The 57,671-nt window shown below is 31.1% G+C and carries 45 protein-coding genes and 4 tRNA genes (2 of these 49 cut by a window edge); 11 read left to right on the top strand and 38 right to left on the bottom strand.

Annotated elements, in window-relative coordinates; genetic code table 11:
• The 34 genes from H0I27_RS04705 to H0I27_RS04540 form a co-directional block, all read right to left on the bottom strand.
• Positions 1-865, bottom strand: the 5' portion of a protein-coding gene (locus H0I27_RS04705) for a polysaccharide biosynthesis tyrosine autokinase (protein WP_218732735.1). 1,526 nt of this gene lie to the left of the window's left edge; 865 of the gene's 2,391 nt are visible here — the first part of the coding sequence; its start codon is at positions 863-865; the stop codon falls past the left edge of the window.
• A gap of 3 nt (positions 866-868) precedes the next feature.
• A complete protein-coding gene (locus H0I27_RS04700; protein ID WP_218732734.1) occupies positions 869-1,633 on the bottom strand; it encodes a polysaccharide biosynthesis/export family protein in 765 nt (254 codons plus the stop codon).
• A gap of 41 nt (positions 1,634-1,674) precedes the next feature.
• On the bottom strand, positions 1,675-3,573 hold the full coding sequence (locus tag H0I27_RS04695) for a nucleoside-diphosphate sugar epimerase/dehydratase (protein ID WP_218732733.1): 1,899 nt from the start codon (positions 3,571-3,573) through the stop codon (positions 1,675-1,677).
• Positions 3,574-3,604: 31 nt separating this feature from the next.
• The gene (locus tag H0I27_RS04690) at positions 3,605-4,711 is read right to left on the bottom strand and encodes an aminotransferase class I/II-fold pyridoxal phosphate-dependent enzyme (protein ID WP_218732732.1); all 1,107 of its coding nucleotides are present in this window, start codon (positions 4,709-4,711) and stop codon (positions 3,605-3,607) included.
• Complete coding sequence (locus H0I27_RS04685; protein WP_218732731.1) at positions 4,701-5,675, bottom strand: glycosyltransferase family 4 protein; 975 nt, start codon at positions 5,673-5,675, stop codon at positions 4,701-4,703. Before H0I27_RS04685 ends, H0I27_RS04690 begins: the two co-directional genes overlap by 11 nt.
• 4 nt (positions 5,676-5,679) lie before the next feature.
• Positions 5,680-6,603 (bottom strand): NAD-dependent epimerase/dehydratase family protein, encoded by a 924-nt coding sequence (locus H0I27_RS04680; protein WP_218732730.1) that lies wholly within the window; start codon positions 6,601-6,603, stop codon positions 5,680-5,682.
• Between the two features lie 3 nt (positions 6,604-6,606).
• Positions 6,607-7,356: a glycosyltransferase family 2 protein gene (locus H0I27_RS04675; protein ID WP_218732729.1), complete on the bottom strand. Its 750-nt coding sequence runs from the start codon at positions 7,354-7,356 to the stop codon at positions 6,607-6,609.
• Between the two features lie 5 nt (positions 7,357-7,361).
• The gene (locus H0I27_RS04670; protein WP_218732728.1) at positions 7,362-7,913 is read right to left on the bottom strand and encodes a WcaF family extracellular polysaccharide biosynthesis acetyltransferase; all 552 of its coding nucleotides are present in this window, start codon (positions 7,911-7,913) and stop codon (positions 7,362-7,364) included.
• Positions 7,914-7,918: 5 nt separating this feature from the next.
• Positions 7,919-9,064 carry a glycosyltransferase gene (locus H0I27_RS04665; RefSeq protein ID WP_218732727.1) on the bottom strand — a complete coding sequence of 382 codons (1,146 nt, stop codon included), beginning with the start codon at positions 9,062-9,064 and terminating at the stop codon, positions 7,919-7,921.
• 2 nt (positions 9,065-9,066) lie between these two features.
• Positions 9,067-9,945 (bottom strand): glycosyltransferase, encoded by an 879-nt coding sequence (locus H0I27_RS04660; RefSeq protein WP_218732726.1) that lies wholly within the window; start codon positions 9,943-9,945, stop codon positions 9,067-9,069.
• Between the two features lie 395 nt (positions 9,946-10,340).
• The gene (locus tag H0I27_RS04655; RefSeq protein WP_218732725.1) at positions 10,341-11,414 is read right to left on the bottom strand and encodes a hypothetical protein; all 1,074 of its coding nucleotides are present in this window, start codon (positions 11,412-11,414) and stop codon (positions 10,341-10,343) included.
• A 3-nt stretch (positions 11,415-11,417) separates the two neighbouring features.
• Positions 11,418-12,617 (bottom strand): glycosyltransferase, encoded by a 1,200-nt coding sequence (locus H0I27_RS04650; protein WP_218732724.1) that lies wholly within the window; start codon positions 12,615-12,617, stop codon positions 11,418-11,420.
• 6 nt (positions 12,618-12,623) lie between these two features.
• On the bottom strand, positions 12,624-13,763 hold the full coding sequence (locus H0I27_RS04645; protein WP_218732723.1) for a glycosyltransferase family 4 protein: 1,140 nt from the start codon (positions 13,761-13,763) through the stop codon (positions 12,624-12,626).
• Positions 13,764-13,773: 10 nt separating this feature from the next.
• The gene (locus H0I27_RS04640) at positions 13,774-14,997 is read right to left on the bottom strand and encodes a polysaccharide pyruvyl transferase family protein (protein ID WP_218732722.1); all 1,224 of its coding nucleotides are present in this window, start codon (positions 14,995-14,997) and stop codon (positions 13,774-13,776) included.
• Between the two features lie 63 nt (positions 14,998-15,060).
• A complete protein-coding gene (locus H0I27_RS04635; protein WP_218732721.1) occupies positions 15,061-16,602 on the bottom strand; it encodes a lipopolysaccharide biosynthesis protein in 1,542 nt (513 codons plus the stop codon).
• 22 nt (positions 16,603-16,624) lie between these two features.
• On the bottom strand, positions 16,625-17,608 hold the full coding sequence (locus H0I27_RS04630) for an O-antigen ligase (protein ID WP_218732720.1): 984 nt from the start codon (positions 17,606-17,608) through the stop codon (positions 16,625-16,627).
• A gap of 349 nt (positions 17,609-17,957) precedes the next feature.
• Entirely contained in the window at positions 17,958-19,088 is a 1,131-nt protein-coding gene (gene gmd, locus H0I27_RS04625; RefSeq protein ID WP_218732719.1) for a GDP-mannose 4,6-dehydratase, read from the bottom strand.
• Between the two features lie 71 nt (positions 19,089-19,159).
• Positions 19,160-20,110, bottom strand: a complete 951-nt coding sequence (locus H0I27_RS04620) for a GDP-L-fucose synthase (RefSeq protein ID WP_218732718.1) — start codon at positions 20,108-20,110, stop codon at positions 19,160-19,162.
• Positions 20,111-20,116: 6 nt separating this feature from the next.
• Complete coding sequence (locus H0I27_RS04615; protein WP_218732717.1) at positions 20,117-21,439, bottom strand: UDP-glucose/GDP-mannose dehydrogenase family protein; 1,323 nt, start codon at positions 21,437-21,439, stop codon at positions 20,117-20,119.
• A 78-nt stretch (positions 21,440-21,517) separates the two neighbouring features.
• Complete coding sequence (locus H0I27_RS04610; protein WP_218732716.1) at positions 21,518-21,940, bottom strand: adenylyltransferase/cytidyltransferase family protein; 423 nt, start codon at positions 21,938-21,940, stop codon at positions 21,518-21,520.
• Positions 21,941-22,057: 117 nt separating this feature from the next.
• Positions 22,058-22,489 carry an adenylyltransferase/cytidyltransferase family protein gene (locus H0I27_RS04605; RefSeq protein ID WP_025562360.1) on the bottom strand — a complete coding sequence of 144 codons (432 nt, stop codon included), beginning with the start codon at positions 22,487-22,489 and terminating at the stop codon, positions 22,058-22,060.
• 305 nt (positions 22,490-22,794) lie between these two features.
• On the bottom strand, positions 22,795-24,009 hold the full coding sequence (wecC, locus tag H0I27_RS04600) for a UDP-N-acetyl-D-mannosamine dehydrogenase (RefSeq protein WP_218732715.1): 1,215 nt from the start codon (positions 24,007-24,009) through the stop codon (positions 22,795-22,797).
• Positions 24,009-25,130, bottom strand: a complete 1,122-nt coding sequence (gene wecB / locus H0I27_RS04595; protein WP_218732714.1) for a non-hydrolyzing UDP-N-acetylglucosamine 2-epimerase — start codon at positions 25,128-25,130, stop codon at positions 24,009-24,011. The genes wecC and wecB overlap by 1 nt, the downstream gene beginning before the upstream one ends.
• A gap of 120 nt (positions 25,131-25,250) precedes the next feature.
• Positions 25,251-26,183: a Gfo/Idh/MocA family protein gene (locus H0I27_RS04590; protein WP_218732713.1), complete on the bottom strand. Its 933-nt coding sequence runs from the start codon at positions 26,181-26,183 to the stop codon at positions 25,251-25,253.
• A 4-nt stretch (positions 26,184-26,187) separates the two neighbouring features.
• Positions 26,188-27,471, bottom strand: a complete 1,284-nt coding sequence (locus tag H0I27_RS04585; RefSeq protein WP_218732712.1) for a nucleotide sugar dehydrogenase — start codon at positions 27,469-27,471, stop codon at positions 26,188-26,190.
• Positions 27,468-28,454, bottom strand: a complete 987-nt coding sequence (locus tag H0I27_RS04580; RefSeq protein WP_218732711.1) for an SDR family oxidoreductase — start codon at positions 28,452-28,454, stop codon at positions 27,468-27,470. Before H0I27_RS04580 ends, H0I27_RS04585 begins: the two co-directional genes overlap by 4 nt.
• A gap of 119 nt (positions 28,455-28,573) precedes the next feature.
• Positions 28,574-28,651 (bottom strand) — tRNA-Val (locus H0I27_RS04575).
• Positions 28,652-28,777: 126 nt separating this feature from the next.
• A tRNA-Val gene (locus H0I27_RS04570) sits at positions 28,778-28,852 on the bottom strand.
• Positions 28,853-28,911: 59 nt separating this feature from the next.
• Positions 28,912-30,120 carry a folylpolyglutamate synthase/dihydrofolate synthase family protein gene (locus H0I27_RS04565; protein WP_218732710.1) on the bottom strand — a complete coding sequence of 403 codons (1,209 nt, stop codon included), beginning with the start codon at positions 30,118-30,120 and terminating at the stop codon, positions 28,912-28,914.
• Positions 30,121-30,136: 16 nt separating this feature from the next.
• The gene (locus H0I27_RS04560; RefSeq protein ID WP_218732709.1) at positions 30,137-31,015 is read right to left on the bottom strand and encodes an energy transducer TonB; all 879 of its coding nucleotides are present in this window, start codon (positions 31,013-31,015) and stop codon (positions 30,137-30,139) included.
• A 1-nt stretch (position 31,016) separates the two neighbouring features.
• On the bottom strand, positions 31,017-31,409 hold the full coding sequence (locus H0I27_RS04555; protein WP_165733012.1) for a biopolymer transporter ExbD: 393 nt from the start codon (positions 31,407-31,409) through the stop codon (positions 31,017-31,019).
• Between the two features lie 36 nt (positions 31,410-31,445).
• Positions 31,446-32,135, bottom strand: coding sequence for a MotA/TolQ/ExbB proton channel family protein (locus H0I27_RS04550; protein ID WP_218732708.1), 690 nt, complete (start codon positions 32,133-32,135; stop codon positions 31,446-31,448).
• Positions 32,136-32,401: 266 nt separating this feature from the next.
• Entirely contained in the window at positions 32,402-33,634 is a 1,233-nt protein-coding gene (locus H0I27_RS04545) for a Glu/Leu/Phe/Val dehydrogenase dimerization domain-containing protein (RefSeq protein ID WP_218732707.1), read from the bottom strand.
• 234 nt (positions 33,635-33,868) lie between these two features.
• Positions 33,869-34,933 (bottom strand): anhydro-N-acetylmuramic acid kinase, encoded by a 1,065-nt coding sequence (locus H0I27_RS04540; protein WP_218732706.1) that lies wholly within the window; start codon positions 34,931-34,933, stop codon positions 33,869-33,871.
• 89 nt (positions 34,934-35,022) lie between these two features.
• Here H0I27_RS04540 and H0I27_RS04535 point away from each other — a divergent pair, with 89 nt between their 5' ends.
• On the top strand, positions 35,023-36,165 hold the full coding sequence (locus tag H0I27_RS04535; RefSeq protein ID WP_218732705.1) for an acyl-CoA dehydrogenase: 1,143 nt from the start codon (positions 35,023-35,025) through the stop codon (positions 36,163-36,165).
• 213 nt (positions 36,166-36,378) lie between these two features.
• Here H0I27_RS04535 and H0I27_RS04530 read toward each other — a convergent pair whose 3' ends face one another.
• Positions 36,379-37,161 carry a tRNA pseudouridine(38-40) synthase TruA gene (locus H0I27_RS04530; RefSeq protein WP_218732704.1) on the bottom strand — a complete coding sequence of 261 codons (783 nt, stop codon included), beginning with the start codon at positions 37,159-37,161 and terminating at the stop codon, positions 36,379-36,381.
• Between the two features lie 276 nt (positions 37,162-37,437).
• Between H0I27_RS04530 and H0I27_RS04525 the strand changes: the two genes are divergently transcribed.
• The 6 genes from H0I27_RS04525 to H0I27_RS04500 all read left to right on the top strand — a co-directional run bounded on the left by H0I27_RS04525 (position 37,438) and on the right by H0I27_RS04500 (position 47,681).
• A complete protein-coding gene (locus H0I27_RS04525; RefSeq protein ID WP_218732703.1) occupies positions 37,438-38,430 on the top strand; it encodes an outer membrane beta-barrel protein in 993 nt (330 codons plus the stop codon).
• A gap of 43 nt (positions 38,431-38,473) precedes the next feature.
• Complete coding sequence (locus tag H0I27_RS04520) at positions 38,474-39,763, top strand: ammonium transporter (protein WP_218732702.1); 1,290 nt, start codon at positions 38,474-38,476, stop codon at positions 39,761-39,763.
• A gap of 122 nt (positions 39,764-39,885) precedes the next feature.
• Complete coding sequence (locus tag H0I27_RS04515) at positions 39,886-40,236, top strand: P-II family nitrogen regulator (RefSeq protein ID WP_218732701.1); 351 nt, start codon at positions 39,886-39,888, stop codon at positions 40,234-40,236.
• Positions 40,237-40,243: 7 nt separating this feature from the next.
• Positions 40,244-41,485, top strand: a complete 1,242-nt coding sequence (locus H0I27_RS04510) for an ammonium transporter (protein WP_218732700.1) — start codon at positions 40,244-40,246, stop codon at positions 41,483-41,485.
• Positions 41,486-41,701: 216 nt separating this feature from the next.
• Positions 41,702-46,213: a glutamate synthase large subunit gene (gltB, locus tag H0I27_RS04505; RefSeq protein ID WP_218732699.1), complete on the top strand. Its 4,512-nt coding sequence runs from the start codon at positions 41,702-41,704 to the stop codon at positions 46,211-46,213.
• A 4-nt stretch (positions 46,214-46,217) separates the two neighbouring features.
• On the top strand, positions 46,218-47,681 hold the full coding sequence (locus H0I27_RS04500) for a glutamate synthase subunit beta (RefSeq protein WP_218732698.1): 1,464 nt from the start codon (positions 46,218-46,220) through the stop codon (positions 47,679-47,681).
• A 519-nt stretch (positions 47,682-48,200) separates the two neighbouring features.
• Here the strand turns inward: H0I27_RS04500 and H0I27_RS04495 are convergent.
• Positions 48,201-48,274: transfer RNA gene (locus H0I27_RS04495), tRNA-Asn, on the bottom strand.
• A gap of 363 nt (positions 48,275-48,637) precedes the next feature.
• Positions 48,638-48,711: transfer RNA gene (locus tag H0I27_RS04490), tRNA-Asn, on the bottom strand.
• Positions 48,712-48,906: 195 nt separating this feature from the next.
• Here H0I27_RS04490 and H0I27_RS04485 point away from each other — a divergent pair.
• The 4 genes from H0I27_RS04485 to H0I27_RS04470 all read left to right on the top strand — a co-directional run bounded on the left by H0I27_RS04485 (position 48,907) and on the right by H0I27_RS04470 (position 57,356).
• Positions 48,907-51,639 (top strand): 2-oxoglutarate dehydrogenase E1 component, encoded by a 2,733-nt coding sequence (locus H0I27_RS04485; protein WP_218732697.1) that lies wholly within the window; start codon positions 48,907-48,909, stop codon positions 51,637-51,639.
• 196 nt (positions 51,640-51,835) lie between these two features.
• Complete coding sequence (gene odhB, locus H0I27_RS04480; protein WP_208891124.1) at positions 51,836-53,047, top strand: 2-oxoglutarate dehydrogenase complex dihydrolipoyllysine-residue succinyltransferase; 1,212 nt, start codon at positions 51,836-51,838, stop codon at positions 53,045-53,047.
• A 429-nt stretch (positions 53,048-53,476) separates the two neighbouring features.
• Entirely contained in the window at positions 53,477-54,853 is a 1,377-nt protein-coding gene (locus tag H0I27_RS04475) for an aldehyde dehydrogenase (protein WP_218732696.1), read from the top strand.
• A 100-nt stretch (positions 54,854-54,953) separates the two neighbouring features.
• Positions 54,954-57,356, top strand: coding sequence for a helix-turn-helix domain-containing protein (locus H0I27_RS04470; protein ID WP_218732695.1), 2,403 nt, complete (start codon positions 54,954-54,956; stop codon positions 57,354-57,356).
• A 206-nt stretch (positions 57,357-57,562) separates the two neighbouring features.
• Here H0I27_RS04470 and recJ read toward each other — a convergent pair whose 3' ends face one another.
• Positions 57,563-57,671, bottom strand: partial view of a single-stranded-DNA-specific exonuclease RecJ gene (gene recJ / locus H0I27_RS04465; protein WP_218732694.1) — the 3' end only. Its footprint extends 1,577 nt past the window's final position; only the last 109 of its 1,686 coding nucleotides appear in the window; its start codon lies off the right edge, out of view; the stop codon is at positions 57,563-57,565.

The following is a 57,671-nucleotide window of genomic DNA, read 5'->3' as shown; positions in this document are numbered from 1 at the left end:
TCCCAATAGCCGATAATCGTTCATCAATAAAAACTTTTGTTTTTTGAGAAACTTCACTTTTATCTTTAATCGCATCATAATTGTACTGAGTGACTAGTTCGTTTAAAAAATTTTCTGCTTTTTCTTTTATGGGGTGATTAAATGATAAGGTTAAAACACTTGAGTTTTTATCTACTGCACTCACATTAACAGCATTTTTATAGTCGTCAATTACTTTGTTTCTTTTTAAAATACTCACATAAATTTCATGTGTTTCTTTAAATTCAAAATTTTCTGTTTGTAATACTTTAAAGTTCCCAAAATCAGAAGTAATTATTTCGTCAAAAGAATGTTCAGAAATCAAATTATCTTCCACATCTTTTAATTCTAATTTATTTGCTGAGGAAATATTAACGGTAAAAGAGGTATCTTTTTCAACTTTTATAAAAGGTTCTTTATTAGCTTCAAAGATTATTTTAATTGGATTTTGTTCATAAATCTCAGTTCTCTTTACTCTTCCTTCCTGAAAATATACAGTTGTTAAATTAAGCGTATCTACTACCGCTCCAATAATCTTACGAGACTTTAAAATTTCTATTTCATTATCCGTATTATTGGAAGAGCTTCCACCAACAATTCCCATATCTTTAAAAGCCTCCAATTCTTGTGAAATTCCAGACTTTTGGTTGTCTTTTATAAGAATTGATGTAGATGCACTATATTGAGCTGTACTGTATCTTAAATACATGAAAGCAACAAATAGCGCAATAAGACCACCTAATACAAACCATTTCCAATGAAATAGATACTTCTCTAACTCTTCACGAATGTTTAAAGTAGGTTCTTCACTACCATTAAAAACAGTATTTTCTTTATGATCTAGCATTGTTTATCTTGTTAAAATAGATATTAAGGTAATAATCAAACTTGTAACGGATATAATTAAGGTTGTATTCGAATTGGAGGAAGCAGACTGAATTCTAGCTTTATTATGTTCCACATAGACTACATCATTTTGTTGTAAATAAAATACGGGAGAAGTCAAGGTTTTATTAGACAACAAATTCACTCTATATTGTACCTTTTTATTACTTTCTTCTCTAATAACCAACACATTGTCTCGTTTCCCTGAAATATTCAAGTCGCCTGCCAATCCTATCGCATCTAGTATACTTACTCTTTCATTCGGAATTGTAAAAGTACCTGGGTTTTTAACATCTCCATACACCGTCACTTTAAAATTAGCAATGCTTATATTAATCGTAGGACTAGCAAGGTAATCTGGAGATAATTTTTCTTTAAATAGCTCTAAAGCATCTTCCCTTGAAACTCCACCTAACTTTAACTTACCTAACACAGGGAAATCTATTTCTCCCTTACTATCTATTAAATACGTCTGTTGTTTAGGGATTCCTGTTGCTGTACCCGTAGTTCCAAAAGTTACTGCTGGTAGATTAAAAGGTAAGGTTGCTTCAATATTTTCTGAAGAAATGGTGATTTGTAACAAATCATCTGGCTTAAAAATTGTTTCAAAATTATTACTCACATTAAGCTGTTCAATCTCATCAAATTGAAAATAGGCAATATCTTTGTTAGAAACACAAGATGACATTACAACCACTAACAAAAAGAGAATCGTTCTAATTCTAATCATTTATACATTTTTTTTTTGCGAAAATACTATTTTATTTTAACTTACTTGAGCTTAACATCTAATATCTCAAACTCTGAGTTATTAGAGACATACTCAGGAACTAACGTCTTCATTAATGCCACCAATTCACTATTGTTTAATTTGTCAAAATTAAGGGCTAAATCATCTATTTTAATTTTAACAATTGAGTTGTCTAACTTTTGCGTTTTTGCAATCATTATTTTATTATGGTAGGTTTTTGTAGTGTTCTCTCCATCGGCTAATAACTCTTCATATAATTTTTCTCCAGGTCTTAAACCTGTAATTTTGATATCAACATCTTCTGGATATCGCAAACCGGATAAATAAATCATTCTTTTGGCAATTTCAAAAATCTTCACAGATTTCCCCATATCAAAAATGTATATTTCACCACCTTTCCCCATCGTTCCAGCTTCTAAAACTAAGCTACACGCTTCAGGTATGGTCATAAAATACCTGGTAATTTTTTTGTGTGTTACTGTTAAAGGCCCTCCATTTTCAATTTGTCTTTTAAATAAAGGAATTACCGACCCATTAGATCCCAAAACATTTCCAAATCTAGTAATGGTAAACTTCGTTTTCTTAGAAATTTTACTTACACAACTTATATATAATTCTGCAATACGTTTAGAAGCTCCCATTACATTGGTGGGGTTCACCGCTTTGTCTGTAGAAACCATTACAAACCTTTCTATGCCATATTCATGAGATAAATCTGCTATATTTTTTGTTCCTAACACATTTACTTTAATGGCTTCATACGGCGATTTTTCCATTAGAGGAACGTGCTTATATGCAGCTGCATGAAAAACCCTTTGAGGTTTATATTTTTTAAAGATACGCTCTACTTTAAACCGGTCTCTAACATCAGAAACAATGGCTACAAAATTAGTGATTCCTTTCTGAATTAACTCCTGTTGTAAATCATACAAAGGAGACTCTGCTTGATCTATAAGCACTATTAATTTACAATTATATAAACTTAATTGTCTAGAAATTTCACTTCCTATAGAACCAGCAGCACCAGAAACCAATACAACTTTATTATTCACTTCTCGTTGTACAATCGGATTATCAATAATAATAGGTGCTCTATCTAATAAATCTTCGATCTTAATTTGTCTAATTTGATTGGCGTTTAAATCTCCATCTATCCATTTAGATAAAGGAGGTACTATTTTCACATCAATATCTAGGTTTATAAATTTATCAGTAATTGCTAATAATCGATTTGGCTTGATATTCTGAATAGAAATAATCACTTGATCAACGGAATGCTTTTCTATAAATTTTTTATTAATTACATTAGAGTTAAAGATCAATACTCTATCAATTTTCTTTCCTATTTTATTTTTATTGTCGTCTATAAAACCGATAACATCATAATTATTTTGTTTATCCCTATTTAACGCATTTAAAGCAATAATACCTGAGTCACCTGCTCCATAGATTAAAACATTATGAATTGTATCTAATTCTGTGGATAGTACTTCAAAAAAAGCTTTAAAAATAAATCTACTTAAAATAAGAACTAAAGTAGTTACTAAATAATGGATAATAATAATGGATTTTGGAATGTAAAAAGAATCGATTACTTTAAAAAAAACATTAAAAGTTACGGCCAAAAGTAGTAACAAACAGACTAATGAACTTGCAATAAATACATTAAAAGCATCTCTAATACCCGTATGTCTTATAATCCCCTTATAAGAGCCTACTGTTAAAAAACTTATCAGCGCAAAACCTAAAACATAAGGTATTTGATTTAATAAATTAGAGATGTTAAAATTAAAGCTTACATTAAAACGTATAAAATAGGCAATAAAAAAAGCGATAAAAACTAAAGATAAGTCTATCAATAAAACTAGCCATTTAGATGCATATTTATTTAAGGTTCGAAGAAAAAAGGTTCTTATCATTTTTTAGTTTTCTAGTTTTTTTTTTACAAATCTACAAAAATTTCTTAATGCATTCTGAGATTCTGATTAAATCATTTTTTAGGAGAGTAGATCCAGATGGAAGGCAGATTCCTTTTTGAAATAAATTTTCTGCAATTTCACCACCATAGTACGGATACTCTTTAAAAACAGGCTGTAAGTGCATTGGTTTCCAGAAAAAGCGAATTTCAATATTGTTTTTCTTAAGTACATCCAACAGTTTATGCTTTGTAACAGCAACCTCTTCAACTTCTAAAAGAATACAGCTCAGCCAATGATTAGACACAATTGATGCTGAATGCTCTTTTAAGAAAAATACTCCTGAAAAGTTCTTAAAAGATTCTTTATAAAAATCATTAATGATACGTCTTTTTTTTAGGTATGTTTTCAGCTTTTTAAGTTGGGCAATTCCAATAAGGGCACCTAAAGAGTTCATTCTGTAGTTATACCCTATTACTTTGTGTTCATAATGCCTTTCATTTTCCTTAGCTTGTGTGGCATAAAAAAAGGCTTTTTCTTTTTCAATTTCTGTATTGCAAATTAATGCTCCGCCTCCTAAAGTAGAAACAATCTTATTATTATTAAAAGAAAGAATTCCAAAATCTCCAAAAGCACCACATTTCTTCCCTTTGTACTCTGCACCCAAAGCTTCGGCAGCATCTTCAATTAAAATGATATTGTATTTACGAGAAATAGCAACTATTTCATCAATTTTTGCTGGCATACCATACAAATGGACAACAACAATTGCCTTTGGTTTTTTCCCTTTTAAGATTCTATCTTTTATAGCGCGCTCTAATTGAATAGGACACATATTCCAAGTATCCTGCTCACTATCGATAAAAATAGGGGTTGCATTTTGGTAAATAATTGGGTTTATAGTAGCAACATAAGTTAACGATTGACATAAAACCTCATCTCCTTTTTCTACACCACTTAAAATTAACGCCAAATGAATAGCAGAAGTTCCAGAATTTACTGCTAAAACACTTTTCTTATAATCATAATACTTTTCTAAAGATTTTTCAAATTCTGCAACAACATCAATATCTATTGATGAAAAAGAAGTTTTTAAATCAATATTTATATGAGACTCAGATAAAGGAATTTTATGTTGCATTGTTCATTTTTGCTTTTTTAGCAAGCAATCTAAAAAGGAAAATATAAAGTATAATAAAAAGTACAATCACACCAAAAAATACTATTAATTGAGTTGACAACTCTAATTTATATGTTTTAAGGATGGTGAAATTTACAACTAACTGAAGTACTGCATACCCCATAGAAACTTTTAAATGTGATATTTTAGATACATCAACCAATTTTTGATACACATGGTGCCTATGAGGATCTAAAACACTTTCCTTCGTATAGACAATTCTATATAGCATTGTAAGAGCTGTATCTACTCCATACACTAAAATTAACAATAAAAATATTGGAGATTGTAATTTTAAAACAAATAAAAATCCGATAAAAAAGAGCAACATCCCTATGGCGATACTCCCAATATCTCCTGCAAAAAAAAGTGCTTTTTTTCTGAAATTATAAAAACCAAAAACCAGAAGAGACAAACCAGAAAATACAATTAAATCTGTATGAACGATGGCCTCATTTAAGTTGATAAAATACATACCAGATAATACAGCCAAACTATACATGCCTGTAACACCATTAATACCGTCCATAAAATTGAACATATTAATTACTGCAACCCCCAACACTAAACAAAGTACTGAATAATACAATGGAAAAACAGGGAACGCTGCTTGAAATAATATTAAGGATATAGCAATTATTTGAAAAGGAAACCGAACTCTTGAACTTAACGTGTAGATGTCATCTAAAAAACTAACGAAAGCAATTAAAAACAATCCTAAAACAAAAAAGGGATATTGAAAATCATTCAAAAAGAAGAATAATAAAATTGCAATCGGAAAAATAATTCCCCCTCCACGTATTGTTACTTTCGTATGCGAACTTCTTTCATTAGGTTTGTCTACAATATTAAATTTATTAGCCAACTTTAAATACACAAAAGAGGCTACAATTAATATACATAAAACGATTAAATTCTTCTCCATAAACTTAAAATGATGCTATTGTTTTTTTGATTCCTTCTTCTACTGATAAAGGTAATTCTTTTTGAAGTGCTTTTTTTATCTTTGAATTAGAAACTTCATAATTTTCGGTCAATTTTTGTAATCTTTCAGAATTTACAGGTAAAGGCAATACATCACCTATTTTTGCAAGAATATTCACAAAAAACTTCGGAATATTTAAAACTTTTGCAGGTTTTCCTATTCCATTGCCAATTGTTTGCACCAATTCCGTTGTAGATAAAGAAGCATCATCAGCTACATTATAGATACCAGATGGTACACTTGTATTCTCTATCAATTCATTAATTATAAAACATAAATTTTCTACAGAAACAAAAGATCTTGCATTTTCATATTTACCAAAAGGATACGGAATTCCTTTAGACACAAAACTATACAATAAATTTAAATTCCCTTTATTATTAGGCCCATGAATCATGCAAGGTCTTAAAATATACACTCTTTTGTTGTCAGGAATTTCTTGTGCTAAAATATATGTTTCTGCGGCTAATTTAGACTTTCCATACACCGTAACTGGGTTTGGCTTTACTTCTTCTGTTAAAAGACCTTCTACTTCGTCTGCAGCAGCTTTTACAGAACTCATGTATATAAATACCTCACAATCACTTTGTAAAAATTGATTGAAAAGTGTTTTAGTCAATTCTGTATTTACTTCAAAATATTCTTTGTCTTCAGATGTTTTTTTTAAATCGTGGGCTTTCCCTGCTAAATGAATAAAACTCTTAGCTTGGTTAAGTTGCTTTAAACTTAAAGTTTCATAACTAAGCTCTTCGTTCTTTGGTGTTCTAGATACACCAACAGTTTCTTTTTTCTGTCTCTTAAAATAGTCTATCAAATTAAGGCCAACAAAACCTTTATTTCCTGTAATGATATGTAAGTTACTGTTCATCAATTACTTTTTATTTAAATACCCTATTATTTTCCAGAAACCTCTTAACTGTACTTTTAAATAACTAAATTTTATATTGTTTCTAGTCAATGCTTTTTTAATTTCTTTTGAAATTAATTGATAACTACTAAAACCAGAACTACTTACACCACCTATTAACATAGATGTCGTTGTAATATCAGAAAATTTCCAAGTGATCTTATGTTGTAAGAAAAATCGAGTAATTAATTCATAATCTGCACCAATCGTAAAATCTAAATGGTAAAGCCCATATTTTTTAAACAAATCTTTTTTAAAAAATATCGCTGGATGCGCTGGCATAAAACCAATTTTCAGCTTCTCTGGATCCCAGTTTTTAGCAGAATATTTTCTTACTGTTTTTCCTTCTTCATTAAATTGTAAAATATTACCTACAGAAGCATCTATTTCTTTATTTTCTAGATGAAAATTTGCTATATTTTCTAACACATTGTCATCTGTAAAGATATCATCAGAATTTAAAATACCTACTAAATCTCCAGTAGCTATTTTAATACCTTTGTTCATGGCATCATACAAACCTTTGTCTGGTTCAGAAACCGATTGAGATACTAATTCTTTATATTTTTGTACAATATCTAATGTAGTGTCTTTAGAACCTCCATCTACAACAATATATTCTATATTATTATAAGTTTGACTTTGTACAGATTTAAAAGTCTTTTCAATTGTTTTAGCACTATTGTAACAGACTGTAATTATAGATATTTTCATAAAAACTATTCTACTATATTTCTTTTTCTAATTTTTATTGCTGGATTTCCTTGATATATTGAATATGCTTCTAAATCTTTATTTGCTATAGACCCCACAGCTAGAATAGCATGAGAATTTAAAGTGACCCCTGGACACACCACAGATTTAGCACCAACCCAAGAACCTTTTTTTAATGTTATTTCTCCTAAAAGTAAATCAAAAGAAGATTTTTTATAATCATGATTGCCACATAATAACATAGCTCCTTGAGAAATACAAACATTATCTTCAATTTTCACTTTAGCTAGATTATCAATCCAAACATTTTCACCAACCCAAACATTATCACCCACTTCTAATAACCAAGGATATTTTACGTTAACACTTTGCTTGATAGCGACATTATTTCCAATTTTTGCTCCAAATAACCTAAGAATAAAAATCTTTAAACTTGATATTGGGTTTAAAGGATTTATTAAAAAAAAAATATTTATATAATACCAAATTAATATCTTAATTTTTGAACCAGGTTTATACCAATCATTATTATAATTTGACAGTTTAACTTTTTTCATTTTGTTTAATTTAAATGAATAAAGTCAGGTTTTTCTATTTTATTAGACACCCATTCATACATTTTAATCATTTTCTTGGAAACTTCTTCCCAAGTAAACTCTTTTTTAACCAGTTCATACCCATTATTACCTATAACAGCTAATTCTTCATCTGTTAATAAATTTATACAGGTGTTTAACCCTTTCAAAATACCTTCTTTAGTTGATGTTATTTCAATTGCAGCTTTTTCATTGAAACCAATATCTAAGTTACACTCTTTAGTCATTAATACAGGGACTTTATAAGACCATGCTTCTAATATTGTCATGGGTAGACCTTCACTATAGGATGGTAAAATAAACAAAGATGCTTTTTCATATAATTCTACCTTATCCTTCCCAAAAGCCCCACCTATAAATTCTATTTTATTTTGATTTAGATTTAAGTTTTTATTAATTTTATTGATTTTTAATTCATAATTACCTTCATCTGGACCAACAATAATAAGATTCCAATTTTTTGAATGAACTTCTGCCCAAGCTTCAATTAAATTATCTAGCCCTTTTTTAGGGTGTAATCTAGCCAAGAAAAGAATATTTTTTTCAGATTTGGTATTATAACTTATATTTAATGGTAAATTTATACCATTGGGTATAATTGCTATAGGTACTTTTTTTGAAATTTTTCTTATATCCTCATATTCTTGAGTACACAACGCATGAACACAATTTGCAGAATTAATATTTCTTTTTTCAAACAATAAAAGTGTAATTTTCTTTTTAAAACTACCATTATTTAATGCCCATTTATCTAACATTCCATGAGGAGAAATTATTTTATAAAACCTATTATTTCTATTCAATTTTAACAATAAAATTGAAGAATACATCCATAATGAATGAAGATGTATTATCGAATCTATTTCAATATTATTAAATAAATAATTTTTAATTTTTTTAGAATAAAAAAAAGCATTTTCTTTTTTGAAGCCGATTGACTCACCATTTAATTTTAATCTATCCTCCTGATAGTTTTCATCTTCAAATCCTATAAAAGTTAATTCTTTATTAAAGTAATTTTGTGATACTTTAGAATAATATAACTCCTTAAGTACAGTAAAAATACCACCTCCTTGTCTTGATAAAAATAAATTTATTATATATACTTTCATAACTATTTATTCAATATTTTTTTCATGATTTCAACCTGATTATAAGGATTGTATTGATTATCGATTACAGTATAACAATCCTTCCTTATTACTTTTCTTTCAAGATTAGAGTTTATCCAATTAAAAATGACTTTTTCTAATGATTTAATATTATTTTCCTCAAAAAAACAACCTGTACCCCCTTCTTCTATTACTTCTACTTCTGGCATTTGATTAAAAAAATTAGAATGCGTACAAACAGGAGTACCAAAACTTAATGCATGTATTGCTGTTAAACCTACATTTCCAGGAGAGACACAAAGTTCTGAATTATAAATAAAGTTAGCTAACTTTTCTTCATCATAACAAGCTCCGTAAAACTGAACGTTGCCTTCTAAGTTTAAATCTTTTACTAATTCTTTTAGTTCTCTTGTTATTTCTGAGTCTCCTTGTCCTATTAATAACAGGTTTAACTTTTTATCTGTTTTGTTTATATTGAAAATTGCATTTATTAGTAGATCTAATTTTTTAACACGTGTTAACCTACCTACAAAAATGAGATAAGGTAAATCTATATTAAAAAAAGTTAACTCCTTACTTTCTGCTTGTAAATCATTGAAAGACTGAAGCTTTTTTCTAATATTAAGATGCTTATCATAATTTAAAGAGTTAAAAATTACTAGCATTTTTTCTGATTTAATGCCTTCCTCAATTAACAGTTTTTTGGCTCTTCTTTCATATAGTAATATTTTATCAGCAGTTTTATAAAAGAAAACTCTAATTTTCTTTTTTAGATAAGATTCATTACCATAAATACCGTGTGTCCAATACACTACTTGTATTCCCCTAATTTTACAAATTAACATTGCTAACCAAGTGGAAATAACTTGAATTTCCCCCAAAAAAATAGCAGTATGAAATTTATCTTTTAAACAACTTTTAACAACCCCACTTTGCCAAATTAAAATTCTTTTCTTTAACCAGTAATTTTTTATAATATGAAGCCTATCAGAATATTTTTGAAAACTATCCTTTTTAAAGTCAATTTCTTTTATATTCAGCTTATTTTTTATTGCAAAAAAGAAGTGAAACTCAAAAAAATTAGAGTTTAGTAACTTTTCCCACAATAAGCTCCTGTAGTGTGAAGGAATGTTCGTGAAATTATGTACTTTTTTTCGCATATCTTTTTCCAATAATACTAAATTATAAAATAACTACTTGTATGTAAAAAAGTTCCACTTGAACAACTAATTTACATCTCATTATTGCAAAAACAATAACCTATTAAATATCCTGATTAGTCTATAAATAAACTTTTCACTTTATTTACTCCCAATTCATTATTTTTTAAATGAATTTGTTCTATATTAAGAAATATATCGGAATAATTTTTATCGATACCTTTAATTTCTTCGGATGTATTTACAATCAAAACATCTAATTTATTGTCAGATATAATTCTATTAATTTTAGAAGTTTTAAGGTCATCATTTAATACTAATACTGGAATCGCTTGATGTACAATTCCTAATATCATTACATGTAATCGATTTGTTAAAACATATTTAGCAGTATTATAATAAGGAATTTCATTATATTTTAAACAACTTGCTTTAAACAAAACATTTTCGGATTTAAATTTTTCGTACAGAAACTTATTAAATTCATAATCAGATTCAACTTGAAAGCAAAACTCAATAATTAATCCTTTTTCTTTATAGAAAGGGATTGCATCGGTTAAAATACTTATAATTTTATTTTTATACTTCTCACTTTTTAAATCTCTAAAAGAAATACATACTTTCTCTTTTTTTTCATTAGTACCATTTTTACGATCATATAAAAAAGCTACATCTGGTATAAATCTAGCATTCTTATATCCCAAATCTAACAATTCATCTCTATTCTGTTTAGACCTCACCAAATAGTTTTCAAAACATTTATTTGTATTTCTTTGAAACCAACTATCTAATTTAGTTTTTATTATTATATCATTACCCACTAAATTTAATTTCATCTGACCTTTAGACAAATAATTAAACTGGTATGCTAATACTACCGTCCTTATAATGCTCTTATAATCATACCCCACACCACCTGAGGGACCTGGACTTTTAAAATAAAAATCAAACTCCGACCTTACATCAGAAAGTAATTTATACCCAGTGATTCTTTTTAAAGAACCACCATATTCTAACTCAAAATCTTTCACATTGTTCTTAGATATAAGTTCTTTTTTAAAGCTATCAGGTACACCTGCAGCGTCAACATAAACGGTTCCATATTTGCTAATTTCGTCTATTAACATTTTATTTATTAACAAATCCCCTAAATTATCGTGCTGTGTTGCTACTAAAAAGTAAATTTTCATATCTTATAACTTAATTAATTCTTTTGTAAATTCTTGATATTTTTTTTCGGCATTAGATTTTTCGTTCCAATACTCTTTTATCTGTGTTCTTTTAAACTCTTTATTAATAACAACCTCTATGGCGCTGCAAACTTCATTAATAGTAGGGGCACTATTTAATAAAACACCTACACTACTATTAACTATTTCACATGTACCGCCAACATCTGTTGCAATTACAGGTACACCAAAAGACTGTGCTTCCATTATAGAAACAGGAACTCCCTCCGATTCAGAAAGATTTACAAAGACGTCTATAGCATTCGTTTTATAAAATGTGTATATTTCTGTATTTAAAACATAACCTCTTAAATCAATTTTTAAATTATCTAAATTTAAATGACCTACAACTTTTTTTAAGTTTTCCATTTCTACTCCTGTACCAAAATGAACCCAACGAACTACAACATTTTTATTCTTAGTGGCATAAGAAACTAAAGAATCTAATAACAAAAAGATTCTTTTTCTATGAGTTACTTGAGAAACACTTATAACATTTAATTCGTTTTCTTTAGAACTCTTAGACAATTGATTTCTATCATACACACCTAAACGTGCTATTTTAATTTTAGTAGTATTACCATATCTTTCTTCTAAGTATTTTTTTCCGTCCTTAGATATGGAGTACAAAACTTCTAACCTATCTATACTTTTTTGTCGGTAAGGAAATATCCCATGTTCGTCCTCATAAATATCCCATCTGTGTGCTCTTGTTATAACTTTAAAATCTAAATTAAGCTTGGTTTTCACCCTCTGTAAAGAGTTTACAAAATGACAAAACCAATAAGAATATACAATGCTATTTGAAAAATCTATATTTGTATTTTCACATACTTTTAAATAATAGACATCGTATGTGGCATATCGTATTATATTTTTAAAATCTCTTAATGATTTTATTTTATTCAAATGATCCCATAAAGTTCTAATAAAAACACCATTTATTAAAGCAATAAAAAAACTTATTATTTGTTCTTTTTTACTATAAATAAAACTTTTATTAATTTCTACATTATCAGGAGTTTTTCTTAAGAATTCATCTTCGAATGCTGGACAAACAACTATCTTTTTAAAAACCTTACTTAATTCAATAATTTCAGATTCTAAAAAAGCCTCTGCTTTTCCATAAGGGTATTTTTTTGTGAAAATATAAAGGGTTTTCATTATTATTTATTTTTGTAAAATTTCATAAATTAGTTTCAACTTTTCAACATTATACAAAGCTTTATTAGACTCTTTAACAACATGAACTGTTTCTTTATTTTCTTCTTCCAAAATCTCTATTAATACCTTTTCTAAAGCTCCAACTTTAGTTCTATCATATACTTTTCCGTTATGCTCATTAATAGGTTCATACAACCCACCTACTCTAGAAGTAACTACTTGCTTTTCAAAAGCAAAAGAAGTCATTACAACGCCACTTTGCGTAGCATCTTTGTATGGGCATACTACGGCAATACAGTTTTTAATTAAAGATGCCATTTCATCGTTTTCTATAAACTTGTTATAAATGGTAATACCTGCTATATTTAAATACTCTTCTGGTATAGCATAGTTATAAGCATTTTTACCTGCTATAATTAAATTTACATTGTACTTTTCTTTTAAAACTATAAATGCTTTAATTAAATCTTCAATACCTTTATATTCAGACACTCTACCAAAAAAAAGGAAATAGTTTTCTATAGATGTTTTTTTAGTTTCGTAACTTTTATAAAAATTATAAGGTGTTAATGATAACGTTTCGCTGCGATACCCATAACTTTCAAAAAAAGCTTGCGCAGAATATTTAGAAAAAGTAATAAACTTATTTACTTTAGGGTAGTACACCTTTCTTATTATCTTTCTACGTCTATTTACTTCTCCTGTATGTGCTATCGGGTCATGAACATTTACAAGAATCTTTTTATTTCTAATAAACCAAGACATCCACAATAAATCGATACTTAGATCATCAAAATGAATAATATCTACTTGTAATTTCTGGATATATTTATAAATTTGATAATTATACGAAAAAGAACTTGTGCTTAACCATTTTTTTGGCCCAAAAGAAAAAGAAAAAGAAGCACAATCTTTTGTATACTCTTTATATATATCAATACTCTTTAAGTTCCCTGCAAGATCATTTAAACTATAAAATTTATTTTTTTGATATGATACTTTTTCTTCTAGCTTAAAAATTGTAGCAGAATTTCTATTTTCCGGACAAAGTACTATAACATGTAATTCTGTCTTTTTACTTAATTCTTTTATATATTCTATAGAAAAGTCTAAAAACCAAGGATATGTAAAATAGAGAATTCTCATAAACCTATAATTATTTAGTAAAAGTTGGCAAAATTTCGTTCATCATTGCCAAATATTGTTTTAAATATTTGTCGCTAAATTTTTTACATTTTTCTTTATCAAAACTTTCTATTTTGTCTAAAACTTGGTTTGGTAAAATAGAAACTTCTTTCCCCACAGAAGACACTCTATAATCAGAAAAACCTGCAGTTTTTAAAATATGAGATATCTTACTAGACGAATCTGTTTTATCTATTTCACTGCTAAGACCATAATAATCGAAACTAAAGAAAGGGTTTGCATTATGTAATGAGACTACTATTGGATGCATATTTTGACCAATATACCCTACACTATTTGCAATTAATGTATACCATTCTATTGGGTTTATTGGTAAATCTATAGATTTTGTAACTCCATAAGAAATTAATTTTTCTGGTAATGGTAGTGCAAAAAGTTCATATCCTCTTGCTTTAGCTTCTTTTTCTAAATTAGCCATCCATTCTTCATCTATACCTTTAATTTTCTTTTTAAATGAAACTAATAAGTATTTTTCTGGTAAATTAAATCTTGCCAAAATTTTACTAGAATTCTCTAATACTTCTGGTACATTATTATTAAAACCAAATACAGGGTCTGGTGTTACTACAGGCTTTATTTTATTTTTTGTAATATGTGCAATCATATTACTCGTCCAACTATCTCTTACAGAAATGTATGAATATTTCTCTAAATTCGCTGTCATCTTTGTCATGGTTTTTTGGTTAAAAATGCTATAATTAGCATTTTGAGAAGAACCAGACATTATAACAATTGGTATCTCTTTTTTTAGTTTCTTATAAAAACTACCCCAAAAAGGATTAGGAAACATACGGTCTCTTGTATATCTTTTATAAATAGAAGTGGGTTTAATAAAACCTTTTATTTTAGTTTTTAAAGGAATTTCGAAATGTTGTAAAACGGCATCACTACCTACTATAATACCTTCTATATTATTACTTTCAATTACATTAACTACATCTTCATCTGTTCTACAAAGTGCACTTTCGTTCATGTAATCTAACTTCATAACACGGTGTGCATTTTTCTGTTCTTCAGATACAGAATGTGCGTATAATTCTTCTAATTCTGTTGGTGACCAATTAATAAAAATAGGATTAAAACCTTGTTTTTTTAAATGACTTGCTGTTGATATGGCTTGTAAATTAGCGCCAAAATTAAACACTCCGTTATAAGTTAGTATTCCTATATTCATTTCTTTTATTTTTAATATCTTTTAAACTAAATGTACTTTATAATATGGTGAATATGCCTAATTTTATTTTATCTTTAATATTTTACTTTTCAATAAATTTTCAATTTTATTTCTTTCTATTTTATTCAGAATGATAAAATAAAACAAAACAAATAATGAACTTGTTGAAATTAAACTGGTTGAAACCAACCTAAATAAAGATTCTGATAATTTTAAACTTGGCAAATATGCTAATAATAAAACTAAACTAAAAACAATAAGTTGTTTACAAATAATATTTATAAAAAAAACTTTAAAATTAAAATCAGAAATTATTCTACTGGCAATAATTGACCGAGCGAGTAGTGCAATAAATTCTATTGCTATCATACTAATAATAACATAATATGGTTCAAAGTCAAAGTTTAATAACAGTACTGCTAGCAAAATATTTAATAGATAAATTGAATTTATAACTAAAGTATATACTTTCAACTTTCCTACAGACTGTACACTTAACATGACTCCATTAGAAAGCTGCTTAATTAATGACGCCACTAGTATTAATTGACAAAAAATAACAGTATGCTCAGGCACAACTTTTAACCATAAACCAAGAATAAAATCCATTTCTAAAAATAATGGAACTAATAATAAAGAAAAAATGAAAAATGAAAATTTTGTAGAGTAATCTGCCATTTGTAACATTCGTACTCTATTTCCCTCTCCTTCACTTTTTGTAATTTGTGGGTTAATAGCTTTAAGAAGTGTCATTGCAAAACTAGATATTTGTGCGTTTACCTGATTTGCTACTCCATAAGCTGCATTTATTACGGTACCATAAAAAACATTTAATACAATAGCTATTAATTGATTTCTACCTACAAAAACAAGCGCTCCTAGGGTATTCCAACCTGCAAAGCCTGCCATTTCTTTCATTACAATTTTATTACCACTTTTTAAACTATGTATAGCATTTTTACATTCTTCGTACTTTCTCTTACAATAAACACTTTTAACAATACGCGAAAGTATTAACACCACCGTGGTTAATAAAGAATAAACTATTAATTTATCAAAACTGGTGCTTAGTAAATAAAAAGCTATTAATAATTTTAAAGTCGTTTCTACAAAACCAATAATGCTATCTACCCACATGTCTTCATTTGCATTAATAGCGGCATCGTAAGGCACTGCATTAATTGTAAAAAAAGTACTAAATATCATAAATTGGTAAATAATTTTGGCAGAATAAATTCGATCTTCAGCAATATTTAAAATACCATCAAACAAAAAGAAACCAAAAATTTCTAAAGACACAACAACAATTACACCTATCCATAAATGTAGTGTAATACTTGTTTGAAAAACATCTTTTAATTTATCTATATTTTTTTGCCCCATAGCAATAGACATAAACCTTTGGGTAGCTATGGCCATAGAGACATTTAAAAAAGTTAACAATGATATTACACCCGCTACCAACGTGTATATTCCATAATCTTCCACTCCAAGAGCAGAAAGTACAATTCTTGTAGTAAATAGTGCTACAATAATAGAGTATACCATTTTAAGGTATAGGGCTAGCGTATTTGTAGCAATTCTTTTATTTCCAGTTAATTTCATCGTTAAAGAGAGAATTACAATTTTATTTTAAAAGACTGTTTAGTCTACTATTTCTTTTATTATCAACTTGTTCCCTATCATTGGTACCCAGTACCATAGCCCAAAATACTACTAAAAATATAAAGTACTGATAAATAATAACATGACTAATAAACGAAAAAATAAAAAATATTACTACGGAAACAGCCATTGGTCCAGCAAACTTGTTTTTCCTTTTGTATAACACTAATGCCTTTTTAATTAGTAAATAATGAAGCGTTAAATACGTTAAAAAAACCAAAATACCATAACAGTACATTACTTCTAAAAAATCATTGTGAGCCGAATATCCTTCTTTTGTTAAATACACTACTTGGTTGTCTCCATGTCCTAAGAGAAATTGAATAAAATTAGAGTCTGTAATTCCGTTTATTACTTGCATGTAAATATCCACTCTACCAGAACCTCCATCATTTTGAAGTTTTTCTAACCTATATAAAAAGAAATTATCTTTAGCGGATTCTATAAAATCATACAGTTTCCAAACACTCAATATAACAAAAAGAGAGATAAACACCCTTTTAAGTAAAGAAGCCCTTTTAGGAGATACAACCCCAGTTACAAACAAATAAATAAGTATGGCAAGACTAAAAGCTACAAACCCACCTCTTTTATTTGAAGATAAAATAACAGCTGCTATTAATACAATAGCACTAATTCTTAACCACTTTTTATTTAAACATAAAACTATAGGCAATGTAAAAAGTGGAACATATGAAGAATTATATGATTGATTTTCTACATCTAAAGAAGCTATTATTATATTATATTGACTATAGTATACATATACTAACCATAAAAGTATTGGTACAAATAATTTAGGCAATAGTTGCTTGTAATCGGATTTTACAAAAACAGCATAAAACCCAAAAAAAGTTAAGAAGGGCAATAAAAGCGCCAAACCTCTAAAAATATTTGTTCCTGTAGATTGTTTAGAATCTGGTAAAAATATTAATACTATTGCCATCAGTATTAGCAAAACCTTAAATAGAGTAACTAACTTTGATTGAGCACTAAAAAGACTTTTAAAATTAATGAATATAAAAATTAAATTAACAATCCATAGAAGAAGTACAATTACCCTAAAAAAGAGTTGATTATAATCATCTGAAACATTAATTGCCGAAATTATTTGTTGTCCGTAAAAAATAAATAATAATAAACTAACTACAATATAAACTAAATTTATTTTCTTATACTTTAACATAGGTTTACTTTATAAGTTTTATGTAAAAACAGAAAAACGCTATAGTAGTAAAATTTAAATAGGAGAACAACATTTTTATACACTGATTAATTTTGTCAAATCCTAAATTTTACTCTGCCTGCTTTAAAATTTCATGCCCCGCTTTTAATAAAACAACATCTTTTTTCATGATTGCAACATCCCCTTGCATCATATCTTTTACCAAAGAAGCTAAATCGTGCTCTGGTACCCAACCTAATTCGTTCTTTGCTTTAGAAGGGTCACCAATTAATAAATCTACTTCTGTTGGACGGAAGTAAGATGGATCTACAGATAAAACTTCTTTACCAATTTCTATTTGAAAATCTTTATGGTTACAAGCTACAACATAGGCTTTTTCGTCTACTCCTTCTCCTTTAAATTCTACTTCTATGCCAACTTCACTAAAAGCCAAACGTACAAAGTCTCTTACAGTTGTAGTAACACCTGTTGCAATTACCCAGTCTTCTGGTTTATCTGCTTGTAAAATCATCCACATCATACGAACATAATCTTTCGCATGTCCCCAATCACGTTTTGCTTCTAAATTCCCTAAAAACACTTTTTCTTGTAAGCCTAATGCAATTTTTGCAACCGCACGTGTAATCTTTCTTGTTACAAAAGTTTCTCCTCTTCTTGGAGACTCATGGTTAAATAAAATACCATTACAAGCAAACATATTATAGGCTTCTCTATAGTTTTTAGTAATCCAAAAACCATAAATTTTTGCTACTCCATAAGGAGAACGAGGGTAAAATGGAGAAGACTCATCATAGAAACCTCTTTCATTTTTATTTTCTGGCATCCCTCCATATAACTCTGAAGTGGAAGCTTGATAAATTCTTGTTTTCTTTTCTAATCCTAAAATTCTTACTGCTTCTAAGATTCTTAACGTTCCTAATCCATCTACATTACCTACATATTCTGGAGTATCAAAAGAAACAGCTACATGAGACATTGCCCCTAAATTGTAAATTTCATCTGGTTGGCATTCTTGAATGATACGAGTAAGATTCATTGCGTCTGTTAAATCTCCATAATGCAATTTTAATCTTTGATCAGGATCGTGTGGATCTTGGTATAAATGATCAATTCTATTCGTATTAAAAAGAGAAGACCTTCTTTTAATACCATGTACTATATATCCTTTTTCTAATAATAACTCAGCTAAATATGAGCCGTCTTGTCCAGTAATCCCTGTAATTAATGCTACTTTATTCATAATTTTTTTCGTTGTTCGTTGATCGATTTTCGTTGTTCGATGAACGACAAACGAAAGACGAAAAACGACTTTTACAATTTAACCTCTTTAAAATTTTCAATATTTTTTAAAAACCAAGTGTAGGTTTTTTCAATCCCTTGTTTTAAATCAACTTTATGCTTCCAACCTAAGTTGTGCATTTTAGAAATATCCATCAACTTTCTTGGCGTTCCGTCTGGTTTATCAGCATCCCAAACAATAGTTCCTTGATGTCCTGTTACTTCTTGAATGGTTTCTGCCAATTCTTTAATCGTCAAATCTTCACCAGTACCTATATTGTATAGGTATTCTGGCAATTCATTTTCTAAAGCATACACCACAGCTTCTGCCATATCGTCTACAAACAGAAACTCACGCATTGGCGTTCCGCTTCCCCACAAGGTAACATCTGAATTATTATTCATTTTTGCCTCATGAAATTTACGTATCATAGCAGGTAACACATGAGAAGATTTTAAATCGAAATTATCATGTGTACCATATAAATTTGTAGGCATTAAGCTTACATAATCTTTTTGAAATTGTTTTCTAATTGCCTGACATGCTTTTACACCAGTAATTTTAGCAATTGCATACCATTCATTTGTTGGCTCTAAAGAATCCGTTAACAAATACTCTTCTTTTAATGGTTGCGGTGCAAACTTAGGATAAATACAAGAACTACCTAAAAATATAAATTTTTCAATCCCTACTTTTAATGCGCTATCAATTAAATTATTTTGAATTTGCATATTCTCCATCAAAAACTGGTATGGAAAATTATTATTCGCTAAAATACCACCTACTTTAGCTGCTGCATCAATAACAACTTCAGGTTTCTCTGTATGATAAAAATCAAGAACTGCTTCTTGATCTTTTAAATCAAGTTCTTTACTAGATTTTCCTATTAAATTGGTGTATCCTTTTTTTTCTAAAGTTCTCCATACTGCAGAACCTACCATACCTCTATGGCCTGCAATATAAATTTTAGTATCTTTTTTCATCTTTTTTTATTTCCCTATTTGAAAATACTCAAATCCTTTTTCTTCTAAATTAAAGGCATTGTATTGATTTCTACCATCAAAAATAATCGGATTCTTTAATTGTTGTTTAATTTCTACAAAATCTGGAGATCTAAATTCTTTCCATTCTGTTAACAAAATTAATGCATCTGAGTCTTGTAAAACTTCGTATTTAGAAGTACAATAGGTTATATTTTTAGCATCTTTTAAGTAAAATTCTTTTGACTCCTCAATTGCTTTAGGATCATAGGCTTTTACTTTTGCACCTCTTTTTTCTAATTCTTTAACAATATAAATTGCTGGTGCTTCCCTCATATCATCTGTACCCGGTTTAAAAGCCAATCCCCATAAACCAAAAGTCATACCTGATAAATCTTCTCCAAAACGTTTTACAATCTTGTTGGCAATTACTAATTTCTGAGCATCATTTACATTCTCTACAGATTCTATTAAGTTTGCTTTATATCCGTTTTCTTCGGCTATTTTCTTTAACGCTTTTACATCTTTAGGAAAACAAGAACCACCATAACCTGCACCTGGATATATAAAACTATACCCAATACGTTTGTCTGAACCAATACCTATACGAACCATGTTTGCGTCTGCACCAACTCTTTCACAAATATTAGCAATCTCATTCATAAATGAAATTTTTGTAGCCAACATTGTGTTTGCAGCATATTTTGTCATTTCTGCAGAACGAATATCCATCGTTATAAAACGATCATGCGTTCTAAAGAAAGGTGAATACAATTGCTTCATTAAATCAAAAGCATAGTCAGAATCTGCACCGATAACTACTCTATCAGGTTTCATAAAATCATCGATAGCTGCTCCTTCTTTTAAAAATTCTGGATTAGATACTACGCTAAACTCTAAATCAGATCCTCTTTTATCTAACTCTGCCTGAATAGTAGCTTTTACTTTGTCTGCTGTACCAATTGGCACTGTAGATTTATCAACAACTATTAATCTTTTTTGCATGGTTTCACCAATAGATTTAGCAACAGCTAAAACATATTGTAAATCTGCAGAACCATCATCTCCCATTGGCGTACCAACTGCAATAAAAACAATTTCTGCATCACTGATAGCTTCTCCTAGTTTCGTAGTAAAAAATAAATTTTTATTTTTTACATTCTTTAAAACCATTTGTTCTAAACCTGGTTCAAAAATAGGAATGATTCCTTCCTCTAATTTTTGAATTTTCTTCTGATCTATATCTACACAAGTAACTTTGTTCCCCATTTCTGCGAAACAAGTACCAGATACTAAACCAACATAACCAGAACCAACTACAGCAATATTCATAATTCTTTTTATTTTTTAATATTCAATTTTATTTAAGATATCGTCATAAAAAAACACTTAAAATAAGTGTTTTTCTTTCTAATTATTTTTTAACAACCACGAAGATGATTGTATTTTATCTCCCAAACCATCAATCAAGTCAATATTTAATTCTTTACAAACAGGTGCTTCAGGGATAGAGTTATTGTCTTGATCTCCTCCATTTGCAAAACCTATTTGATACTCTTTTCCATACTTTTCATGAATAGCACGTATAGAAGCACAAACGGTTCTATCGCTATCTACAGAAATCATCGCTTTATCTACAGATTTAATGTTCTCTACAATAAATAAACGCTCTTCTTCTTTTTGAAATTCTTTAGAACCTTTTAACCCTCTTTGAAGATCACTATTTACAATTACAAACAACTCATCTGCCAATGCCTTTGCATTATTAAAATACTCCAAATGTCCTTTATGAATTGGGTTAAAATATCCTGATACTATGATTAGTTTTTTCATCTTTTTTGCAAATATAAATTAAATTATTCCACGGTAAATAGGTGTTTTCACGCTATTATTGGCGAAATATTAAATCATTCTAAAAATGAAATCTTTTCACCAGAATATGTAAAACACTTATTTCTCTTTCTTTTTTAAATTCTCTTTTTCTTGTACCTCTTTACGAAGCCCACTACTAGAAAAACGGTGTTCTCTTTTATTGAAGTATAAGTCGATTCCTTTTTCTTCACAATACTTTCTACCTGTAAATTGTTTGCTAGCGTACTCATCTCCTATAACTCTAACATCTATTTTAAAAGATCTTAAAATATCTTCTAAATCTTGCTCTGTTGCATAAGGAACAATCTCATCTACGTATTTACACCCTTTTAGTTGAATGTATCTTTCTACGACTGACTGTACTGGCATATTCTTTTCCGGACGATCTAAAGTAGGATCTGTCTGTATACCACAAATTAAATAATCACATTGTTCTTTTGCATCTTCTAACATTTTTACATGTCCTGCATGAAATAAATCAAAAGCACTAAAGGTTATCCCAACTTTCATAAGTTTCTTTTTTTTTGAGCAAATATATGTTAATTATTTAATAATTTAATATACACTAGTTTTTTCTTTAGTTTCTTTAGTTTTAATGAAACAAAAAAACACCTACACTCCTAATTAACAATTACATAAATATATTTTTATTAGTAGCAAAAAAGAGATTTACCTTTTCTAAACACAGCAAATAATACTACTTAAAAATCATAAAAATCATAAATCTCTTTAGACTTAAAAAACAATGAAATTCTACAAAATCCAACAAAACTCCTTCAAAATAATTATTTAATAATTAGCACAGTTTAATGAGCTTAGTATTTAATAATTCCACAAAAATCTAAAACAACTTTATCACTATCTGTTGGTAATGTTTTAAATTCGTTATGAGCAACTAGATAAACTATAATATCTGCCTTTTTAAAAGCTTCTTTATAATTTGTAATTTTATAAACATTATGTTCGGTAATATTAGGTTCAACAATAAAGTACTCTTCATTGTTTGTGTTTTGTAAAACTTTTTGGGCAATATATTTTGCTGGAGATTCACGTAAATCATCAATATTTGGTTTAAAAGCCAATCCCATTAAGGCAATACTTGGTTTTCTACCATGCTTTAATTCAAATTTTAATTTCTCATTCTGAATCTTTTCTGCACACCAAAAAGACTTGTAATTATTTACCTCACGAGCCGTACCTATAATCTTAGATTCCATTGGGTAATCTGAGACAATAAAATAAGGATCTACAGCAATGCAATGCCCTCCAACGCCACAACCTGGTTGCAATATATTTACTCTTGGATGTTTGTTTGCTAAATTAATTAACTCCCAAACATTTATATCCGCTTTATCACAAATTAATGAAAGCTCATTGGCAAATGCAATCTGTACATCTCTAGATGAATTCTCTGTTAACTTACACATTTCTGCCGTTCTTGCATTTGTAGCATGCAACGCTCCTTTTACAAATTGCTTGTAAAAATGAATTGCTTTTTGGGTAGATTTTTCATCTACACCACCAATAACTCTATCATTATAAACCAATTCATGCATTACATTTCCTGGCAAAACTCTTTCCGGACAATAGGCAATGTTTAGTTTATCTTTTAACTCTGGTCTTACATCGTAAATAAGTCTTCTCATTTTTTCTGTAGTACCAATTGGCGAAGTAGATTCTATAATATATAAATCGTCTTCTTTTAAAAACGGAATAATATTCTTTGTTGCCAATTCCACATAAGAAATATCTGGCTCATGGTTTCCTTTAAAAGGAGTAGGTACCACAATTAAATAAGTAGCAGCTTCCACTGGTTTTATATCCGCAGTTAAAAAACCTTTTTTCACAGCTTCTTCTACAGCAATATCTAAACTTGGCTCTATGATATGTATTTTACCTTGGTTAATTGTATCTACCACATGCTGATTAACATCTACACCATGAACTTGAATGCCGTTTTGTGCTATTAATGCTGATGTAGGCAAACCAATATAACCTAAACCTACTGTTACAACTTCTACTTGTTTCATTATTCTAAATTTAAAATAAATTCAATAATCCTTTTGCACGCTTTTCCATCTCCGTACGGATTGTGTAAAGAACTCATTGATTGATATTTTTTTGAATCATCTAGCAACGCTTGTGTTTCCTTTACAATCTTATTGCAATCTGTACCCACTAAAATAACAGTTCCTGCTTCTACAGCTTCTGGTCTTTCTGTGGTATCTCGCATCACTAAAACAGGTTTCCCTAAACTAGGTGCTTCTTCTTGAACACCTCCACTATCTGTGATTATTAAATACGATTGATTCATCAACCAAACAAAGGATGGATATGATAATGGTTTTACTAAATAAATATTACTAACATCGCCTAACAATTCATTTACGGGCTTTAATACATTCGGGTTTAAATGAACCGGATATACAACCTCTACATTTGGATTATTAAGTGCGATTTCTTTAAGTGCAGCACAAATATTTATAAATCCTTCTCCGTGATTTTCTCTTCTATGTCCCGTTACTAAAATGATTTTCTTATCAAAATTAATCTTACTTTTAATTTCTTTAACATCCTCATTATCTAAATTACTTACTCTACTAGAACTTTCTAACAAAGCATCAATAACCGTGTTTCCTGTAATTAAAATATTTTCTTCGGATACATTTTCTTCTAAAAGATTTTCTTTTGATTTAATGGTAGGTGCAAAATGATACGTTGCAACTCTACTTGCCACCTGACGATTCATTTCTTCCGGAAAAGGAGACAACATATTATGGGTTCTTAAACCAGCTTCTACATGACAAACCTTTGCTCCGGAATAAAAACCAGCGATACTTGCTGCCATCGTAGTGGTAGTATCTCCATGCACAAAAACATAATCGGGATTAAATGATTCTAAAATAGGTTTTAACCCAGAAATTACTTCTCCTGTTAAGTTGTATAAGTTCTGATTAGGCTTCATTAAACACAAATCGAAATCTGGAGTAATATCAAAAAAACTTAAAACCTGATCTAACATTTCTCTATGTTGACCTGTAACACAAACCTTTGTTTCAAACCTTTTATCAGCTAAAAACTGATTTACTAAAGGTGCCATTTTAATAGCTTCTGGTCTTGTTCCGAAAATTAATAGATTCTTTTTTTTCATTATTTTTATTCAAAATAATTTGATGTTATCCCTTCATTTTCAAGGAAACATCTTTACAGTTAGTAACGACTAATTAGATATACTTGTAAATAAACTGATTTTGATTTAGAAAATCCTTTTTTACTTAACAAACAGGTGTTTTTCTCCTAATGCACTAATCGCTGTATTTCTAATATTATGAACAATTTTAATAGACTCTTCAGACTCTTTCAATCCAAATCCGTTTCCTTTTAATATTTGCTCGTAACTCTTGGTATGTAAATCTGTAAAACCAGCACTAAACTCTAATTCTTGATCATCTATAGTGATGGATCTAAAAGTTCTTTGTCCTTTTTCTTTTATTTCTTGCGGTAAATCTTCTTCATTAATTGATAAAAACCAACGTACTCTGGCATTTTTAAACTCTAAATATCCCGCTGATTTATCTTTCTCTCTAAGATGTACTATATTTTCTTGAACTTCTCCAAAAATCCATGAAAGCATGTCGTAAAAATGGACTCCAATGTTTGTTGCAATTCCTCCTGATTTACTTTCATCTCCTTTCCAAGAAATATCATACCATTTACCTCTAGAAGTAATATATGTTAAATCTACATCGTATTTACCTACTTTATTTTCTAACGCTACCTTGTTTTTTAAAGCAATAATACTTGGGTGTAATCTTAATTGTAAAATTGTATTTATTTTTTGCCCAGACTCTTTTTCGATATCTTTTAAAGCATCAACATTCCAAGGATTTAAAACTAAAGGTTTTTCACAAATAGCATCAGCTCCTCTTCTTAAAGCCATTCTAATATGAGAATCATGTAAATAATTTGGTGTACAAATACTTACATAATCTAAATGCGTTCCTCCTCTTTTTAACTTTTCTATATGGCGATCAAATCTTTCGAATTCTACAAAAAAATCTGCTTTCGGAAAAAAACTATCCATTACTCCAACACTATCAAACTTATCTAAAGCTGCTATTAGCTGATTATTGGTTTCCTTAATCGCTTTTAAATGTCTTGGCGCAATATATCCTGCAGCACCTATTAATGCAAAATTTTTCATTTCTTTATAGTGACTTATCTACGTGTTTAGAATCTAAAAAATTCTTCACATCGTATACAATTGATTTTTCTTTTTTAAGTTCTGCAAAATCCAAACTAAGAAATTCTTTGTGTGCCACAACTAAAATGACAGCATCAAATTTCTTTTTTGGTAAAATAATATTAGACGCTAACTGATATTCTCTTTCAACTTCGTTTGAATTTGCATGAGGATCAAAAATAGTTACGTTTGCTCCGTAATCCTTTAATTCATAAATAAGATCGACTGCCTTTGTGTTTCTAACATCCGGACAATTCTCTTTAAAAGTGATTCCCAAAACTAAAACTTCAGCTCCTTTTACCTCAATATCTCTCTGAATCATCAACTTAGCAACTTCCGATGCTACATATCTACCCATACCGTCATTGACTCTTCTACCTGCTAAAATAATTTCTGGATGATAGCCATATTCTTGTGCTTTTTGAGCTAAATAATAAGGATCAACACCAATACAATGTCCACCAACTAAACCTGGTTTAAAAGGTAAAAAGTTCCATTTTGTTCCTGCAGCTTCTAAAACATCTTGTGTATTGATATCCATCAACCCAAAAATCTTAGCCAACTCATTTACAAATGCAATATTAATATCTCTCTGAGAGTTTTCGATTACTTTTGCTGCTTCTGCAACTTTTATTGAAGGCGCTAAATGTGTACCTGCTGTAATTACAGACGCATATAAATCATTCACTTTTTCACCAACTTCTTTCGTAGAGCCAGAAGTAACTTTTAATATTTTTTCTACTGTGTGCTTTTTATCACCCGGATTTATTCTTTCTGGAGAATATCCTACAAAAAAGTCTTTATTAAAAACTAAACCAGAAACTCTTTCTAAAATAGGCACACAATCTTCTTCTGTTGCACCAGGATACACCGTAGATTCATAAATTACGATATCTCCTTTTTTAATAACACTTCCAACAGTTTCACTCGCTTTTATTAAAGGCGTTAAAACAGGTCTGTTATTTTTATCTACTGGCGTAGGAACCGTAACTACAAAATAATTACAATCCTTTAAATCTTCTAATTCTGATGTAAAAAATAATCCTACATCATTGTTATTTTCGGTAAGAACTACTTTATCTAAAAGTTCTTTAGAAATCTCTCTAGTAACATCTTTTCCTTGCCCAAGTTCTTCTACTCTAGTTTGATTGATATCAAAACCAACAACAGAAAATTTTGTTGCAAAAAGCCTCGCTAATGGTAAGCCAACATAGCCTAAACCAATAATACCTATTTTAATTTTACTCATTTATTTAAGTTTTCCCAATACCAATCTATCGATTCTTTTAATCCTTCTTTTAAAGAGAACTCTGGGGTATAATTTAATAATTTCTTAGCTTTTGATATATCTGCATGAGAATGCGGAATATCTCCAATTCTATTAGGACCAAAAACAACTTCTACATCCTTAATTTTTGGATTATAATTTGATAAAAACTCTTTTAAAGAATCACATAAATCGATTAAAGTGTTTCTATCTCCAAAGGCAACATTATAAATTTCATTAGCAGCTTCTTTATCCGCAACTAAACTTAATAAGTTTGCCTGAATAACATTGTCTATATATGTAAAGTCTCTAGAAAAAGAACCATCTCCGTTGATAACCGGAGATTCTAAACTCATAAACTGATTTACAAACTTAGGTATTACTGCTGCATACGCTCCGTTAGCATCTTGCTTTCTTCCAAAAACATTAAAATATCTTAACCCAATTGTTTCTAAGCCATACGTTTTACCAAAAACATCTGCATACAATTCATTTACATATTTGGTAACTGCATAAGGAGATAATGGTTTCCCTATAACATCTTCTACTTTTGGTAACGATTCTGAATCTCCGTAGGTAGAAGAACTTGCTGCAAACACAAATCTTTTTACATTGTTATCTCTTGCTGCGACTAACATATTTAGAAAACCAGAAACATTAACGTCATTTGTTGTAATAGGATCTTTTATAGATCTAGGAACTGAACCTAAAGCTGCTTGATGCAAAACATAATCTACACCAGAAGCTGCCAACATACAATCTTCTAAATTTCTAATATCTCCTTCAACTAAAGTGAAATTTGGGTTTTCTATAAGCGAAACTAAATTCTCTCTTTTCCCTGTAGAAAAATTATCTAAACAAACTACTGTATTCTTCTTTTCAAGTAAAGCCTCGCACAAATTAGAACCGATAAAACCAGCACCTCCTGTAACAAGTATCTTTTTTCCTGACAATTTTATATCCATTAAGAAATTTTTTAGCTATTTTTTATAAAGAAACAAATATAATAAAAGAATCATTGGACTCTTTATCAAAAACCATTAAAAACAAAAAATCCTTCACATAAATGTGAAGGATTTTGCTTTGGTGGGCAATGAGGGATTCGAACCCCCGACCCTCTCGGTGTAAACGAGATGCTCTGAACCAACTGAGCTAATTGCCCTAAGCGGCTGCAAATATAATACTTTATTTAGATCTACCAAACAAAATGAAAAATAATTTTATTTTTATTTAAAAATCTATTAAAAACAAAAAATCCTTCACATAAATGTAAAGGATTTTGCTTTAGTGGGCAATGAGGGATTCGAACCCCCGACCCTCTCGGTGTAAACGAGATGCTCTGAACCAACTGAGCTAATTGCCCTAAGCGGTTGCAAATATAAAACTTATTTTAGTTCTACCAAGTAAAAAATGATATTTTATTTAAATAATTTCAGCAACAACAAAAGTACTTCCTCCTACATAAATGATATCTTCCTGATTTGCATTCAGTAACGCATCTTCAAAAGCAACTTTTACTGAAGGATATTTTTTTCCAATTAAACCAAATTCTTTTGCTTGTTCTTGCAAAACAACTTCAGACATACCTCTTGGAATATCCGGCTTACAAAAATAGTACTCAGCTTCCTTTGGAAAAAGCGGTAAAACCTCTTCTAATTTCTTATCAGAAACCACACCTAAAACAAAATGTATTCTTTTAAAGGTTTCTTTTTTTAATTGATCGAGTACAATATGCAACCCATCTTTATTATGAGCAGTATCACAAATTACTTTTGGGTTCTCTTGTAAAATCTGCCATCTACCTTTTAAATTGGTGTTTTTTACAACATTCAATAATCCTTTTTCAATATTTTCTGTTGATATTTTAAAACCTGTCAATTTTTGAATGGCCGCAACAGCTGTTTTTGTATTTTTTTGCTGATAATCGCCCAACAAATCTGTTTTATAGTTTTTAGCATCATCCGAAGCAAAAGAAATAAGCGCCTTGCACGCTTCCGCTTTAGCGATAAAGACACTTTTTACAGCTTCTTGTTCTTCTCCTATTACAACCGGAACCTTGTTTTTAATAATACCTGCTTTTTCAAAAGCAATTTCTGGTAATGTTTCTCCTAAAAACTGCGTATGATCTAAACCGATGTTCGTAATTACAGAAACCTCTGGAGTAATAATGTTTGTAGAATCTAATCTCCCTCCTAAACCAACTTCTATAATAGCAATGTCTACTTTTTCTTCTGCGAAATAATCAAAAGCCAAACCTACCGTCATTTCAAAAAAGGACAATCTTTGTGTTTCTAAAAAATATTTGTGTTGTTTTATAAAGGATAAAACTTTCTTTTCTGAAATTTCAACTCCATTAATACTAATTCTTTCGGTAAAGTTTTTTAAGTGAGGTGAAGTATACAAACCTACTTTATAACCGGCTTCTTGCAAAATAGAAGCCAACATATGACTTGTAGAACCTTTTCCGTTAGTACCTCCAACGTGAATTGATTTAAACTTTTTTTCTGGAAAACCCAATTCTTTTGAAAGCGCTAAAGTGTTGGTTAAGTCTTTTTTGAATGCTGTTTTACCTTCTCTTTGGTACATCGGTAATTGTGCAAACATCCAATCTAATGTTTGTTGATAATTCATGTTGTAAAATACGTGATTATTTAGACAAGGTAAACTTATAAATAATTGTCCCAACTTGGTTTGCGGGTGCTTTTTCATCAGGATTCCAAGTAGTTCTTAGAGCTGCCTCTTTTGCTGCCTTAAGTAGGCAGGGAGCTGTATTAGTACTTCCTTTATATCCTGGTTTTGTAAAAATTACTTTTCCATTTTTATTAACTTGAATTTGTACCACCACAGTCCCTTCTTCCTGACAATCGGGTTGAACTTTTGGTGTAGAAAGCGCTCTTCTACCCGCTAAATTATAATCACCTCCATCACCACTTCCTGTATTTCCATAGTATTTAGAAGAAGCCGGATCTCCAGTTTCTTTTCCTTTTACACCTGGCTTTGCATCATCTCCTTCTCCTTGTGGTTTTCCATCCGAAGAATTTCCGTTTAATAAATTATTTAACGCATCTTGAGTTGCTTTAGATGGTTTTGGCTTTTCTTTCGGAATTTCTTTTACAACCTCCTTTTCAACAGGTTCTACAACTTCTACCTTTTTTTCTACAACCTTTTTTACTGGCTCTTTAACTACTTCTTTTATCTTTTCTACAACAGGAATGTCTTTAGAAGTCTCTTCTGTAATAATATCTTCTTTAATTACTTCTTGCGGAGTTTCTTTTACAACTTCTTCAACCACCTCTTTTTCCTCAACCTCCTCTTCAACGACTTCTGGAGCAGAAATTTTCTTTGTATCTTCTACTGGTTCTCCACTTCCAACTTCTGAAGTTCCAAAATTAATAGCCAAACCATATTCTTCTGGAGGATCTAAATAACGCATTCCGTAATTTAGAATTCCGAAGATAATAAGCACCAGAATAACCGCTGTAATTACAGCAGATTTACGTTTATGTGTTGTATTTAGTATTTGCATTTTATTTGCCTTTTACAGCTAAAATCATTTTTAACTTGTTCTTATTCGCAATATCAATTACCTGCATTACATTTTTATAAGGCACATCTTTATCTCCTCTAATAATAATAGTCTTCTTTTTATCGGCTCCAACACTTTTTAGAATTTCACTTTCCAAACTTGCTGAACTCACTTTTGTTTTATCAATATAAAACAACGATTCATTTGTGATAGATACTGCAACAGATTTATTATTCTCTGTCTTCCCTCCTGCCTTTGGTAACAAAACATCAATGGCACTTACAGTAACCAACGTAGAGGTAAGCATAAAAAATATCAACAATAGAAAAACAATATCTGTCATTGATGACATATTGAATGTAGGATCTACTTTATTTCTTCCGCGTAAATTCATAAAATATTATTTTTCAAACTTTGAATTTAAAACTACTTATGCTGGCTCGTTTAATAAATCTAAAAACTCAACAGATTTTGCTTCCATTTGATAAATTACCTTATCTGTTCTTACCACTAAATGATTATAAGTTATGTACGCAATAATACCCACAATTAACCCTCCAACTGTAGTTGTCATTGCAGTATACAAACCATCGGAAAGTAATTTAATATCTATTTGGCCACCTGCATTTGCAATTTCATGAATTGCAACAATCATACCGATTACAGTTCCTAAAAAACCAATCATTGGTGCCGCACCTGCAATCGTTGCCAAAACACTTACATTTTTCTCTAACTGATACACCTCTAACTTCCCTGCTGTTTCAATAGCCGTATTAATATCATCTAAAGGCTTTCCTATTCTAGAAATTCCTTTTCCAATTAATCTTGCTGTTGGTGTATTTTTACTCTTACAAAGCGCATCTGCAGACTCTAATTTCCCATTAGAAACAAAATCCTTAATTTGATTCATAAAATTTTCATCCATTTTTGATGCTGCTTTTATAGCAAAGAATCTTTCAAAATAAATATACATCGCAATAGCCAACAACACAAAAAGTAGTGCTAAGATTATTTGCCCTCCTAAACCACCATCCATAATTAATTTATAGATAGAAAGTGTTTTTTCTTCTGAAACAACCTCTTCTAAAACTTCTTTATTCTCTTGAAAAAATAACAACATTTAATTCTATTTTAAGTTCTATTTAAGTAACGACCTTTCTATTTTTAAATTGTTTCAACTTAAAATAATCGCTTTTATTTTACATCAAAAAAAATGCCATAATACAAAATGACATTCTTTAAATTATTTTATTTACGAACCCGCTGCGCACTCTACAATTAACATCTAACATGTTAATTGTAATGCCTTTTGATAAAAACATCCAATCAACAGCGTTTTATTGTAATCTACAACCGAATTTCAGAATACAAATCTAACTATTTACTTTAAATTAATTGTTTTAAAGCAATTTCAAATGCAGTTGAACAAATTTTTGTTTTAGACGCACTCCTTTTAAAAGTTCTCTGCAACGCTTTCTTTATAATATTTGAGGTATCATTAAAAATTGCTTTATCCTGCATTGGTAAAGCCACTTTTGCTTCCATTAAATACGCAAAAACCCTTGCAATACCACAATTTGAAATAAAATCTGGCAATAAACTTAAATGATTATCTGTATACTCCATAATTGGACCAAAGAAAATTTCTTTGTCTGCAAACGGAACATTTGCTCCCGGAGAAATCACTTCTAACCCTGTGTCTATCATACGCTGAACCTGATCTTGAGAAACCAATCTCGAAGCTGCAGCTGGCACAAATATCTCAGCAGGCAAACTCCATATTTTTTCATTAATCTCTTCAAAAGGAATCATATCACCAGAAACTAACTGATTTCCATTCTTCATCAAAAACAAAGCTGTCATTTCTTGCATCGTAAATCCCTCTTCACTTATAACCCCTCCATTTCTATCAATAATTCCTACAACCTTAGCACCCAACTGTGTTAAATAATAAGCTGCCGCAGCACCTACATTTCCAAACCCTTGAATAATTGCTCTTTTTCCTTCTATTTCTCCTCCATAAATAGCATAATAATGTTTCACTGCTTCTGCTACTCCATAACCAGTTAACATATCTGCAACCGTATATTTTCTAGACAAATCTGGCGAAAAAGCTTTATCTTCAATCACCTTAATTACCCCCATACGTAACTGACCAATTCTATTTATTTTATCTGCTTCTGTTGGTTTAAAATGTCCGTTAAAAATTCCTTCTTGCGGATGCCAAACACCACAACTTTCTGTAATCGGAATCACATCTTTATCTGCATCAACATTTAAATCTCCACCGGTTCCGTAATAATGTTTTAACAACGGCGTAACCGCTTTATACCAACGTTCTAAAACACCTCTTTTTCTCGGATCGCTCGGATCAAAATTAATACCCGATTTTGCACCTCCAATTGCAGGACCAGAAACTGTAAATTTCACCTCCATTGTTTTTGCCAGAGACAAAACCTCATTCATATTTAACCCTTTTCTCATTCTTGTACCACCGCCAGCAGCACCGCCCCTTAAAGAGTTAATAACCACCCAACCTTCTGCTTCCGTTTCTGGATCTTTCCAATTAAAAACTATTTCTGGTTGCTTATTCTCGTATATTTTTAATAATTCTTTCATTATAAAATTTTAAATAAATTAACTCTGCTTTTTGTTTTTTCAAACAATTTTATTTTTGCTATAAAATCCCCTTCAGGGGAAAAGTTAAAGTTGATTCATTTTAAAATTTTATTAATTTCTTATTATACTGATACTATACAAACTTACAGTAAAAAAACGATTGTTCAAATTTTTTATTTTAATAAGAATTAACTTCTAAAACCACTTGAAACACTCACTTTACAAATACATATTTTATAACTTTGGATAAAAAACCTCTCCAGAAGAATGATCTTTGCTTGCACCCGTTACAGAACTTAAACAATTTACTTTATTTTCACTTTTTAATAAACCTAAAAAAGCAAAAATAAGTGCTTCTTTAAAATTTATAAGTTGCTGATGAGGAACAATAAGATCTATTTCTTTTTCCTCCTTTACCTTATTTATTAAATACTCATTAAAAGCACCGCCACCAGTAACCAAAACCCTTGCATTTTTAGGCAACACTTCTGCCAACGCCCAAGCAACATGATCTGTAAATGTTCTTAATAAATCTTCCGGTTTTCGTTTCACCGATTCTAATCTTGGAAAAATTTCTTTTTGAACCCATTCTAAACCCAAAGATTTTGGTGGTTTTTGCTGATAATACTCTAACAACCTTAAATCAGACTCTAATTGCATTAAATAAGTTCCGTTGGCAGCAATCATTCCTTTATCGTCATACTCAAAACCTAATTCTTTAGCGTATTTATTCAGGACAATATTCACAGGACAAACATCATACGCAATTCTTTTTCCATTCTCATGAAAGGAAATATTAGAAAAACCACCTAGATTTAAACAATAATCGTAATCAGAAAAAAGCAACTCATCTCCAATTGGCACCAAAGGCGCTCCTTGTCCGCCTAAATTGACATCTTGTGTTCTAAAATCACAAATAACTTTTTGACCTGTTGCATCTGCAATTGTTTGCCCATCTCCCACCTGAAGTGTAATTCCATTTTCTGGTTGATGCAAAACCGTGTGGCCATGAGATGCAATAAAATCGATTTTTTCAATCTGAAACTCATCAACAAAAGCAGTAATCTCTTTACCAAGTAGTTCTCCGTAATCGACATCTAAAATATTTAAATCATCCGAAGAAAAATGAATAGCATCTTGTAAAGTAGCTTTCCATTTCTCTGAATACGAAACAGTTTTCGAGTATAAAATACTAAAATCTTGATACTTATTTTTATCAAACTTCACATACACCAAATCGATACCATCTAGAGACGTTCCAGACATTAATCCTATTATAAAAACTTCACCTATATTCATATCTGTAAAAATAATAAAACCTTATTGATAATATGTTACGAAATCGATATCTTTGAAACAAGATTTTACGAATATAACAATAAAGATACATGGATTTTAGTTTAACAGAAGAACACATCATGATTCGTGATGCTGCAAGAGATTTTGCACAAACAGAATTATTACCAGGTGTAATAGAAAGAGACAACAAGCAAGAATTCCCAAATGAACTAGTCAAAAAAATGGGAGATCTTGGTTTTCTAGGAATTATGGTAGATCCAAAATACGGAGGAAGCGGTATGGACGCCATTTCTTACGTATTAATAATGGAAGAACTTTCTAAAATTGATGCATCTGCTTCTGTAATTGTTTCCGTAAATAACTCTTTAGTATGTTACGGGTTAGAAGCATATGCCAGTGAAGCACAAAAACAAAAATATTTAACAAAATTAGCAACAGGAGAATTTGTTGGCGCTTTTTGCCTAAGCGAGCCAGAAGCAGGTTCCGACGCAACATCTCAAGCAACAACCGCAATAGACAAAGGAGATCACTACATAATTAACGGAACAAAAAACTGGATCACAAGCGGTGGACGTGCAGATGTTTATTTAGTAATTGCGCAAACAGATAGAGAAAAAGGACACAGAGGCATCAATGCTTTTATAGTAGAAAAAGGAACCGAAGGTTTTCACGTAGGACCAAAAGAAGACAAATTAGGAATCCGTGGCTCTGACACACATACATTACAATTTAATGATGTAAAAGTACCAAAAGAAAACAGAATTGGAGAAGATGGTTTTGGTTTTAAGTTTGCTATGAAAACACTTTCTGGAGGAAGAATCGGTATTGCAGCACAAGCTTTAGGTATTGCAGCTGGCGCGTACGAATTAGCTTTAAAATACTCTAAACAACGTAAAGCATTCGGTACTGAAATTTGCAATCACCAAGCAATTGCTTTTAAATTAGCAGATATGCACACAGAAATAGAAGCAGCAAGAATGTTGGTTACAAAAGCAGCTTGGGACAAAGACCAAGGTAATAACTACGACATGTCTAGCGCAATGGCAAAACTCTACGCCAGTAAAGTAGCTATGGAACACACCGTAGAAGCGGTTCAAATACACGGAGGAAATGGTTTTGTAAAAGACTACCATGTAGAACGTTTAATGCGAGACGCTAAAATTACACAGATTTATGAAGGTACTTCCGAGATTCAGAAAATTGTAATTTCTCGTGGAATTATCAAAGGTTAAATCACTCCTTATATATAAGGTACAAAAATCCATCTTCTCCTAAGATGGATTTTTCTTTTAGCCTCAACCCTTCAGATCAAACCCTCCTCCTATCTAAAACTATTTTACACTAACCCCAAACCTCACTCACAGGTCTTTTTTAGTTAACCAACCCTGTCATTCTAAATTCACTCTTAACAACTTTCGCTAGTTACAAAACGAAAACTATCATTTTTACAACTCCAACTCAATATCATACAATTGCAAACCAGAGGAAGGCGCATTATTTCTCATATACTTTCTATCATTATCTTCTTTTAAAGAATCTTCAATAAATTGCAAATCTAAATTTCCTTTTCCAACCTCAAACAACGTCGCCATCATTAATCGAATCTGGTAACGCAAAAAACCTTTACCTCTCACCTTAAATATATAAGACGTCTCTGGAAAAAAATTAGCCGTTAAAACATCGTTCTCTATAATTTCACACGAGTCAATTATTCTTTTAAACATCGTTTTTTCTGAAGGCCTTGTACAATACTTATGAAAATAATGCTCACCAACAAACAACTTCGCCGCTTCTTGCATCGTTTCTAAATCTAGATTTTCATTAACATTTACAATAAAAGGCGCAGAAAAAGGATGGTTTTTCTCTCCAAAAGAGAAGTAATAATGGTACTCTTTAATCTTCGGGGCGTTAATTACATTAAAACCTCTAGCTACCTTTTGTATAGAAATCGCCCTAAAGTCTGGAGAAAAATTAGCATTTAGAGAAGTTATAAAAATACCCTCCTCCACTATTTTATCTGTAAACATCTGAATATAATAGGTATTTGCAGAAACTTTAGCATCCGTCCTACCTACCCCAATGGTCTTATAATTAGTCTCTTCAAAAACAAAAGACAAGGTTTTATCTACCATATCGTGCAAAGTTTTAGCATTTGTTTGTTTTTGCCATCCTGAAAATCGGAAACCAAGAAATTGTAACCTAACTATATAAGAAAATGAATATTTCATAGGTGCGAATATACAATAATTGCTTTTTTTTTCACAAAAGGCACATTTTTATGGATATCCTAAAATTATGACACACATTTTTACATACCCGATATTTCAAACCCTTCAAAAACCATAAAATGAAGTTATCTCAGTTTCAACCCTATTTTTTTGAGGGTACAACATCAAAAACACCCTATTCTGAAAAACCACCCCCTTGTCAGTTTAAATTTAATATTTACTTTTGACCAAGTTCAATTAATATAAAAATCACTTAACACTAAAAGAACAAACATTATGAAAAAAGTAATTTTCACATTATTATTAGCTACTAGCCTAATAACTACAGCTCAAGAAAACGAAGACAAAGGAACTTTTACATTAAGCGGTACAGTAGATGTATACCACAGTAGCAATCTTAAAAGTGGCTCTTTAGGATCTGTCGGTGTTTTATCTGATGTCCCAGCAAACGGCTTTGGTTTAGGTATGGTAAATACAATTTTTTCTTATGAAAAAGGTAAAGCAGGAGTTGTTGCTGATTTAGCTTACGGGCCTAGAGCAAACGCAGCAAACGCATACCAAGGAGCAATCAATCAATTATATGCTTACTATAACGCAACAGATAAATTAACACTAACATTAGGACAATTTAATACTTTTTATGGTTACGAAGTAATTTCTCCTGCAGGAAACTTCAACTACTCTGTATCTTATTTATTTAATGCAGGTCCATTTTCTCACACAGGTATAAAAGCAGATTACGCTGTTTCTGAAGATTTATCTTTTATGCTAGCTTTAACAAATCCTCATGGAGTTGTCGCAGGATCTAACCCAACTGACGAATATCAATTAGGATTTCAAACAGGATACAAAGGTCAATACTTTAACTTAGCTTATGGTTCTGATGGTTTTGGTTTTACAGACGTATTATACTTAGACTATACAGGTGGTTTTGATTTATCTGAATCATTCTACTTAGGTTTAAATGCTGCATATTCTAACTCTAGTGATGCTGACGCAGGTTACCAAGGTGTTGCACTATATTTACAAAACTCATTTTCAGACAAATTTTCTCTAGGATTAAGACCTGAATTTTTCACTTACACTTCTGGAGCTGGAGACACAAATGTTTCTGCTTTTACTTTAACAGGAAACTTATCTTTAACAGAAAGCTTAAAAATTATTCCAGAAATAAGATATGACACTTCAGACGATATGATTATACCTGGTTTCGTAGGATCAGAAAAAAACATGACTGGAGCTACTTTAGCAGCAGTATACTCTTTCTAAGAAAAGAACATCAAAATACATCACTAACTAACACTATATAAATATGAGTTTATTTTTAACATTATTTCAAGACGCTCCAGCAACAGAAATTTCAAAAGCTGTTGAACAAATAAATGGAGACATGGGAATGCTTTGGATGCTTATCGCAGGTATCTTAGTATTCTTAATGCAAGCAGGATTTACATTAGTAGAATCTGGAATGACAAGATCTAAGAATGCAGTTAACATTGCAATGAAAAATTTATTAGATATATGTGTAGGCTCATTAACATTTTGGTTAGTAGGATACTCTTTAATGTACGGAGACACTTCTAACGGATGGTTCTTCTGGAGCGGTTTATTTCAAGGCGAAGGAGCAGATTTATTTTTCCAAACTATGTTTGCTGCAACAACTGCAACTATAGTTTCTGGTGCAATTGCAGGTAGAACAAAATACTCTACATACATTATTTTCTCTATTGTAATGACTGCTGTTATTTATCCAATTTCTGGAGGATGGCAATGGCAAGGTAGCGGATGGTTAACAGAAATGGGATTCATCGATTTTGCAGGTTCTTCAATTGTACACTCTGTTGGTGGATGGGCTGCTTTAGTTGCCGCTTTTATGGTAGGTCCAAGAATTGGAAAATATGTAGACGGAAAAGTATTACCTATTCCTGGTCATAATCAAATATTAGCAACTTTAGGTGTATTTATCCTTTGGTTTGGATGGTTTGGTTTTAATGGTGGATCTCAACTAGCTTGGGGTGGCGCTGACTCAATTGCTGCATCAAACGTAGTATTAATCACAAACTTATCAGCTGCTGCTGGTGGATTAGGAGCATTAATAACTACTTGGATCTGGTACGGTAAACCAAACTTAGGTCAAACTTTAAATGGTGTACTTGCAGGATTAGTTAGTATTACTGCTGGTTGTGGTAACATGACTGCCGGAGGTGCTGTATTAGCAGGTTTAATTGGAGGTATTCTTGTAGTATTTGCAATTGAATTTATAGAAAAGAAATTAAAAATTGACGATGCTATTGGAGCCGCTTCTGTACATGGTGTTGCCGGTGCATGGGGAACTTTAGTTATTGGTCTTTGGGGAGTTGACGGAGACACAGCTATTGGATTATTCAATGGTGGTGGCGCTGGTCAATTAGGAGTTCAAGCAACTGGAGTATTAGCATACGCTGCTTGGGCAATTGGTTTATCATTTATTGTTCTTGGAATCTTAAAAGCAACAATGGGATTACGTGTAAGTAAAGAGGTAGAAATCGAAGGATTGGATGTTCATGAACACGGATCTATCGCATACCCAGGAGTTAGACAAAGAGAATTTGACGATAAATAAAATATCAAAAAACAGTTTAGTTATTATTATTCTTAAAAAATCACATAACTTGCTAAAGTAAGTTATGTGATTTTCATACAAAAAAGAATAAACTAAATAAATAATTAACAATTAACTATATCATGAAAAAAATAGAAGCGATTATAAGAAAATCCAAATTCAGCGCTGTAAAAGAAGCATTACACGCAGTAGATGTAAATTTCTTTTCTTATTGGGACGTTACTGGTTTAGGAAACGAAAAAGAAGGACACGTATACAGAGGCGTAAGCTATAGCACTAGCGACATACAACGTAGACACGTATCCATAGTAGTAAATGATGATTTTGAACAAATAACCATAGACGCTTTACTTAAATCGGCTGCCACAGGAGATGTTGGTGATGGTAAGATTTTCGTATCAGACGTAACGGAAGTATACAGAATAAGAACCGGAGAAAAAGGTGGTGAAACTTTAAAGAAAAAATCAAAATAAAAAACACATGGAATTATTAACAATTAACAATGTATGGATGATGATCTGTACAGCACTAGTTTTCTTTATGCATTTAGGTTTTGCATTTTTAGAAATTGGTTTAACAAGACAGAAAAACACACTTAACATTCTTTTTAAAAATATATTCATCATCACAACCGGACTTTTACTATATGCATTAGTAGGTTTCAATTTAATGTACCCTGGCTTCGCAGAAGGTTCATCTGGAATTTTTGGTTTTGCAGGATTTGGACTATCATCTCCATTAACAGCAGAAGGCGCTTTAGACCTTACTTACAATGAAGGTTACACTTACTGGACTGATTTCTTATTTCAAGGAATGTTTGCTGCAACTGCTGCAACCATAGTTTCTGGTGCTGTTGCCGAAAGAATGAAAATACTTCCATTTATGATATTCGCCGTAATATACGTAGGTATCGTTTACCCAATTGCAGGTTCTTGGAAATGGGGTGGTGGATTTTTAGATCAATTATCAACACCTTTTTACGATTTTGCAGGATCTACATTAGTACACTCCGTTGGTGGATGGGCAGCTGTAGTAGCTGTTTGCTTATTAGGAGCTAGAATAGGAAAATTCAAAAAAGGAGAAATACAAGCAATCCCTGGTCATAACATACCTTTAGCAACCGCTGGTGTTTTAATACTTTGGTTAGGATGGTTTGGTTTTAATGGTGGTTCTGTTTTATCTGCAGATCCTGGATTAACATCTTTAACTTTAGTAACTACTTGTTTATCTGCAGCTGCAGGTGGAGTTGTAGCCGCTATCGTTTCTACTATAATGTATAAAAATTTAGATTTAACAATGTTCTTAAATGGTATTTTAGGAGGATTAGTTGGTATTACCGCGGGAGCAGATCAAATGTCTCCTACAGACGCTATTTTAATTGGCGCTATTGCTGGTGTAATTATTGTTTTTGCGGTTAGCCTAATAGATAAATTAAAATTAGATGACCCAGTTGGTGCTATTGCTGTTCACTTAATATGTGGTATTTGGGGAACTTTAGCAGTAGGTTTATTTGGTAACCTTGCAGGTGTAGATCAATTTATTAGCCAACTAATCGGAGTAGCTTCTTATGCAGTATTTTGCTTAGTAACTTCGTTTATCATTATATACACTCTAAAGAAAACAATGGGAATTAGAGTTAGTGAAAAAGAAGAATTAGAAGGATTAGATGTTCATGAACACGGTATGGATGCATACCCTGATTTTCGTTTAAACGAGCACTAGTCACTTAATTAAAATGACGTTAAAAGTCTGCAAATTTAAAAATTTGTGGACTTTTTTCTTATTTTATGAATATGATAATAAAATTCCCTTAGATTGTCATAAGTAATTTTTTTACACGGTTTTATTGTTTTCATCATAAAAATCACATTAAAACAGCGAGAATACTGAATCCTTTTCAATAAAATACATAGATTTGTATATATAATTGAACACAATATGGAGAAACAAGGATTATACTTACCAGAGTTTGAACACGAAAATTGCGGTGCTGGTTTTATCTGTAATTTGAATGGAGATAAAACAAATCAAATTATACATGACGCCCTAGAAATTCTAGTAAAACTAGAACATAGAGGAGGTGTTAGTGCAGATGGAAAGACAGGAGATGGAGCTGGAATTTTAATAGACATACCTCATGACTATTTTAAACGAGTCTGTAATTTTCCTATACCCGAACAACGCGAATATGCTGTTGGAATGGTGTTTCTTCCAAAAGTAGACAACCAATATAATTTCTGTAAAACCACATTTGAAAAAGAAATAAAACAACAAGGACTTGCCATTTTAGGATGGAGAGAAGTTCCTGTAGACCCTTCTCAATTAGGAGAAATTGCTTTAGCATCAGAACCTATTATTGAACAATTATTTATCGGTAAAACCGAAGAAATTGAAGAAGCTACCTTTAAAGCTAAATTATATGCTGCTAGAAAAATAGCAGAACATACCATCAGAAAATCTAAAATTTCTGAAAGTAAATATTTTTACATTCCAAGTTTATCTACTACTACAATCATCTACAAAGGTATTATTATGCCAGAAGATATTGGACCTTACTATAAAGATTTACAAGAAATAGATTTAGTAACACGTTTGGCATTAGTACACCAACGTTTTTCTACCAATACAATGCCAACTTGGGAGTTAGCACAACCATTTAGACACATGTGTCAGAATGGTGAAATTAACACTTTACGTGGTAATGTTAGTAGAATGAGAGTTCGAGAAGAAATCATGAAAAGTGATGTTTTTGGACCACAAATAGACAAATTATTCCCAATTATATTACCAGGAAAATCAGATTCTGCTTCTATGGATATGGTTGTTGAACTATTAACTCACACCGGTCGTTCATTACCAGAAATTATGATGATGATGATTCCTGAAGCTTGGGAAAAACATAAAACCATGTCTAAAGAGCGTAAAGCTTTTTACGAATACAACGGCTGTATTATGGAGCCTTGGGATGGACCTGCTTCTGTACCTTTTACAGATGGAGATTATATTGGAGCCTTATTAGATAGAAATGGTTTAAGACCATCTAGATATACGGTTACAAAAAGTGGTAGCTTAATTATGTCATCAGAAATTGGTGTTGTAGATGTTGCGCCAGAAGACGTAAAAGAACACGGAAGATTGGAACCAGGAAAAATGTTCTTGGTAGACATGAATGAAGGTAGAATTATTCAGGATGAAGAAATAAAAAGTAAAATTGTTTCTGAAAGACCGTATCAAAAATGGTTAGACAAATCTCGTTTACACTTAAAAGATGTTCCTTATAACGGTGAAACTTGCCCAATTGAAACCATTGATGTAAAAACGCGTCAACGTTTATTTAATTATACTTTTGAAGATATTCAAGAAGTAATTACACCAATGGCAATTGTTGGTAAAGAAGCTTTAGGATCAATGGGAATTGATACACCTTTAGCCGTTTTATCAGACAGACCCCAATTAATCTCAAACTACTTTAAACAACTTTTCGCACAAGTTACCAACCCACCTTTAGATGGTATTCGTGAAGAAATTGTAACTGATATTAGTTTAAATTTAGGAAAAGATAGAAATATTTTCAGCATTACAAACAGACAGTGTAGAAAATTAAGAATTCAGAACCCTGTTATTTCTAATGCCGATTTAGAAAAAATAAGAAATATAGATATTGAAAGTTTCAAAGCAAAAACTATTGAAATTTTATATCCAAAAGCACAAGGATTAAACGGACTTGAGGATGCTTTAGACGCAATTGTTATTCAGGTTGAAAAAGCAATTGAAGAAAAAAATAACATCATTATATTATCTGACCGTGGTGTAAACCAAGAGTTTGCTCCTATTCCTGCTTTATTAGCATGTTCTTTTGTAAATCATCAATTAAACCGTTTACGTAAGCGTTCTTATTTCGATATTATTATTGAATCTGCAGAACCACGTGAACCACATCATTTTGCAACTTTATTTGGTTATGGCGCTAGTGCTGTAAACCCATATATGGTTAATGAAATTATCAGAATGCAAGTTAAAGAAGGCTTCATAACTGGTATGGACGAGCAAAAAGCTGTAGATAATTTCAACCAAGCGATTGGTAAAGGAATTTTAAAAGTAATGAACAAAATTGGAATCTCTACACTACATTCTTATAGAGGTTCTCAAATTTTCGAAATTGTAGGTTTTAACTCGCAATTTGTAGAAAAATACTTCCCTTATACAGCCTCAAGAATTGAAGGTATTGGTTTATATGAAGTTGAAAAAGAAATTGATCAACGCTATAAACAAGCATATCCAGACAATCAAATTGACAAAAACTTAGGTTTAAATGTTGGTGGAGATTACAGATGGAGAAGAAATGGTGAACGCCACTTATTTAATCCAACAACAGTTGCAAAATTACAGCAAGCTGTACGTTTAAGTGATCAAGCGAGTTATGATGTATACGCCAAAACAATCAACGAACAGTCAGAAAGTTTAATGACAATTCGTGGTTTGTTTCAGTTCGACAACTTAGACCCTATTCCATTAGAAGAAGTAGAACCTTGGACAGACATTGTAAAACGTTTTAAAACGGGTGCCATGTCTTACGGATCTATCTCTAGAGAAGCACATGAAAATTTAGCGATTGCCATGAATAGAATTGGAGGAAAATCTAATTCTGGTGAAGGTGGTGAAGACAGAAAACGTTTTCAAAAAGATATTAATGGAGACAGCAGAAACTCTGCCATTAAGCAAGTAGCTTCTGGTAGATTTGGAGTAACTTCTCATTACCTATCAAGCGCAAAAGAAATACAAATTAAAATGGCTCAAGGAGCAAAACCTGGTGAAGGTGGTCAATTACCCGGAGCCAAAGTTTTACCTTGGATTGCAGCTGCAAGAAACTCAACTCCTTTTGTTGGATTGATTTCTCCTCCTCCACACCACGATATTTATTCTATTGAAGATTTAGCACAATTAATCTACGATTTAAAGAATGCAAACAGAGACGCTAGAATTAATGTAAAGTTAGTTTCTGAAGTTGGTGTTGGTACTATTGCCGCAGGTGTTGCCAAAGCAAAAGCAGATGTTGTACTAATTGCTGGTTACGATGGTGGTACCGGAGCATCTCCTCTTACCTCATTAAAACACGCTGGTTTACCTTGGGAACTTGGTTTAGCTGAAGCACAACAAACTTTAGTTCTTAATGATTTAAGAAGTAGAATTGTTGTAGAATGTGACGGACAATTAAAAACAGGTCGTGATGTTGCTATTGCAGCTTTACTAGGTGCTGAAGAGTTTGGTTTTGCAACCGCTCCTTTAGTTGCTTCAGGTTGTATCATGATGCGTAAATGTCACTTAAACACTTGTCCGGTTGGTATTGCTACTCAAGATAAAGAGTTACGTAAAAACTTTAAAGGAACACCAGAACACGTAATTAACTTCTTCTTCTATATTGCAGAAGAATTAAGAGCAATTATGGCGCAACTAGGCTTTAGAACACTAGATGAAATGGTGGGCCAGACTCATAAAATTAACGCAAACAAAGCAATAAATCACTATAAAGCAAAAGGTTTAGATTTATCTAGTATTTTACACAGACCAACTGCTTATAGAAGCATGATTGTTAAGAATACTGAAAAGCAAGACCACAACTTAGAAGGAGTTTTAGACTTTACTATATTAAAAGATTCTCACAGAGCTTTATATAGAAAAGAAAAAATGAATTTAGCATATCCAATTAAAAATACAAATCGTACTGTTGGAGCCATTGTAAGTCATGAAATCTCTAAAATCTATGGTCACTTAGGTTTACCAGAAGACACATTAAACATCAACTTTACAGGATCTGCAGGTCAAAGTTTTGGAGCATTTGGTGCTCATGGATTAACATTTATCTTAGACGGTAACACAAATGATTATTTAGGTAAAGGTTTATCTGGAGCCAAATTAATTATTAAGAAACCCGCAAAAGCAGACTTTTTAGCAGAAAATAATATTATTGTTGGTAACGTTTGTATGTTTGGGGCCGTAGCCGGTGAAGCGTATATAAACGGAATTGCAGGAGAACGTTTTGCAGTTCGTAACTCTGGTGCAACAGCAGTTGTAGAAGGAGTTGGAGATCACTGTTGTGAATATATGACCGGTGGTAAAGTAGTTGTTTTAGGTAAAACAGGTAGAAATTTTGCTGCAGGTATGAGTGGTGGTATCGCTTATGTATATGACCCTAACAATACATTTATAAACGGACTTTGTAATACAGAAACTATTGAGTTCGAAGAAATCTCTGAAGAAGTTGCTGCCGAATTAAAAGCAACAATAGAAAAACATGTTTTATATACAGACAGTAAAAAAGGTGCAGAATTGTTAGCAGATTGGGACACAAGTTTAAAAAACTTTGTAAAAGTAATGCCAACTGAATACAAGAAAGCCTTAAAACGTATAGAAACAGAAGAACCAATGTTCGAAGAACTAACAATAGCATAATGTCATGGGAAAAATAACAGGATTTAAAGAATTTGAAAGACAGGATGAAACATACACTGCTGTAAAAGATCGTGTAAAAAATTATAAAGAATTTACAGTTCCTCTTTCTGAAGAAGAAATAACAAAACAAGGATCACGTTGTATGGATTGTGGTATTCCTTTTTGCCATAGTGGTTGTCCATTAGGAAATCTAATTCCAGATTTCAATCATATGGTACACCAAGGTGAATGGAAAAAAGCATCATGGATACTACATTCTACAAACAATTTTCCAGAATTCACAGGTCGCTTATGCCCTGCTCCATGCGAACAATCATGTGTGCTAGGTATTATTGAAGACCCAGTTTCTATTGAAAATATTGAAAAAAATATTGTAGAACGCGCCTTTAAAGAAGGATGGATAAAACCACAACCTCCTAAAAACAGAACAGGAAAAACAATTGCAATTGTTGGTTCTGGTCCTGCAGGATTAGCAGCAGCACAACAATTAAACAGAGCCGGTCATACAGTAACTGTTTTTGAAAGAGATGATGAAGTTGGTGGTTTATTACGTTACGGAATTCCTAATTTTAAATTAGAAAAAGGAATTATCGATAGAAGAATTGCTATTTTAGAAGCAGAAGGAATTATATTTAAAACAAATGTAAACGTTGGCGTTAACTATAGTGTAAAAGATTTAAAAGCTTTTGACAGCATTGTATTATGTGGCGGTGCAACAGAAAGACGCAGCTTACCAACTCCTGGTATTGATGCCGATGGTGTAGTACAAGCAATGGATTTCTTAACACAACAAACAAAAGTTGTATTTGGTAAAGAAGTAAAAAACCAAATACTAGCTACAGATAAAGATGTAATTGTAATTGGTGGTGGAGATACAGGATCTGATTGTATTGGGACCTCAAACAGACACGGAGCAAAATCTGTGGTAAACTTTGAAATTATGCCAAAACCTCCAGGACACCGTTCACCAACAACTCCTTGGCCTTTTTGGCCTTTACAATTAAAAACTTCTTCTTCTCACAAAGAAGGTGCAGAGCGTAATTGGTTAATTAATACCAAAGAGTTTGTTAAAGATTCAGACGGAAAATTAACTGCTTTAAAAACAGTTAATGTAGAATGGAAAATGGTTCCAGGTCAAAGACCTCAGCTAATAGAGATTGCAGGTACAGAAAAAACATGGCCTTGCGACTTAGCTTTACTAGCATTAGGATTTACAGGCCCAGAAAGCACTTTAGCAGATAAATTAGGCCTTAAGACAGATGCTCGTTCTAACTACAAAGCAGAATACGGTAAATATCAAACCAATGTAAAAAACATCTTTACAGCAGGAGATATGCGTCGCGGACAGTCTTTAATTGTTTGGGCAATTTCTGAAGGAAGAGAAGCAGCAAGACAAGTAGATTTATTTTTAATGGGTAAAACAGAATTACCTTCTAAAGATGTTACTGGCGATTTAGTTGCTATGTAATTTATCCAAACTATCAACTCTAATGATTCCGTATTTTTGGAATTGTAACGAGAATATATCAAAACTCATCAATTAAATTATTGATGAGTTTTTTTTTACTTTAAAATAGTAACAATATTTTGGGCGTGCCCATTTTTAAAAGAACATCATTTATAACAACAAACGATTTAGCTTCAAAATGGTCAGGCTATCCATTACAAGTCCTCGATCGTGCCTCACTGCGGACTTTTCACTACTATCCTTCACGCAATATTCATTATAAAAAAAACAGAAGTAAGCATCAACATAAACTACACAAATTAACTGTTTACCTATTCTTTTTCTACCCCTTTTTCAAATTTCCAAAAACTATCTATCGGATTCACCCATTTGCTTTTAGTTGGCGTATAAATTTTTAACGGCGTATTTTGCACTTCAAATAAAATTAATCAACACAATCAACCACTCCACAACGGTCTAAAATCAATAAAAATATAAGCATAAAAAAAAGCCTTATCAATAAAGATAAGACTTTTTTTGCTCCCTCTCAAGGACTCGAACCTTGGACCCTCTGATTAACAGTCAGATGCTCTAACCAACTGAGCTAAGAAGGAGTTTGCGACACATAAATGTGTTTTGCGAGTGCAAATATAAATCTTTTTATTAGTTGCACAAATGTTTCTTCATATTTTTTTACACTAAAAAGAAAGTATTTTCTGCCTAGTAAAAAAACTACAACATCATAATTTAAACTTTCTAATATTTACACACAATACTTAACTACTTCCTCTATTTATTCAGCTATACTAAAATGAACGCATAGTCACCAAAAATTGTAGCCATCCTAATAATTATAGCGAATTATTAAACCCTACAACTATTAGACATAATCCCTTTACCCCTAGATTCACTGAAACGAAATCTAAAAAAGTTTATAACAAAAAAAAAGCCTTATCAATAAAGATAAGACTTTTTTGCTCCCTCTCAAGGACTCGAACCTTGGACCCTCTGATTAACAGTCAGATGCTCTAACCAACTGAGCTAAGAAGGAGTTTGCGACACATAAATGTGTTTTGCGAGTGCAAATATACATCCTTTTTTAACTTCACCAAACAATTTTTAAAAAAAAATTAAAAAAATACAAAAAAAAGTATTTTGTATTATTATCAATAAATAATACGGGTTTACTACAAAATTTGTATTTTTGATTCTGCATTACATACTTTAAAAAAGTAGAAACTATAATATGGATAAATTTTCGTTTTTAAACGCAGCACACACAGGCTTTATAGCTGATTTATATGATAAGTATTTGATAAACCCAGATGCCGTAGAACCAAGCTGGAGAAGCTTCTTTCAGGGATATGATTTAGCAAATGAGAATTATTCTTTAAAAGAAGAAGAAGTTTCATCAGAAATACCTCAAGAAGTTCGTAAAGAATTTTTTGTTGTCGATTTAATTAATGGCTATAGAACACGTGGTCATTTATTTACAAAAACAAACCCGGTTAGAGATAGAAGACAGTATTACCCTACTTTAGATCTTGAAAACTTTGGCCTTTCCGAAATCGATTTAGACAAAGAATTTTCTGCAGGTGAAGTTTTAGGCTTAGGAAAAGCAAAACTTTCTGAGATTATAAAAAACTTACAACGTATTTACTGTGATTCTATTGGTGTAGAATACATGTATATGCGTAACCCAGAAAAATTAAAATGGTGGCATGAACGTTTTAATAAAAACGACAACCACCCAAACTACTCTATAGAGGCTAAAAAATATATTTTAGGAAAACTAAACCAAGCAGTAACTTTTGAGAGTTTCTTGCAGACTAAATACGTTGGTCAGAAACGTTTTTCTTTAGAAGGTGGAGAAACCTTAATTCCAGGTATGAGCGTTATCTTAAGAGATGCCGCAGAAAAATACGGAGTTAAAGAATGTGTTTTAGGAATGGCTCACAGAGGGCGTTTAAATACGTTGGTTAACATCTTTAAAAAACCTGTTAGAGATTTATTTAGTGAATTTGAGGGGAAAGATTTCGAAGATGAAGACATCGATGGAGATGTAAAGTACCATTTAGGTTTAACGTTAAGTAAAACTTTTAGAGATGGTAACGAAATAAAAATGAATTTAGTTCCAAATCCTTCTCACTTAGAAACTGTAGCTGCAGTAACAGAAGGAATTACAAGAGCTAAAATAGATAGAAAATATAATGGTGATGCTAGCAAAATATTACCAATTATAATTCATGGAGATGCTGCAATTGCAGGTCAAGGTATTGCATATGAGGTAACTCAGATGGCAAAATTGAATGGTTATAAAACAGGTGGTACAATTCACATTGTCGTTAATAATCAAATTGGTTTTACAACTAATTATTTAGATGCACGTTCTAGTACGTACTGTACAGATGTAGCAAAAGTAACTTTATCGCCAGTATTGCATGTAAATGCAGACGATACAGAAGCTGTTTGTCATGCTATGGAAATGGCGTTAGAATTTAGAATGAAGTTTAAACAAGATATTTTTATCGATTTATTAGGCTATAGAAAATATGGGCATAATGAAGGTGATGAACCTCGTTTTACACAACCTACATTATATAAAGCAATCTCTAAGCATAAAAATCCTAAAGATATTTATGCTGCACAATTACTTGCAGAGGGTTCTATAGATGGTTCTTATTTAAAAGAAATTACTACGGAATTCAAAGAAATGCTTGAAAGAGAATTTGATGAAGCCAAAAAAGTGGAAAAATCGATTGTAAGAGAATTTATGCAATCTACTTGGGAAGGATACGAGCGTGAAGATTTAGATGCAATGTTGCTTACCAACGACACAAAATATGATGAAGATAAATTAAAAGGTATTGCAAAAGTAGTTTCTACAGTTCCTGAAGGAGCTAACTTTGTTAGAAAAGCAGAACGTATTTTAGCTGGTAGAGCTAAAATGACTTTTGAAACGAATAACTTAGACTGGGGAATGGCAGAAACGTTGGCCTACGGAAGTTTAATGGAAGAAGGATACAACATTCGTATTTCTGGACAAGATGTAGAAAGAGGTACATTTTCTCACAGACACGCTATCTTACGTGATGAGGTTACAGAAGAACGTATCAACTTACTAAATACAAACCCTAATAATAAAGGACAAATGACGATCTACAATTCGTTATTGTCTGAATACGGTGTACTTGGTTTTGATTATGGTTACGCCATGGCAAACCCAAATACATTAACAATTTGGGAGGCACAGTTTGGAGATTTCTCTAACGGTGCACAAATTATGTTTGACCAATATATTTCTGCAGCAGAAGATAAATGGAAGTTACAAAACGGAATTGTAGTATTATTACCTCACGGTTATGAAGGGCAAGGTTCTGAGCATTCATCTGCAAGAATAGAACGTTACTTACAATTATGTGCCATAGATAATATGACGGTTGCAAATTGTACAACACCTTCTAACTTTTATCATTTGTTACGTAGACAAATGAAACGTACGTATAGAAAACCTTTAATTGTATTTACACCTAAAAGTTTATTACGTCATCCGAAAGCAGTTAATACGATTCAAGATTTAGCTACTAGTGAATTTCAAGAAGTTATAGACGACACACTAGCACCTAAAAAAGTAAAGAAAATAGTTTTCTGTATGGGTAAATTCTATTATGATTTACTTGAAGAAAGAGAAAATTTAAAAAGAGATGATATTGCTTTGGTAAGAATAGAGCAATTATTCCCTTTACATTTAGAAAAAATACAGAAAGTAATAGATAGATATCCTAATGTAGAAGAATACATTTGGGCACAAGAAGAACCAAGAAACATGGGAGCTTGGAGTTATATGTTAGAACGCATGGAGTTAGTTAAACTAACAGTTCGTTCTCGTAAATACTACGCAGTACCTGCAGCTGGTTCTAGTACAAGATTTAAAAAACGTCATAAAGCTGTTATTGACAGTGTTTTTGATACAGAGTAAGTCGCGTTAAGGATTGAAATGACATCCTTTTTTACTGTCAGTTCGAGTCAATTTGCTCTTTTGCAAATTTGTATCGAGAACAGAAGTAAAAAAGATATAATGGAAAGCCTGTTAAAACGCCAAAATAGTTAAAAGAAAATATAAAATAATTAAATAGAGTACCGTATTAATTTTGGTATTAATAAATTAAGAAAGCATGAGTGTTTTAGAAATGAAAGTTCCTTCTCCAGGAGAATCAATTACAGAAGTAGAAATTGCAACTTGGTTAGTTGAAGATGGTGATTATGTTGAAAAAGATCAACCAATTGCAGAAGTAGATTCTGACAAAGCAACCTTAGAATTGCCTGCTGAAGAAAGCGGAATTATCACTTTAAAAGCAGAAGAAGGTGATGCAGTTGCTGTTGGTGCAGTAGTTTGTTTAATTGATACAAGCGCGGCAAAACCAGAAGGTGATGCTCCTGCAAAAACAGAAGCGCCTAAAGAAGAAAAGAAAGTTGAAGTAAAAGAAGCTCCTAAAGCTGCTACTTACGCAACCGGAACAGCTTCTCCTGCAGCTAAAAAAGTTTTAGCAGAAAAAGGAATTGCTCCTTCTGCTGTAAAAGGTAGTGGAAAAGACGGTAGAATTACCAAAGACGATGCTGTAAAAGCAGTACCTTCTATGGGAACGCAACCAGCAAGTGGTTCTAGAGGTACAGAACGCAAGAAAATGTCTATGTTACGTAGAAAAGTTGCAGAACGTTTAGTAGCTGTAAAAAGCGAAACGGCTATGTTAACTACTTTTAACGAAGTAAACATGCAACCAATTTTTGACTTACGAACAGAATATAAAGAAGCTTTTAAAGCGAGACACGGCGTAGGATTAGGCTTTATGTCTTTCTTTACTTTAGCGGTTGTTAGAGCTTTAAAATTATTTCCAGATGTAAACTCTATGATTGATGGAGATTACCAAATTAAAAATGATTTTCAAGATATTTCAATAGCAGTTTCTGGACCAAAAGGTTTAATGGTTCCTGTAATTAGAAATGCAGAAAATTTATCTTTTAGAGGTGTAGAATCTGAAGTAAAACGTTTGGCAATTAGAGCTAGAGACGGTCAAATTACTATTGATGAAATGACTGGTGGAACTTTTACAATTACCAATGGTGGTGTATTTGGTTCTATGCTATCTACTCCTATTTTAAATCCTCCTCAGAGTGGAATTTTAGGAATGCACAACATTGTAAACAGACCAATGGCAGTTAATGGTGGAATTGTAATTCAGCCAATTATGTATGTTGCTTTATCTTACGATCATAGAATTGTAGATGGTAGAGAATCTGTTGGTTTCTTAGTGGCTGTTAAAGAGGCTTTAGAAAACCCAGTTGAGTTATTAATGGACAACAATCCAGCAAAAGCATTAGAAATGTAGTTTCTTTTTGAAACAAGATAAAATAAAGTCGAGTAATTTGGCTTTTTAGATATTCAAAACCTTTTTGAGAAATCAGAAAGGTTTTTTTATTTGAAGCTATTTCCTGCTTTCGCTACTCGCTTTTTTGTCATTCTTCCAAAAAGAGCTCAAACAGACCGCTCAATCAGGGCTAGACTTATTTGAAAATTCTTATATAATGACAATATTTCATACAGAGAGATTTAGTAACAACTAGGAATCTATAGTTTTTCATCTTATAAAGTTTAAATAGTATAACTCAATTTTTGCTGTAATAAATAAAATTACATCACGACAAAAATAATAGTAGCATTTAAAAGTCATAATCCACTAATTTCTATTAAATTTAGTGATAAAGAATGCTTTTACAATTCTTAAATATTTCAACAAACAGTAATTAGATATATTACCATGAAAGAAACATCAAAAGAAATAATTCTAAAAAACATAGCAGCACACAAGTCATTTTTTGACACACATAAAACAAAAGATATTAGCTTTCGATTAACACAATTAAAAACGTTAAAAAAAGCCATTCTTCAATATCAACAAAAAATTGAAACTGCTTTGTGGCAAGATTTACACAAATCACCAGAAGAAGCATATTTAACAGAAATAAGTATTGTTATCGGTGAAATTGACAACCATATTAAACATATAAAAAAATGGGCAGCTCCCAAAAGAGTTACTTCTCCACTTCATTTAATTCCTGCTTCTAGTAAAATTATATACGAACCATTAGGTACAGCATTAATTGTTGCTCCTTGGAATTATCCTTTTCAACTACTTATAAATACTTTAGTTGGCGCAATTTCGGCAGGTTGCTGTAGCGTATTAAAACCATCTCCAGACACACCAACTGTTGCTAAAGTAATGGAAGAAATGATTTTAGAAAATTTTGATTCTAATTATATAAGTGTTGTGCATGGCGGAAGAGAAACCAACACCATATTATTTGCACAACGTTTCGATATCATTTTCTTTACAGGAAGTCCTAAAGTTGGTAAAGTAGTTATGAAAGCTGCTGCAGAAAATCTAACACCTGTAGTTTTAGAATTGGGCGGAAAAAGTCCGTGTATTGTAGACGCAGATGCCAATATTGATATTGCTGCAAAGCGTATTATTTGGGGTAAATTAATTAATGCCGGACAAACATGTATTGCTCCAGATTATCTTTTTGCCCATGAATCTATTAAAACTGAATTATTAGACAAAATTGCAGAAAACATCAAGTTGATGTACGGTGATGATATTAAACAAAGTCGTTTTTATCCACGTATTGTAAATGAAGATGCAGTAAAGCGATTAAGTGGTTTATTAAACGAAGGAACAATACATACAGGTGGAGAAATCGATATGAAAGAGAAGTTTATTGCACCTACTATTATAGATAATGTTCAGGCAGATTTTAAAATCATGCAATCAGAAATATTCGGACCAATATTACCTGTAATGAGTTTTAATCATATTGATGAAACTATAGATTACATCAATAAAAATGAAAAACCTTTGGCTTTCTATTATTTTGGAAAAAATAAAAATGCGAAAGATATTTTAGCAAAAACCTCATCTGGTGGAGCTTGTATTAATGATACGTTAATGCATGTAAGCAACCACAATTTACCTTTTGGAGGTGTAGGAAATAGTGGATTAGGAAATTATCACGGACAAAATAGTTTTTTTGCTTTTAGCCATAAAAGAGCCGTTGTTACTAACCCAACATGGATAGATTTACCTTTAAAATACATCCCTTTTAAATATTTTAATATTATTAAAAAACTTCTTTAAAAAAAGAACAACCTATAAAATCTACTTAGTTCATACAAATAAATTGAAATCGTTTAATTTGTTTTAACGGCTATTTATTACCTTGCAAAAAAAAGTAAAAATGTCAAAAAATCCTGAATTAGAACTTGCCTTACAATTTATAGATAAAACAGATAGAAATCTTTTTATCACCGGAAAAGCAGGTACAGGAAAAACTACTTTTTTACATCAAATTAAAAAGGAATCTTTAAAAAGAATGGTTATTGTTGCACCAACTGGTGTTGCAGCAATTAATGCAAAAGGAGTAACGATTCATTCTTTTTTTCAAATGCCTTTTGGTCCTATCTTACCAGATCAGATTGCAAATACAAACCAGCAACGTAAGTTTTCTAAAACTAAAATAGATATCATCAAATCGTTAGATTTAATAATTATTGATGAAATTTCTATGGTTCGTGCCGATTTGCTAGACGGAATAGATCAAGTAATGCGTCGTTATAAAAACAGAAACAAAGTTTTTGGAGGTGCACAAGTTTTAATGATTGGAGATTTACAACAATTAGCACCCGTTGTAAGGCCAAATGAATGGAGTTTATTGCAACAACATTACAATACCGTTTACTTTTTTAGCTCTAAAGCGTATCAAGAAGCCGATGTTGTTTCCATAGAATTAAAACATATTTACCGTCAGAAAAATGAAGATTTTATTACCATCTTAAATGAAATTAGAACCGATACTTTATCAGAAAAATCTGCTGAAATTTTAAATAGAAATTACGACCCTACCTTCTCTCCTACTAAAGATGACGGTTACATTACCTTAACAACACATAACAATAGAGCCAATTTAATTAACAGTTCAGAATTAAATAAACTCAATACCAAAAGTTACTTTTTTAAAGCTGATGTTTCTGGTAAATTCAATGATAATGCTTTCCCTAATGATGAAAAGTTAGAATTGAAAATGGGAGCACAGGTAATGTTTATCAAAAATGATTCATCACCAGAAAAAAGGTATTACAACGGAAAAATAGGAATTATAACCGATATTTCGTTACAAAATGTAACGGTACAATGTCCCAATGAAATTGATGAGATTGTTACGGAAAGAGAAACTTGGGATAATGTAAATTATTCTATAAACGACGAAACTAAAGAAATTAAAGAAGATGTAATTGGTTCTTTTTCTCAAATCCCTTTGCGATTGGCTTGGGCAATTACCATTCATAAAAGTCAGGGTTTAACCTTCGAAAAAGCCATTATAGATGCAGAAGCTTCTTTTGCACACGGACAAACGTATGTTGCCTTAAGTAGGTGTACTTCTTTAGAGGGTTTGGTTTTAAAAACACCAATTACCAGCAGTGCAATTATTAATGACAGAACAGTTAGTATTTTTAATGAAAGTGTAGAAGAAAATCACCCAGATGAACGTGTTTTGAACGAATCTGAAAAACACTTTCAGCTGAATTTAATTTCTGAGTTATTCGATTACCAGCCATTTTTATATCCCGTTTCTAGATTGATAGATATTTTTTACAAGAATCATACAAGTATCAAAGGAGATGTTATAGATCATTTACAAACTATAAAAGATGATGGTGTTGTAGCTTTAATGAAAGTTTCTAACGGATTTAAAAATCAATTAGCGCAAATTTGTGAAGACAATATACTACCAGAAAATAGTTCTCAAATTCAAGAACGCTTTACCAAAGCCGTTGATTATTTTGTAACACAAACAAAAGGAAATATTCTAAAACCTTTAAATGCAATTCAGTTTTCAACAGATAATAAAACAGTAAAAAGTGATTTTACCAAACAATTTGACAACTTACAAGAAAAGCTATTAGAAAAATTGTTTGCGCTTCAAAAAATAAATAATGGTTTTAAAGTGCAAGACTATTTAAAAGTAAGAGCAAATGCCGTTTTACAAAAATCATCACCCGCTAAAAAGAAAACAGTAGCCTCTAAACGCGACCCTATTTTAGCCTTAAAATTACGTGAATTAAGAGATGAAATTTCAAAAGATTTAGGAATTCCTCATTTTCAAATTTTTACACAAGAAACTTTATACGCCATGTGCGATGACTTACCAAGAACAGAAAAAGCTTTGCTAAGCACTGTTGGAATGGGAAAAACTCGTGTAAAAAAATATGGTGAACAAATTTTAGAAGCCATAGAAGATTATTGTAGAAAAAACGGAATCAATAAATTAAACGAACAAAAAAAAGAAGATAAGAAACCTACCAAACAAATTACTTTTGAGTTGTTTAAATCTGGCCTTTCTATAAAAGATATTGCTAAAGAAAGAAGTCTAACTTCTGGAACTGTAGAAAGCCATTTGGCGAGTTATATTCCCTCTGGTGATATTGATATTTTAGAATTGATAGATATTAAGAAATACAAGAAAATGGTAAATGCCATAGAAGACACCGAGTTTAAAAGCTTAACAGACCTAAAAGAAAAAGTAGACAAATCTTTTTCTTTTATGGAATTGAGGATGGTTTTGATGTCTATAGAAAATTAATTTAAAATATTTTAAAATAAAGTGTAAGTTTTAATAAAAACAATCGTCTTAATGATTATGGTAAGATACTTTCTTATCATTTTCTTTTTCATAGCAATTTTCCCACTTCTAATTTAGGAGTGGGTTTTTTATTAAAATGAATATTTATATAGAAACTTTAGATCCCTCATCGTTCCTACATCTCTCTATCGGAATGACATTTATTTCTACTTCAAGTCTTTCAATAACAATTGAATCGATTTATTACCATTCCATATGTTTTCATCTAAACCGTAGACAATATCAAAATCATTCTGAACAAATTCCATTTTATCA

Source organism: Polaribacter sp. HaHaR_3_91, assembly GCF_019278525.1.
GTDB lineage: Bacteria > Bacteroidota > Bacteroidia > Flavobacteriales > Flavobacteriaceae > Polaribacter.
This window is presented reverse-complemented; position numbering and strand designations above follow the sequence as displayed.

What these genes read in the sequence shown, in the direction of transcription:
- H0I27_RS04700 (WP_218732734.1), bottom strand. Translation starts at nt 1,633, where the DNA reads ATGATTAGAATTAGAACGATTCTCTTTTTGTTAGTGGTTGTAATGTCA.
- H0I27_RS04695 (WP_218732733.1), bottom strand. Translation starts at nt 3,573, where the DNA reads ATGATAAGAACCTTTTTTCTTCGAACCTTAAATAAATATGCATCTAAA.
- H0I27_RS04690 (WP_218732732.1), bottom strand. Translation starts at nt 4,711, where the DNA reads ATGCAACATAAAATTCCTTTATCTGAGTCTCATATAAATATTGATTTA.
- H0I27_RS04685 (WP_218732731.1), bottom strand. Translation starts at nt 5,675, where the DNA reads ATGGAGAAGAATTTAATCGTTTTATGTATATTAATTGTAGCCTCTTTT.
- H0I27_RS04680 (WP_218732730.1), bottom strand. Translation starts at nt 6,603, where the DNA reads ATGAACAGTAACTTACATATCATTACAGGAAATAAAGGTTTTGTTGGC.
- H0I27_RS04675 (WP_218732729.1), bottom strand. Translation starts at nt 7,356, where the DNA reads ATGAAAATATCTATAATTACAGTCTGTTACAATAGTGCTAAAACAATT.
- H0I27_RS04670 (WP_218732728.1), bottom strand. Translation starts at nt 7,913, where the DNA reads ATGAAAAAAGTTAAACTGTCAAATTATAATAATGATTGGTATAAACCT.
- H0I27_RS04665 (WP_218732727.1), bottom strand. Translation starts at nt 9,064, where the DNA reads ATGAAAGTATATATAATAAATTTATTTTTATCAAGACAAGGAGGTGGT.
- H0I27_RS04655 (WP_218732725.1), bottom strand. Translation starts at nt 11,414, where the DNA reads ATGAAAATTTACTTTTTAGTAGCAACACAGCACGATAATTTAGGGGAT.
- H0I27_RS04650 (WP_218732724.1), bottom strand. Translation starts at nt 12,617, where the DNA reads ATGAAAACCCTTTATATTTTCACAAAAAAATACCCTTATGGAAAAGCA.
- H0I27_RS04645 (WP_218732723.1), bottom strand. Translation starts at nt 13,763, where the DNA reads ATGAGAATTCTCTATTTTACATATCCTTGGTTTTTAGACTTTTCTATA.
- H0I27_RS04640 (WP_218732722.1), bottom strand. Translation starts at nt 14,997, where the DNA reads ATGAATATAGGAATACTAACTTATAACGGAGTGTTTAATTTTGGCGCT.
- H0I27_RS04635 (WP_218732721.1), bottom strand. Translation starts at nt 16,602, where the DNA reads ATGAAATTAACTGGAAATAAAAGAATTGCTACAAATACGCTAGCCCTA.
- H0I27_RS04630 (WP_218732720.1), bottom strand. Translation starts at nt 17,608, where the DNA reads ATGGCAATAGTATTAATATTTTTACCAGATTCTAAACAATCTACAGGA.
- gmd (WP_218732719.1), bottom strand. Translation starts at nt 19,088, where the DNA reads ATGAATAAAGTAGCATTAATTACAGGGATTACTGGACAAGACGGCTCA.
- H0I27_RS04620 (WP_218732718.1), bottom strand. Translation starts at nt 20,110, where the DNA reads ATGAAAAAAGATACTAAAATTTATATTGCAGGCCATAGAGGTATGGTA.
- H0I27_RS04615 (WP_218732717.1), bottom strand. Translation starts at nt 21,439, where the DNA reads ATGAATATTGCTGTAGTTGGTTCTGGTTATGTTGGTTTAGTATCTGGT.
- H0I27_RS04610 (WP_218732716.1), bottom strand. Translation starts at nt 21,940, where the DNA reads ATGAAAAAACTAATCATAGTATCAGGATATTTTAACCCAATTCATAAA.
- H0I27_RS04605 (WP_025562360.1), bottom strand. Translation starts at nt 22,489, where the DNA reads ATGAAAGTTGGGATAACCTTTAGTGCTTTTGATTTATTTCATGCAGGA.
- wecC (WP_218732715.1), bottom strand. Translation starts at nt 24,009, where the DNA reads ATGAAACAAGTAGAAGTTGTAACAGTAGGTTTAGGTTATATTGGTTTG.
- wecB (WP_218732714.1), bottom strand. Translation starts at nt 25,130, where the DNA reads ATGAAAAAAAAGAATCTATTAATTTTCGGAACAAGACCAGAAGCTATT.
- H0I27_RS04590 (WP_218732713.1), bottom strand. Translation starts at nt 26,183, where the DNA reads ATGAAAAATTTTGCATTAATAGGTGCTGCAGGATATATTGCGCCAAGA.
- H0I27_RS04585 (WP_218732712.1), bottom strand. Translation starts at nt 27,471, where the DNA reads ATGAGTAAAATTAAAATAGGTATTATTGGTTTAGGCTATGTTGGCTTA.
- H0I27_RS04580 (WP_218732711.1), bottom strand. Translation starts at nt 28,454, where the DNA reads ATGGATATAAAATTGTCAGGAAAAAAGATACTTGTTACAGGAGGTGCT.
- H0I27_RS04565 (WP_218732710.1), bottom strand. Translation starts at nt 30,120, where the DNA reads ATGAATTATCAACAAACATTAGATTGGATGTTTGCACAATTACCGATG.
- H0I27_RS04560 (WP_218732709.1), bottom strand. Translation starts at nt 31,015, where the DNA reads ATGCAAATACTAAATACAACACATAAACGTAAATCTGCTGTAATTACA.
- H0I27_RS04555 (WP_165733012.1), bottom strand. Translation starts at nt 31,409, where the DNA reads ATGAATTTACGCGGAAGAAATAAAGTAGATCCTACATTCAATATGTCA.
- H0I27_RS04550 (WP_218732708.1), bottom strand. Translation starts at nt 32,135, where the DNA reads ATGTTGTTATTTTTTCAAGAGAATAAAGAAGTTTTAGAAGAGGTTGTT.
- H0I27_RS04545 (WP_218732707.1), bottom strand. Translation starts at nt 33,634, where the DNA reads ATGAAAGAATTATTAAAAATATACGAGAATAAGCAACCAGAAATAGTT.
- H0I27_RS04540 (WP_218732706.1), bottom strand. Translation starts at nt 34,933, where the DNA reads ATGAATATAGGTGAAGTTTTTATAATAGGATTAATGTCTGGAACGTCT.
- H0I27_RS04535 (WP_218732705.1), top strand. Translation starts at nt 35,023, where the DNA reads ATGGATTTTAGTTTAACAGAAGAACACATCATGATTCGTGATGCTGCA.
- H0I27_RS04530 (WP_218732704.1), bottom strand. Translation starts at nt 37,161, where the DNA reads ATGAAATATTCATTTTCTTATATAGTTAGGTTACAATTTCTTGGTTTC.
- H0I27_RS04525 (WP_218732703.1), top strand. Translation starts at nt 37,438, where the DNA reads ATGAAAAAAGTAATTTTCACATTATTATTAGCTACTAGCCTAATAACT.
- H0I27_RS04520 (WP_218732702.1), top strand. Translation starts at nt 38,474, where the DNA reads ATGAGTTTATTTTTAACATTATTTCAAGACGCTCCAGCAACAGAAATT.
- H0I27_RS04515 (WP_218732701.1), top strand. Translation starts at nt 39,886, where the DNA reads ATGAAAAAAATAGAAGCGATTATAAGAAAATCCAAATTCAGCGCTGTA.
- H0I27_RS04510 (WP_218732700.1), top strand. Translation starts at nt 40,244, where the DNA reads ATGGAATTATTAACAATTAACAATGTATGGATGATGATCTGTACAGCA.
- gltB (WP_218732699.1), top strand. Translation starts at nt 41,702, where the DNA reads ATGGAGAAACAAGGATTATACTTACCAGAGTTTGAACACGAAAATTGC.
- H0I27_RS04500 (WP_218732698.1), top strand. Translation starts at nt 46,218, where the DNA reads ATGGGAAAAATAACAGGATTTAAAGAATTTGAAAGACAGGATGAAACA.
- H0I27_RS04485 (WP_218732697.1), top strand. Translation starts at nt 48,907, where the DNA reads ATGGATAAATTTTCGTTTTTAAACGCAGCACACACAGGCTTTATAGCT.
- odhB (WP_208891124.1), top strand. Translation starts at nt 51,836, where the DNA reads ATGAGTGTTTTAGAAATGAAAGTTCCTTCTCCAGGAGAATCAATTACA.
- H0I27_RS04475 (WP_218732696.1), top strand. Translation starts at nt 53,477, where the DNA reads ATGAAAGAAACATCAAAAGAAATAATTCTAAAAAACATAGCAGCACAC.
- H0I27_RS04470 (WP_218732695.1), top strand. Translation starts at nt 54,954, where the DNA reads ATGTCAAAAAATCCTGAATTAGAACTTGCCTTACAATTTATAGATAAA.